Annotated in this window: 38 protein-coding genes, 2 rRNA genes and 1 CRISPR repeat array; of the genes, 30 read left to right on the top strand and 10 right to left on the bottom strand. The window is 65.2% G+C overall.

What is annotated here, in order from left to right:
- Positions 1 to 130: 130 nt before the first annotated feature.
- Positions 131 to 2969: a CRISPR direct-repeat array (repeat unit 33 nt; unit sequence GTCGCCCCTCTCGCGAGGGGCGTGGATTGAAAT).
- A 386-nt stretch (positions 2970 to 3355) separates the two neighbouring features.
- Positions 3356 to 4555 carry an IS110 family RNA-guided transposase gene (locus AC1AYD_RS10095; protein WP_476503404.1) on the bottom strand — a complete coding sequence of 400 codons (1200 nt, stop codon included), beginning with the start codon at positions 4553 to 4555 and terminating at the stop codon, positions 3356 to 3358.
- Positions 4556 to 4953: 398 nt separating this feature from the next.
- Positions 4954 to 6018, bottom strand: a complete 1065-nt coding sequence (locus AC1AYD_RS10090; protein ID WP_476503333.1) for a hypothetical protein — start codon at positions 6016 to 6018, stop codon at positions 4954 to 4956.
- Between the two features lie 504 nt (positions 6019 to 6522).
- Between AC1AYD_RS10090 and AC1AYD_RS10085 the strand changes: the two genes are divergently transcribed.
- From AC1AYD_RS10085 to AC1AYD_RS10065, 5 genes are all read left to right on the top strand, one after another.
- Positions 6523 to 8226 (top strand): ABC transporter substrate-binding protein, encoded by a 1704-nt coding sequence (locus AC1AYD_RS10085; RefSeq protein ID WP_476545127.1) that lies wholly within the window; start codon positions 6523 to 6525, stop codon positions 8224 to 8226.
- 93 nt (positions 8227 to 8319) lie between these two features.
- On the top strand, positions 8320 to 9288 hold the full coding sequence (locus AC1AYD_RS10080; RefSeq protein ID WP_476545125.1) for an ABC transporter permease: 969 nt from the start codon (positions 8320 to 8322) through the stop codon (positions 9286 to 9288).
- Positions 9289 to 9317: 29 nt separating this feature from the next.
- Entirely contained in the window at positions 9318 to 10196 is an 879-nt protein-coding gene (locus AC1AYD_RS10075; RefSeq protein WP_476545130.1) for an ABC transporter permease, read from the top strand.
- Positions 10186 to 11097: an ATP-binding cassette domain-containing protein gene (locus AC1AYD_RS10070; protein WP_476545124.1), complete on the top strand. Its 912-nt coding sequence runs from the start codon at positions 10186 to 10188 to the stop codon at positions 11095 to 11097. Before AC1AYD_RS10075 ends, AC1AYD_RS10070 begins: the two co-directional genes overlap by 11 nt.
- Positions 11098 to 11165: 68 nt before the next feature.
- A complete protein-coding gene (locus AC1AYD_RS10065; RefSeq protein WP_476503355.1) occupies positions 11166 to 11951 on the top strand; it encodes an ABC transporter ATP-binding protein in 786 nt (261 codons plus the stop codon).
- A gap of 33 nt (positions 11952 to 11984) precedes the next feature.
- Here the strand turns inward: AC1AYD_RS10065 and AC1AYD_RS10060 are convergent, their stop codons facing one another.
- Positions 11985 to 12686 (bottom strand): DUF1206 domain-containing protein, encoded by a 702-nt coding sequence (locus AC1AYD_RS10060; RefSeq protein WP_476503338.1) that lies wholly within the window; start codon positions 12684 to 12686, stop codon positions 11985 to 11987.
- Between the two features lie 249 nt (positions 12687 to 12935).
- On the opposite strand from AC1AYD_RS10060, the gene AC1AYD_RS10055 reads away from it, so the two are divergent.
- The 9 genes from AC1AYD_RS10055 (at position 12936) to AC1AYD_RS10015 (ending at position 22411) form a co-directional block, all read left to right on the top strand.
- The gene (locus AC1AYD_RS10055; protein ID WP_476503339.1) at positions 12936 to 13457 is read left to right on the top strand and encodes a hypothetical protein; all 522 of its coding nucleotides are present in this window, start codon (positions 12936 to 12938) and stop codon (positions 13455 to 13457) included.
- Between the two features lie 70 nt (positions 13458 to 13527).
- Positions 13528 to 13896 carry a GntR family transcriptional regulator gene (locus tag AC1AYD_RS10050; RefSeq protein WP_476503340.1) on the top strand — a complete coding sequence of 123 codons (369 nt, stop codon included), beginning with the start codon at positions 13528 to 13530 and terminating at the stop codon, positions 13894 to 13896.
- Positions 13893 to 14852 (top strand): ATP-binding cassette domain-containing protein, encoded by a 960-nt coding sequence (locus AC1AYD_RS10045; protein WP_476503341.1) that lies wholly within the window; start codon positions 13893 to 13895, stop codon positions 14850 to 14852. Before AC1AYD_RS10050 ends, AC1AYD_RS10045 begins: the two co-directional genes overlap by 4 nt.
- A gap of 110 nt (positions 14853 to 14962) precedes the next feature.
- Positions 14963 to 15853 carry a hypothetical protein gene (locus AC1AYD_RS10040; RefSeq protein ID WP_476503342.1) on the top strand — a complete coding sequence of 297 codons (891 nt, stop codon included), beginning with the start codon at positions 14963 to 14965 and terminating at the stop codon, positions 15851 to 15853.
- A 575-nt stretch (positions 15854 to 16428) separates the two neighbouring features.
- A complete protein-coding gene (locus AC1AYD_RS10035) occupies positions 16429 to 17451 on the top strand; it encodes a pyridoxal-phosphate dependent enzyme (protein ID WP_476503343.1) in 1023 nt (340 codons plus the stop codon).
- A gap of 163 nt (positions 17452 to 17614) precedes the next feature.
- Positions 17615 to 18799 carry a cystathionine gamma-synthase gene (locus AC1AYD_RS10030; protein WP_476503344.1) on the top strand — a complete coding sequence of 395 codons (1185 nt, stop codon included), beginning with the start codon at positions 17615 to 17617 and terminating at the stop codon, positions 18797 to 18799.
- A 119-nt stretch (positions 18800 to 18918) separates the two neighbouring features.
- On the top strand, positions 18919 to 21021 hold the full coding sequence (locus AC1AYD_RS10025; protein ID WP_476503345.1) for a RecQ family ATP-dependent DNA helicase: 2103 nt from the start codon (positions 18919 to 18921) through the stop codon (positions 21019 to 21021).
- 163 nt (positions 21022 to 21184) lie between these two features.
- Positions 21185 to 21676 carry an S-ribosylhomocysteine lyase gene (locus AC1AYD_RS10020; protein ID WP_476503346.1) on the top strand — a complete coding sequence of 164 codons (492 nt, stop codon included), beginning with the start codon at positions 21185 to 21187 and terminating at the stop codon, positions 21674 to 21676.
- Positions 21677 to 21925: 249 nt separating this feature from the next.
- Complete coding sequence (locus AC1AYD_RS10015; protein WP_476503356.1) at positions 21926 to 22411, top strand: N-acetyltransferase; 486 nt, start codon at positions 21926 to 21928, stop codon at positions 22409 to 22411.
- An 86-nt stretch (positions 22412 to 22497) separates the two neighbouring features.
- Here AC1AYD_RS10015 and AC1AYD_RS10010 read toward each other — a convergent pair whose 3' ends face one another.
- Positions 22498 to 23958, bottom strand: a complete 1461-nt coding sequence (locus AC1AYD_RS10010) for an amino acid permease (protein ID WP_476503347.1) — start codon at positions 23956 to 23958, stop codon at positions 22498 to 22500.
- Between the two features lie 295 nt (positions 23959 to 24253).
- Between AC1AYD_RS10010 and alr the strand changes: the two genes are divergently transcribed.
- The 7 genes from alr (at position 24254) to AC1AYD_RS09975 (ending at position 33592) form a co-directional block, all read left to right on the top strand.
- Positions 24254 to 25612, top strand: coding sequence for an alanine racemase (gene alr, locus AC1AYD_RS10005; RefSeq protein ID WP_476503348.1), 1359 nt, complete (start codon positions 24254 to 24256; stop codon positions 25610 to 25612).
- 369 nt (positions 25613 to 25981) lie between these two features.
- On the top strand, positions 25982 to 26461 hold the full coding sequence (locus AC1AYD_RS10000) for an HTH domain-containing protein (protein ID WP_476503349.1): 480 nt from the start codon (positions 25982 to 25984) through the stop codon (positions 26459 to 26461).
- 43 nt (positions 26462 to 26504) lie between these two features.
- On the top strand, positions 26505 to 27815 hold the full coding sequence (locus AC1AYD_RS09995) for a deoxyguanosinetriphosphate triphosphohydrolase (RefSeq protein WP_476503350.1): 1311 nt from the start codon (positions 26505 to 26507) through the stop codon (positions 27813 to 27815).
- Positions 27816 to 27925: 110 nt separating this feature from the next.
- Positions 27926 to 30031, top strand: coding sequence for a DNA primase (gene dnaG, locus AC1AYD_RS09990; protein ID WP_476503351.1), 2106 nt, complete (start codon positions 27926 to 27928; stop codon positions 30029 to 30031).
- Positions 30032 to 30212: 181 nt separating this feature from the next.
- A complete protein-coding gene (gene pdxS, locus AC1AYD_RS09985) occupies positions 30213 to 31088 on the top strand; it encodes a pyridoxal 5'-phosphate synthase lyase subunit PdxS (protein WP_034526836.1) in 876 nt (291 codons plus the stop codon).
- An 18-nt stretch (positions 31089 to 31106) separates the two neighbouring features.
- Complete coding sequence (gene pdxT, locus AC1AYD_RS09980; protein ID WP_476545122.1) at positions 31107 to 31751, top strand: pyridoxal 5'-phosphate synthase glutaminase subunit PdxT; 645 nt, start codon at positions 31107 to 31109, stop codon at positions 31749 to 31751.
- Positions 31752 to 31984: 233 nt separating this feature from the next.
- Positions 31985 to 33592 carry an aminotransferase-like domain-containing protein gene (locus AC1AYD_RS09975; RefSeq protein ID WP_476503353.1) on the top strand — a complete coding sequence of 536 codons (1608 nt, stop codon included), beginning with the start codon at positions 31985 to 31987 and terminating at the stop codon, positions 33590 to 33592.
- A gap of 29 nt (positions 33593 to 33621) precedes the next feature.
- On the opposite strand, the gene phnX is transcribed toward AC1AYD_RS09975, so the two are convergent.
- The 4 genes from phnX to AC1AYD_RS09955 all read right to left on the bottom strand — a co-directional run bounded on the left by phnX (position 33622) and on the right by AC1AYD_RS09955 (position 39607).
- The gene (phnX, locus tag AC1AYD_RS09970; protein ID WP_476545121.1) at positions 33622 to 34404 is read right to left on the bottom strand and encodes a phosphonoacetaldehyde hydrolase; all 783 of its coding nucleotides are present in this window, start codon (positions 34402 to 34404) and stop codon (positions 33622 to 33624) included.
- Positions 34405 to 34492: 88 nt separating this feature from the next.
- The gene (locus AC1AYD_RS09965; RefSeq protein WP_476503372.1) at positions 34493 to 35701 is read right to left on the bottom strand and encodes a 2-aminoethylphosphonate--pyruvate transaminase; all 1209 of its coding nucleotides are present in this window, start codon (positions 35699 to 35701) and stop codon (positions 34493 to 34495) included.
- Between the two features lie 228 nt (positions 35702 to 35929).
- Positions 35930 to 38797 carry an extracellular solute-binding protein gene (locus AC1AYD_RS09960; RefSeq protein WP_476503373.1) on the bottom strand — a complete coding sequence of 956 codons (2868 nt, stop codon included), beginning with the start codon at positions 38795 to 38797 and terminating at the stop codon, positions 35930 to 35932.
- A 3-nt stretch (positions 38798 to 38800) separates the two neighbouring features.
- Positions 38801 to 39607, bottom strand: coding sequence for an ABC transporter ATP-binding protein (locus AC1AYD_RS09955; RefSeq protein ID WP_476503374.1), 807 nt, complete (start codon positions 39605 to 39607; stop codon positions 38801 to 38803).
- Between the two features lie 484 nt (positions 39608 to 40091).
- Here AC1AYD_RS09955 and AC1AYD_RS09950 point away from each other — a divergent pair, with 484 nt between their 5' ends.
- From AC1AYD_RS09950 to AC1AYD_RS09925, 6 genes are all read left to right on the top strand, one after another.
- The gene (locus tag AC1AYD_RS09950) at positions 40092 to 41288 is read left to right on the top strand and encodes an SLC13 family permease (RefSeq protein ID WP_476503375.1); all 1197 of its coding nucleotides are present in this window, start codon (positions 40092 to 40094) and stop codon (positions 41286 to 41288) included.
- A gap of 105 nt (positions 41289 to 41393) precedes the next feature.
- On the top strand, positions 41394 to 42398 hold the full coding sequence (locus tag AC1AYD_RS09945; RefSeq protein WP_476503376.1) for a LacI family DNA-binding transcriptional regulator: 1005 nt from the start codon (positions 41394 to 41396) through the stop codon (positions 42396 to 42398).
- A 335-nt stretch (positions 42399 to 42733) separates the two neighbouring features.
- On the top strand, positions 42734 to 43948 hold the full coding sequence (locus AC1AYD_RS09940) for an MFS transporter (protein ID WP_476503377.1): 1215 nt from the start codon (positions 42734 to 42736) through the stop codon (positions 43946 to 43948).
- Positions 43949 to 43969: 21 nt separating this feature from the next.
- Complete coding sequence (locus AC1AYD_RS09935; protein ID WP_476503378.1) at positions 43970 to 45562, top strand: MGH1-like glycoside hydrolase domain-containing protein; 1593 nt, start codon at positions 43970 to 43972, stop codon at positions 45560 to 45562.
- A 43-nt stretch (positions 45563 to 45605) separates the two neighbouring features.
- Positions 45606 to 48191: a DUF4978 domain-containing protein gene (locus AC1AYD_RS09930; RefSeq protein ID WP_476503379.1), complete on the top strand. Its 2586-nt coding sequence runs from the start codon at positions 45606 to 45608 to the stop codon at positions 48189 to 48191.
- A gap of 260 nt (positions 48192 to 48451) precedes the next feature.
- Positions 48452 to 49321 (top strand): MurR/RpiR family transcriptional regulator, encoded by an 870-nt coding sequence (locus tag AC1AYD_RS09925; RefSeq protein ID WP_476503380.1) that lies wholly within the window; start codon positions 48452 to 48454, stop codon positions 49319 to 49321.
- A 23-nt stretch (positions 49322 to 49344) separates the two neighbouring features.
- Here AC1AYD_RS09925 and AC1AYD_RS09920 read toward each other — a convergent pair whose 3' ends face one another.
- Entirely contained in the window at positions 49345 to 50322 is a 978-nt protein-coding gene (locus tag AC1AYD_RS09920; RefSeq protein WP_476503381.1) for an aldo/keto reductase family protein, read from the bottom strand.
- A gap of 272 nt (positions 50323 to 50594) precedes the next feature.
- On the opposite strand from AC1AYD_RS09920, the gene AC1AYD_RS09915 reads away from it, so the two are divergent.
- The gene (locus AC1AYD_RS09915; RefSeq protein WP_476503382.1) at positions 50595 to 52472 is read left to right on the top strand and encodes an oleate hydratase; all 1878 of its coding nucleotides are present in this window, start codon (positions 50595 to 50597) and stop codon (positions 52470 to 52472) included.
- A 129-nt stretch (positions 52473 to 52601) separates the two neighbouring features.
- Here AC1AYD_RS09915 and AC1AYD_RS09910 read toward each other — a convergent pair whose 3' ends face one another.
- Entirely contained in the window at positions 52602 to 53516 is a 915-nt protein-coding gene (locus AC1AYD_RS09910) for an aldo/keto reductase (RefSeq protein WP_476503383.1), read from the bottom strand.
- 1075 nt (positions 53517 to 54591) lie between these two features.
- On the opposite strand from AC1AYD_RS09910, the gene AC1AYD_RS09905 reads away from it, so the two are divergent.
- Together AC1AYD_RS09905 and AC1AYD_RS09900 are read left to right on the top strand one after the other, a co-directional pair.
- A 16S ribosomal RNA gene (locus AC1AYD_RS09905) occupies positions 54592 to 56120 on the top strand.
- Positions 56121 to 56594: 474 nt separating this feature from the next.
- Positions 56595 to 57671: ribosomal RNA gene (locus AC1AYD_RS09900) — 23S ribosomal RNA — on the top strand; the annotation flags it as partial.

Raw genomic sequence — 57671 nt, 5'->3', positions numbered from 1 at the left:
TTGTATGTAGTTTTGAATGTTGCCTTCCTGGTCTGGGCTTTGTGGAATCGGGTTGGCGGTGTGTGCGTTATGCTAGAGCGTGGATTTAGGCGCAAGTTCCACATCGTGGAATATGTTGTCCAATTCCGCAGTCGCCCCTCTCGCGAGGGGCGTGGATTGAAATACGCACCAGCTGTGCACCGTGCGGTACCGCCCATGTCGCCCCTCTCGCGAGGGGCGTGGATTGAAATGCTGTCGGTCTTGGAGGCTTGCAGGCAGTCCAGCGTCGCCCCTCTCGCGAGGGGCGTGGATTGAAATATCATCATGGCGGACAAGATTCGTACCCTGGGACGTCGCCCCTCTCGCGAGGGGCGTGGATTGAAATGTACTGGCCGCCAAGTCGAACTCCTCGGGATGCGTCGCCCCTCTCGCGAGGGGCGTGGATTGAAATAAGGACATGGTGCGCGCCGGCACGAAACCCGTGCGTCGCCCCTCTCGCGAGGGGCGTGGATTGAAATGATATCGAGGCGGACGACAGCAAGGCGAACGCCGTCGCCCCTCTCGCGAGGGGCGTGGATTGAAATTGCAAGGGTTGGATGGTGTGAGCCAGCCGGCGGTCGCCCCTCTCGCGAGGGGCGTGGATTGAAATTCTGGAAGCGCATGCAGAAGCAGGGGCCGACATCGTCGCCCCTCTCGCGAGGGGCGTGGATTGAAATTCAAACTACAGCAGCAATGCGCAGTCGCATTGAGGTCGCCCCTCTCGCGAGGGGCGTGGATTGAAATGTTATAGATATGCGCGTCTTGATATGCGTTCGCGGTCGCCCCTCTCGCGAGGGGCGTGGATTGAAATACCCACGGCGAGCCCTCGTAGACGACCTCGAGGAGTCGCCCCTCTCGCGAGGGGCGTGGATTGAAATACGTTCGATGAGCTGCGCCAGCTCATGCGGCTGAAGTCGCCCCTCTCGCGAGGGGCGTGGATTGAAATACGTCGCCCGTCGTGCGGCGTGCGCGAGCTTTGGTCGCCCCTCTCGCGAGGGGCGTGGATTGAAATACTCTTGACCCGTGGCAGCGGGCCATCAACCGTCGTCGCCCCTCTCGCGAGGGGCGTGGATTGAAATCATCGTCGTCGGTGACGACGCGTACGCGTTCGGCGGTCGCCCCTCTCGCGAGGGGCGTGGATTGAAATAACTTGCGTGTCAAAGAACTCACTTTGACGGCCAGTCGCCCCTCTCGCGAGGGGCGTGGATTGAAATGAAATAGCCGTAGGATGCGTCATGCGCGTCCGTGTCGCCCCTCTCGCGAGGGGCGTGGATTGAAATTTGCTCAGGCCGACCGATTGGGCGGCGGCGTCCGGTCGCCCCTCTCGCGAGGGGCGTGGATTGAAATAGGCAGGAGACGGAGCGCGTGTTCAAGGTCACGTCGCCCCTCTCGCGAGGGGCGTGGATTGAAATCGACGGCGAGGGGTGATGGCATATGGCGGCGAAGTCGCCCCTCTCGCGAGGGGCGTGGATTGAAATTTCGCCGGCAAGGAGGAGGTCGCCACCCACAACGTCGCCCCTCTCGCGAGGGGCGTGGATTGAAATCGCGTCCTTGAGACGGGCGGTCATGGTCTGCGTGGTCGCCCCTCTCGCGAGGGGCGTGGATTGAAATAAGGACCAGGCCGGCAAGATGATGCAATACGCGTGTCGCCCCTCTCGCGAGGGGCGTGGATTGAAATATGAACGCCGCGCAGAAGCAGGCCAAGACCGAAGGGTCGCCCCTCTCGCGAGGGGCGTGGATTGAAATTCGTTCGCAGAGCTGCGCCAGCTCATGCGGCTGGGTCGCCCCTCTCGCGAGGGGCGTGGATTGAAATCTGATCGGCGTGCTCACCAATCTCAAGAAGGAGCGTCGCCCCTCTCGCGAGGGGCGTGGATTGAAATCTTTTGGAAGCGTTCGATGCTGTCTCGTGTCACCAGTCGCCCCTCTCGCGAGGGGCGTGGATTGAAATTTGAGGCCGCGCAGGTCCACGGTGTGCGCGGCGGTCGCCCCTCTCGCGAGGGGCGTGGATTGAAATACGAGCCGCGCCGGACGGATGACCGGATTGGCCTGTCGCCCCTCTCGCGAGGGGCGTGGATTGAAATATCGTCGTGGTCCTTTCCTGTTGACGACGCTTATGTCGCCCCTCTCGCGAGGGGCGTGGATTGAAATATCCAAAATTTGCATACTGTTGTTGTATCCGTCGTCGCCCCTCTCGCGAGGGGCGTGGATTGAAATGGGGTCGGATGCCATGCGTTCGGCGTGGCGTTTGTCGCCCCTCTCGCGAGGGGCGTGGATTGAAATGTGGAGTTCCAGTTCTGGGTCTCGTTGCGGATCAGGTCGCCCCTCTCGCGAGGGGCGTGGATTGAAATGGATTGGGTTGTTGATGATGGGGTCGGTCGCGGGTCGCCCCTCTCGCGAGGGGCGTGGATTGAAATTCCTCGAGATCGATGATGTCGTCGAGCTCGTAGACGTCGCCCCTCTCGCGAGGGGCGTGGATTGAAATCTCGAAGGATGGATGGCGTGCTTCGCGTTGACCGTCGCCCCTCTCGCGAGGGGCGTGGATTGAAATATGTCGGCGGCGGTCTTCGTGACGGTGAGCTTGTCGTCGCCCCTCTCGCGAGGGGCGTGGATTGAAATGAATGAGAAGCGGCCGGACGACACCCCCTTGGAGGTCGCCCCTCTCGCGAGGGGCGTGGATTGAAATGAATGAGAAGCGGCCGGACGACACCCCCTTGGAGGTCGCCCCTCTCGCGAGGGGCGTGGATTGAAATTCATACCCAGAATCCTCCCCGCATCTGCAAGATCGTCGCCCCTCTCGCGAGGGGTGTGGATTGAAATACCACGCTTTCGCAGAGTCTGGCCCTGATGGGCAGTCGCCCCTCTCGCGGGGGGCGTGGATTGAAATTACCGAACATGACACCTACGACCGGTTGTCCTCCGTCGCCTCTCTCGCGAGGGGCGTGGATTGGAATATGAAGGACCAATCTAAGTACGCGTTGCCCGTCGTCGCTCCTCTCACGAGGATGCGGATTGGAATCTCATCTATGATGTTTCCGGTTCGGGAGCGAAGCTGTCTTCTCTTGCAAGGGGCACAGACATATACGAAAATCCCCTTTCAGTCCAGCGGAGTTGGACAGCTCCTCGGGAGTGGAGCAGGATTGGGCTGGATTGTCAAGAGAGTGGGCGGCACGTGACGTACCCCCTCAGTCCGGCGTAGCCGGACAGCTCCCCCTAGGAGGGGGGGTGTTCCTATGTTTTTGTCAATTCTGTAGGGGGTTGATGTGTCGGGTTTTGGTTGGTTGTCGTGGGCGTGCTTCGCCTTGCCGGTGGCGACCGGTGTGTTCGTCCTTCGTGGTGTTCAGGCGGCGAGGGTCGGTTCCTGGTAGAGGGTGCCGTTCTTGAGCATGCTGTAGATGACGTCGCAGCGGCGTCGGGCGAGGCAGATGACGGCGGCGTTGTGGTGTTTGCCTTGTTCGCGCTTGCGTTTGTAGTAGGCGATGGAGGATGGGTGTTTGGTGGATGCGACGAACGCGGATTGCCATAATGCGTTCTTGAGTCGTTTGTTGCCGCCTCTGGCGGGGCGTTCGCCTTTGATGCTGGTGCCGGACTGGCTGGTGACGGGGGCGATGCCGGCGTACGCGGCGAGGTGGGCCGCGCTTTTGAAGCGGGTGATGTCTCCGCCTATGCCGAGGAGGATGTTGCTCGCGGTCCTGACGCCCACCCCGGGCATCGACGTCAGGACCCGGAGAAGAGGGTGGTCCTCCAGGAGCCTTTCGACCTGCGCGGCGAGGTCGCGCCGCCGGTCCTTGATGGTCTTGATGTCATGGGCGATCGAGGGGATGATGGTCTCGGCCGTGAGCGTGCCGGGCACGGTGAGGGTCTGCCGGCCGATCGCCTCGAACATGTCGTCGATGATGGTCCCGGCGCGCAGCTTGTTGTCCTTGGCCCACGCCCTGACCTGGTCGATGCCGGCCTTTTTCATGCCGGCGGGCCCGCCGTAGTGCTCGAGCAGGGCGAGGGTCGCGTCGCGGGTGATGCGGTCGCCCTTGAGGGCGCGTTCGAACGCGGGGTGGGTCTGCAGGAGCAGGCTCCGCAGGCGGTTGATGTGGCGGGTGGATTCGTGGGCGAGGTCCTCGTCATGGCCGGCGAGCAGCTTCAGGGCGGCGAGGGTCTCGTCGTCCGGTCCGGCGTCCCTGAGGCTCTCGGGGAGCCTGAGCGCGGCCCACGCGATCACGTGCGCGTCGCGCTGGTCGGTCTTCGCGGTCCCGGGAAGGAGCTGCGCGGTCCGGCGCATCGCCGTTCCGGGCAGGTACGCGGCCGCGACGCCCATGCTCCGGGCCACGGTCAGGGGCAGGGAGCCGATGGTGTTGGGCTGGTCGACGACCAGCAGCACGCGGCCGTGTTCGCAGAGGCGTTCCAGCATCGTGCGGATGGCGTTCTCGTCCTGTTTGAGCGGCCTGTCGTACAGGGTGTTCCCGTCGCGGTCGAGGGCGCACGCGTGGTGCGCGCTCTTGCCCACGTCCAGGCCGACCCACACGTCGATGTCGTCCGGGCTCATCATTGTCCTCCCGTCATGGGGATGTTCCGTCGGCCGCCGTGACTCGGTCGATGGAGTCCGGACGCCCGTGCCGCATCCACATTACGAGAGACCTGGGCCATGCGCCCCGACGCGTCCATGCGGCCGGCCTGGTTCCTATCAGCGGTCATCGAACGTCCCCGCTCCCGGCGACAACACCCCCCGGATCATCAACGACAGGGCAGGAAAGCCATACCGGAACCGGCGACCCGGCCCCGACCACCGGGACCTACCAAACATGGTAATGGGCGAGGACAATGTTCAACCGGGTTGGCTTTGCCGGACAGCTCCCCCTAGAAGGGGGGGGAGCGAGGACAATGTCCGGTACGGTCGGCTTTGCCGGGCTGCTCCGCCTGAGGGAAGCGGATTGCTTGCGGCTCTCAGCCGGCGGTGCATTGTTTGTTGTGGACTCGTTCGGCGGCTTGGTCGCTGGCGTCCGATATCGCGTATTCTGGGTAGGACTTCGTGTTGCGTTGCAGGTTGGACCGGTCTCCGCCGAGGTATTTGAGCGCGTAGCTGTTCGCCAGGGCCTCGCTGTTCACGCCGACCGGCGGACGGGTCGTGCCGCACTGCTGGTAGACGAGCGCGTGGCCCATCTCGTGTTTGATCACGTCCGCATAGTACGGGGTCGTGATGTTGGACGAGTATCCGGCGTGCGCCTGGTTCACGTAGATCACGCGCGGATTCGCCGAACAGAACGCGGCCACCGTGTATTCGTCGTTGTCGGCGGAACGCGAGCAGTACTGGTAGATCTGCTGGAAATCGTAGTTCGCGCTGAGCCCCGCCGCCTGGACGATGCTTTCGCCGACGCCCAGATACGTGCCGTCGGCGCCCGGCGTGACCGGCACCGCCCTGATCGCGGCCTCCACGTCGGAGATCGTCTGTTCCGGGGGAGCGCCGCCGTCGGACTCGTAGACGGAACCATCCGAACGTTTGATGCTGATTTTGATGCCGAAATCCTCATGGTCGTTGAGCTTGCGTTCCAGCTCCTTGACTTCGTCCGACTTCGCCGCGTAGATGTCGTCGAGCTCGTCCACGCTCGTGGTGATCTCGCAGCCGAACCGCAGCGCCGCCTTGCGGTCCGTGAGGATGAGCATGAAATCGTGCACGTAATCGGCGGAATCCTGCGTGGGCTGCAGGTTCAGATCGTCGAAGATCGTGCCCGCGTCGATCTTCCGTTCGTACTTGTCGTACGTGTCATTCACGAGATCCGTATAGGAGGCGTACTGTTCGGACGCCGAACACGGGACGATGTCCTTCCCGTCGTCCGGCAGGACGCTGGAACCCGAACCGGAACCCGAGCCTCCCGAACCGGACCCCGAGCCGCCGGAACCGTTTTCGACGGCGCTCGTCAGGTCGCGTTGGATGGCGTTCACCTTCCACGCGATGCCGGCGAACACGAGTCCGAGCGTGAGGACCACGATCACGATCACGGAGATGGCCACCACGGCGACCGTCGTGCCGCTGCTCTTCCGCGGTGGTCGTCGCGGCGGCATCGGCCGGCCGCCGTACGGATATTGCGGACCGTACGGCGGTGGGTACCCCGGCCCCGCCGGATACTGCCCACTCGGGTATCGTCCGTTCGGCGACTGTGGATACTGTCCGTGCGGATTCTGCGGGTACTGCGGATTCTGGGGATATTGCGGTCCCGGGTACTGCGGAGGCGGATATGGCTGGCTCATGTCGGGTTCCCTTCTCGCCGTGTCCTCATTGAACGCGGGCGTTGTCCCCAGCATACCGCCGCGATGACGGCCATGGAAGCGCCGTCGCGGTTCCATATGGCAGCGGATGGGAGGGGATGCCGCGGCCGACAGCGGCGTGGTCTATAGTGGGACCCGGTGATCGACCCGCGTGGGCGGTCAACCGACGATCAATCACGATTCACGCGCGTGGATTCGCGGGGCGTAAGCATGCCCGCGAACGCGTGCGCCACGACAAGGGAGCATTGCATGTCCCAGCATGACGGTGTGCACGGCGAGGCCGGCGCAACCAGCGACAAGGCGACGAACAACGATACGACAAACGGCAACACGGCTGGCGCGGCCAGCACCGACGCGAGTCTCGAAGGCCGCGCGAAATCATCGAAACGACGCGGCGGCGGCAGGTCAAAGGCATGGCTGTGGTCGCTGATCGCCGTCATCGTCGTCGCGGCGCTCGTCGTCGGCGTCAACGCGTTCTTCACGAACAAGCAGGACGATGCGGACGGCACCGGAGCAGGCGCAGGCAGCGCGTCCTCGGCGAAGACGGCGGACACCGTCGCCATCGGACTGAAGCTCGCCCCCGTGAACCTCGACATCCGCCACCAGTCCGGCTCCGCGCTCGAGCAGATCCTCATCGGCAACGTGTACGAAAGCCTCGTCTCCCGCGGCTCCGACAACAAGGTGCATCCAGGCCTCGCGAAAAGCTGGGACGTGTCCAAGGACGGGCTCACCTACACGTTCCACCTGAACGACCACATGAACTTCTCCAACGGCGACACACTCGACGCCGAGGACGTGGCCTGGTCGATCAACGAGCTCAAGGCGAGGAAATACTACAACTACGACCAGGTCGCCAACCTCGACAAGGCCGAGGCCGTCGACGCGCACACGGTGAGGATCACGCTCTCCGCGCCCGACTCGAACATGCTGTGGTACCTGACCGGCCGCCCCGGCCTCGTCTACGACAAGGACGCGACCTGGGACGAAAAGACCGGCGCGCTTGGCTCCGGACCGTACACGGTCGAATCCTTCGACCCGAGCGACAAGATCGTGTTCAAGGCCAACCCGAAGTATTGGGGGACCGCGCACAAGGCGAAGACCGAGAACGTCATCATCCGCTTCCTCCCCGACGACAACGCGGGAATCAACGCGTTGAAGAGCGGCGACGTGCAGGTGCTCTCGCCGATTGCCGCCACCCTCGCCGGACCGTTCCGCGACAACCCCGACTACGTGGTCAAGGCGGGCGACGGCTCTGACAAGTTCGTGCTCGCGTTCAACATGACCGATGCCAAACTCAAGGACAAGCGCGTGCGCCAGGCCATCCGCTACGCCATCGACCACAAGCAGCTCATCGCCTCGCGCGGCGGCGTCGACGCGAAGCTCGGCGGCCCGATCCCCAAGGTCGACCCCGGCTACGAGGACCTGACCGGCGTCTACCCGCATGACGTGGCCAAGGCGAAGCGGCTCATGAAGGCCGCCGGCTACACCGAAAGCCAGCCGCTCGAGATCACTCTCACCTACGCGAACGTGTACGGCAGCGAACTCGGCGAACAGCTGCAAAGCCAGCTGGCACCCATCGGCATCGACCTGCACGTCAATCTCGTGGAGTTCTCCACCTGGCTGCAGGACGTGCACACCAACGGCGACTACGAGCTCTCCCTCGTCGACCACGCCGAAAGCCACGACTTCTACAAGTGGGCCACCCCCAGCTACTACTACCACTACGACAACACGCAGGTGCAGGACCTGTACGCGAAGGCGCTCGCCGCCACCACGGACGAGGAGGCCTCCGACTATCTCGCCAAGGCCGCGAAGATCGTCTCCGAGGACGCTCCCGCCGACTGGCTGTTCTCCTGGCGCGTCACCATCGCCTACGCGAAGGGCGTCCACGGTTTCCCGCAGAACCTCAGCCAGACCGTGCTGCCCCTGTGGCAGATCACCTACGAGAAGTGATTGAGCGGTGACGGGCCACGGGATCTCTCCCTCAGTCCGCCTATGGCGTCCAGCTCCCTCGTCAGAGGGAGCCATGATAGGAAAGGATCATCGATGCGATTCGTGATACGGCGGTTGCTGCTGTTCGTCGCGGCGTTGTTCGGCATCTCCGTGCTCGTGTTCGCCGCGCTGCGTATCCTGCCGGGCGACGTGGCCGTCGTCATGGCCGGCACCAACGCGACCGCCGCGCGCGTCGCCGAGCTGCGCGCCGAATTCGGCCTCGACCGGCCATACCCCGTCCAATACCTCGACTGGGCGGGCGGTCTCCTGCACGGCGACCTCGGCATGTCTGCGCTGACCGGCCGCGCGGTCGCCGCACAGGTCGGCCAGCGCGCCGCGATCACGTTCCCGCTCATCGTCATGAGTCTCGTCGTCGCGCTCGCCGTCGGACTGCCGCTCGGCTGCGCCGCCGTCATCACGCGGAATCGCCGACTGCGCGGATTCTTCCACGTGCTCGCCATCGCGGGCGGCGCCGTGCCCGCCCTGTGGAGCGGCCTGCTGCTGCTCCTCCTGTTCGGCCGGGGCATGGGCCTGCTCGGCGTGCTCCCGTCGCAGGGATTCCCCGCCGACGGCTGGACGGGCGCGCCCGGACGCGCGTTCGCCTCACTCGTCCTGCCCGCGCTCGCCACCGGATTCGTCGCGGCCGCCGGCATCATGCGCTACACGCGCGCCGCCTTGGAGGACATCGCCGCGGAAGGCGGTCCTGTCGACATGGCGATGGCGTGCGGCATGACGCGCACGCAGGCGCTGCTGCGAGTCGGGCTCCGCCTCGCCACCCCGCAGCTCGTCTCCGTCATCGGATTGACGTTCGCCTCGATGATCACCGGCGTCATGGTCATCGAGAACCTGTTCGCCCTGCCCGGGCTCGGCGCGTTGCTCGTCGGCGACGTCGGCAACCGCGACCTCGTCGCCGTGCAGAGCGAACTGTTCCTGCTGACCGCATTCTTCCTGACGCTCGGTCTCGTCGTCGACCTGGCGCACCGCGCGCTCGACCCGCGCCTCGCCGCCGGAGAGGAGGAATGATGGCGCGACTGCGCATCATCGCACGAACCATGTGGTCGCGCGGGACGGGACGCTATGCGCTCGTCGCGCTCGGGATCTGGCTGCTCGTCGCGCTCGTCTCCCTGTTCTGGACGCCGCGGCCGCTGCTGGAGACCGACGGCTACCATGTGTGGGCCGTGCCGTCGTCCTCGCACTGGCTCGGCACCGACGGCACCGGTGCCGACGTGCTGAGCTGGCTGATGGCCGGTTCTCGCACGAACCTCGCCATCGCCGCGCTCACCGTCGTCTGCTCGGGCGCGCTGGGACTGCTGCTCGTCGGGCTCATGGTCGCGCGCTCGAACGCGCTCGCTTCCATCTCCGTCGCCGTCGTCGACGCGCTCATCTCCATCCCCACCGTGCTCATCGCGCTGCTGCTCGCCGTGCCGTTCGGCGCGTCCGCCGCGGTCGTCGTCGGCGCCTGCTCGATCGCCTACGGACTGAACCTCGCCCGCGTCGCGCGGCCCGCCGCACTGCTCGCCGCACGCTCGCAGTACGTCGAATCGGCGCGCGCGAACGGTGCCGGCGGCTTCGGCGTGCTCGTGAGGCACATCGTGCCGAACATCACGCCGGTGCTCGCCGTGCAGCTGTCCATGTCCGCCGGAACGTCCGTGCTCGCTGAGGCGGGACTCACGTACCTTGGCGTGGGTGTCGGCGCGGGCGTGCCCAGTTGGGGGCACTCGCTCGCCACATCGGTCAAACTCATCAACGTGTTCCCGCTGACCGTCCTGTGGCCGGGACTCGTCGTCACGCTCGTCGTCGTCGCGTTGAACCTGTTCGGCGACGCGCTGCGCGACGCCGCCGACCCGGTCGCGAATCCCGCGTTGCGGGCGGCGGTCGCGACGGCGGTTCCGCATGACGCCGGTCGAAAGGAGGCTCCCGATGGCCGTTGAGATTTCCGGCCTGCACGTCGCGCTCGGCGCGAAGGAGATCGTGCACGGCGTGGACCTGCATATCGGCGACGGGGAGCGCGTCGGCCTCATCGGGTCGTCCGGCTCCGGCAAATCGATGATCGCGAAATCGCTGCTCGGACTGCTGCCGCGCGAGGCGGCGTTGTCCGGCGCGATCACGATGGGAGACACGACGGTCCTCGCACCGGGGACGGCCGGGGATGACGGTGACGGGTCCCGTGGTGGTCGCGGCTGGCGGCGTGGCGGTCCGTCCGTCTACGCGGACGAGCGCACACTCGCCGACCTGCGCGGGCGATACGTGGGCGTCGTGTTCCAGAACCCGACGCGCGCGCTCAACCCGGTGATGACCGTCGCGCAGATCGTTGGGCTGCCGCTCTACCTGCATTACGATCTGACGCTCGCCGAACGCGTGGACCGCATCAAGGCGATGCTCGACAAGGTCGGCCTGCCGCAGGACGCGCTGCTCAAACGGCCGCACGAACTGTCGGGCGGGCAACGGCAGCGCGTCGGCATCGCCGCGGCGCTCGTCACGTCGCCGCGGCTCATCATCGCCGACGAGCCGACCACCGCGCTCGACTCGATCACGCAACGCCAGATCGTCGACCTGCTCGTCTCGCTCGTCGACGACGCGGGCGCATCCATGCTGTTCATAACCCACGATTTCGCCGTGCTGCAACGCGCCACCACACGTTGCTACGTGCTCGATGCGGGGCTCGTCGCCGAAGCCGGCGCCACCGCCGACCTGCTCGCCGCGCCCAAGGCCGCGCCGACCCGCGGACTCGTCGCCGCCGCGCGCATGCTCACGCTGCGCGCCGACGCATCCAGTCGCGCCTCCGGTGAGGGGGAGCCGGCGGCGAAGCCGACCGAGGAGGTGCAACGATGACCGAACCGATCCAATCCCAGCCGTTGCTCGCCGCCCGCCACATCGACGCGTCGTTCGCGTCGCGCGACATGCACACCGGACTGCGAGGTCTGACGCGACTGTTCGCGCGACCCGCGCGCCGCCAGGTGCTGTTCGACGTGTCCGCCGAGGTGCGTGCGGGGGAGTGCCTTGCCGTGATCGGCGCGTCCGGTTCGGGCAAGACCACGCTGACGCGCATCATGCTGGGACTCGGCGCCGCCGACTCCGGTGAGATCGCATACCGGGGGGAGCCGGTCTCGCACGGCTCCGCCGGCATGCGCGCCTTGCGTGCCGAATCGTCGATCGTGTTCCAGGACCCGTATGGCTCGCTCGACCCGCGGTGGACGGTGGAACGCTCCGTGTCCGAACCGTTGTGGCTGCGCCGTCGCGCGCTTGGCTACGCGTTCGACGAGGTCGGCGCGAAGACCGTGCAGGCGTTGGCGCGAGTCGGCCTCGACCCGCGCGAGTTCCTGAACCGCTACCCGTGCGACCTGTCCGGCGGGCAGGCGCAGCGCGTCGCCATCGCACGCGCCATCGTCAACGAGCCGAAGGTGATTCTCGCCGATGAGCCGATGAGCGCCATCGACGTGGCCGCCCGTGTGCGGATCCTGGAGACGCTGCAGTCGATCGTGCACGGCTCCGGGGCCGCCGGCGGGCGGGATGAGCGTCCGGCGTTGATCGTCGTCTCGCATGATCTGGGCGTGGTCCAGCACATCGCCGACCGCATCCTCGTGCTGCACGGCGGCCGCGTCGAGGAGACCGGCCCCACCGCGCAGGTATTGGGGTCGCCGCGGTCCGACTACACGCGCCGCCTCATCGAGGCCGCTTCGCTGTAACGTCCCGCGATATGGGCTGGTGGCGGATGGCTCCTACATCCGTGCTTTGACCATACCCACCACGTCGGCGTTGATCTCACGGATACGCGGATCGGCGAGCATCTCGTCCACGGTCATCCAACGGCAGTCCTTCGAGTCCACGTGGAACCGGTCGGCCTTCCAAGCTTCGGGCATGTGCGTGACGTCGGCTTTGTAGAGAACGTAATCATAGAACCGTGTCTCGTGGTGCTCCGCCGACCATTTCTCGTGGGACTCTCCGCCTACGCGCGTGAGCGTGAAATCCGCCTGCGGGATGTCGAATCCGCGCGACAAGTATTCCGTCAGCGTGCGAAGGTTCTCGGACTCGTCGTCGCGCGTCGCGTGGTTGGGGAAGAAGTCGCAGTCCCAGCCGGTGTCGTGGTAGAGCAGATACCGGTTGCCGTCGTTGACGGCGATGATGCTGCTTCGTATCTCCGTGCGGTCCAAATCGATCAGCTCCCTGTACAGATTCCCGGCGTTGTAGCCTTTGCTCCAAGTAATGATAGTGGACAGTACGGCGTATACGGTGACCGCGATGGCGATCGCGACGAATCCGAACCGCCACCATATGCCCATGGACGTCGTGCACGCGGTCAGTATGAGGAACAACCCTTCCGCGACCGCGGTCAGATGCGTTTCCCGGTGTCCGAATCCGATTCGCTCCCGTCGTCGTTCGAGCAGATAGCGGAGTCTCGTCGAATCGATGCGCAACAGCATTGTCGCCTCCTTTCGGCTGGTTTTCGTAAGCGTGCGGGTGGAATGGCGCTCTATCTATCGGTAATGATATTGATAAACTATCAATAAATATATCATTGTTGAAGTCCGGGTGGTTTTGGCGTGTCGATATGGCACGTCGCATTTGACGGCGCGATTGGTTGGTTATATGGTTAGTTACACAAGTAACTAACTGACTAACTAACAAGGTTGCTTGCATCGGATTATTCATCAGGCTGCAAGGAGGTCATCATGAAGATCCAAGGGCGATATGCGGCGATCGCGGTCGTGTGCGCGATGCTGATCCCGCTGGCGGGATTGTCGGTCAATGCGCGCGGCGATGCGCTGGGCGAACCGGCTTCGACCTCCGCGGCCGCACGGCCGGCAGATGCGTTGGAGCCGGTCGTGCCCGACGGCGTCCAGAAGACGTACGCGCCCGAGATCGCGCGGCTGCGCGACACCGTCTCCAGTGCCGAGGCCAGGCAAGTGCTGGCCGACGGCGTCATCACGCAGGACGAGCTGTCCGGTCTCACCGCCGGATACACGCAGTGTCTCGCCGCCAAGGGCATCCGATGGGTCGAACCCACCGAGCCGGTCTACGCCGCCAAGGCCGACTACAACACCCTGCCCACCGGGCCGGTCGTCAAGAACGCCGACGGCACCTTCACCGGCAACGAGGAGGTCAAAGCGTGCAGCGACCAATACGGGTACGATGAAGTATTCGGTCTGTATGACGACATGCGCGCCAATCCGGCCAAAACCGCCTGGGAGTGACGCCGCCCGTGGCTGTGCGCAAACGCCGCGCGCATGGCCACGGGCCCACCATGAACGGAGTTGAAGCCACATGCGATTCGATTTTTCGGGGACCACGCCGCTGTTCCGTCAGGTGGCCGAACAGCTGGGCGAGGCGATCGTCTCCGGGGCCTTCGCCGAAGGCGAGCAGGTGCCCAGCACCACGGAGATCTCCACCACGTACAAGATCAACCCGGCCACCGTGCTCAAAGGCATGAACCTGCTCGTCGACCAGGGGCTGCTGGAGAAGCGCCGCGGGCTTGGCATGTTCGTCACCGCCGGGGCCAGGCGCAAGGCCGGCGACGCCAAACGCGATGAATTCCTCACCACGCGCGTCGGCGCATTCATCGCCGAGGCGAAACGGCTCGGCATCGGCGCCGACGAACTCAAGGACATCATCGACAGGGGATACCGATCATGAGCCTCATCATCAACGACCTGACCAAGACCTTCCACAAGGCGTCCGCGCCGGCCCTCGACCACGTGAACCTCACGCTCGAACCGGGCATCCACGGCCTGTTCGGCCGCAACGGCGCCGGCAAAAGCACGCTGCTCGCCACCATCGCCAACCGGCTCCTGCCCACATCCGGCGACGTCGAACTCGACGGCGAGGACGTGCGCGACAACGAGCACGCGCAGGCGCGCATCCACCTCGTCAACGAGACGTTGCCGTTCCTGTTCGGCATGCGCGTCTCCGCGTTTCTCAAGCGCGAAGGCCGCTACTGCGGCGGTGTCGACGGCGAGGCGGCCGCGCGCATGCTCGCCGCGTTCGGCATCAAGGCGAACGCCTCATACGGCGGTCTCTCGCTCGGCCAGCGCCAGATCGTGCGCCTCGTCGCCGGATTGTGCCTGCCCGTCGACGTGCTGCTGCTCGACGAACCGGTCAACGGGCTCGACGCGGCGAACCGCGAACGCTTCTACCGGCTTCTCATCGAATCGTTCGCCGAACGGCCGCGCGTCATCGTCGTCTCCACGCACATCATCGACGAGATCGCGCAGGTCGTCGAACGCGCCGTCATCCTCGACCGCGGCCGCGTCGTCGACGCGTTCGACGCCGGCGATGTCGCCTCCCGCGCCACTGTGCTCGTCGGCGGCGAGACGAGCGTGAACGCGTTCATCCACGCGGAAGGACTGCAGCCGGTCGCGGTCGAACGCATGGGCAGGCTCGCCACCGTCACCGTGCGCGGCCACGTGGACGAACGCGACGTGCCCGACGGCATCGCCGTGAGCGGGCTCGGCCTGCAGGACTACTTCATCCGCGTGACCGGCGATGGCGGCGTTGCGGGGAATACGGCCGACGACGATGCCATCGACGAGACCGACGATTCTTCTGGTGTCGTCGGTGCCGGAACGGAGAAAGACGAGGTGTCGCGATGACTGCGATGACGAAAAGAACAACGTCGGGCGATGCGCGAAGCGACGTGCATGCCGATGGCGTGGCGGTGCGGACGGCGCGGCGTCATCGGGCCGGCCGGCAGACGTGCGTCATGATGCGGCGATGCGCGGGACTGTATGCGGCGGTGCTCGGCGCGGGCGTCGTGATGGCCGCGATCGGCGGCGGCGTGCGGTATCTCACCCTGCAGGGGCATTGGCATGTGCGGATGCCGTATGCGTTTGACGACATCATGATGGGCGCCGGTGCGGCCGACATCGAATCATTGATGGGGCTGATGCTGTTCGCCGCCGGACTGATCTGGTTCCTGGCGTTCGTGGGGCCGGAATTGTGCCACGGCGTGAACCGGCGCTCGCTGGCGTTCGCGCCGGCCATATGCGGCGCGGTCGCGGCGGTATCGTCCGCGATCGTGATGACGGCGTTGGAATACGCATTGGCGTACCGCGCTTGGGGAAGTCCCTCGTCATCCGCCGACGCGAACGTCGTATACGGCTGGTGGGGGAACGACCTCTACCAGATGCCGTTCTCCTATCGGTTCCTGTACGCCTGGCAGTATGTTCCGGCCTCCACGGGCGGCGTCTTGAAAGTGTCGGGCATCATTCCCGGCGGATGGCTGTTCATGGGCGCGGCCTGCTTCGCGCTGATGCTCGCCGCCGCGGCGCTGGGACTGCTGGCCGGCGCGGCCGCCGCATGGGCGTGCTCGGGCGGGGCGAAGCGGCTCGCGGCATCCGTGGGCGTGGTCGTCATCGCATACGCGGCGGCGATGCGGCTGTTCCTGTTCAACGGCTCCGTGAAACTGGCGTGGCTGGCGCAGGCCATGACCGGCGAGGTCATCCGGTACGAATCGAACTGGAACGAATGGCATCTGTACGTCGCATGGATTCCGCTCGTCGAGGCGGTCGCGTTGTCCGCCGTGTGCGTGGCCGTGGCGCGACGGCTCACGATGCGCCGCGAGGTCAACGCCGCACGTCGGTGGGTGATCTGACTGCTCGACTGATGGGGATTCATGCCTGATGATGCCCCTGCCTCGATTGTGTGGCCCGTGCCGTTGCCGGTATGGGCCACATGTCGTCTCCGGCAGCCGGCTTCGCCGGCAGCTCCCTCGTCAGAGGGAGCCAAGCCGAACCTGTCCACGATATGGGCGTTTGAAGTGTTCTCGACACGCTGGCGGGGAGGGAGGTGGTATCGTGTGAGGCATGCAGATTCTCATGTGTTGTTGTCGCTAACCGACGCCCCCGGGCGGACGGTCAGTGACGCATAACTTGAGACAGGGCATTCGAATGCGGCAGGGGAATCGCCGCGATTTTCGTTTCGGATTTCACGCACGTAGGTATCCATCGGTATCACGTCGATTATTGGCACGTTGGGGGTGCCGATACTCCTGACGGAATCCGTGAAGGAAGCATCATCGAACTCGCGCATGGCACGCGAACCACCCGTCATCACAGCCAACGCACCACTCCAGACCGTCTCGCAGGGGAACGCCGGTTCACGACGACAACCGACATCCCATCCCAACCCGACCGACCCGCAACGGAACCACAAGGAAACGAGACGATCATGACCATCGCGAACAGCACCGCCGACCTCATCGGCGACACCCCGCTCGTCAGACTCAACCGCATCCCCGCCGAAGACGGCGTCCGCGCCACCATCGCCGTGAAGATCGAATACATGAACCCGGGCGGCTCCTCCAAGGACCGCATCGCCGCGCGCATCATCGACGCGGCCGAACGCTCCGGCGAACTGAAGCCCGGCGGCGTCATCGTCGAACCCACGTCCGGCAACACCGGCGTCGGACTCGCCATGGTCGCCCAGCAACGCGGCTACCGCGCCATCTTCACCCTGCCCGACAAGGTCTCCGAATCGAAGCGCGCCGTACTGCGCGCGTACGGCGCCGAAGTGGTCGTCACCCCCACCGACGCCGGCCCCGACGACCCGCGCTCCTACTACCAGGTGGCCGAACGCCTCGCCAAGGCCATCCCCGGCGGCTACCGGCCCAACCAGTACGACAACCCGAACGGACCGGCCAGCCACTACGCCACCACCGGCCCCGAGATCTGGCGCGACACCGACGGCAAGGTCACGCACTTCGTGGCCGGCGTCGGCACCGGCGGCACCATCTCCGGCACCGGGCGCTACCTCAAGGAGGCGTCCGACGGGCGCGTCGTGGTCGTCGGATCCGACCCGGAAGGCTCCATCTACTCCGCGGCCGATCCCGCCGACGTACACCAGTACGACATCGAAGGCGTCGGCGAGGACTTCTACCCGGAGGCCTACGACCGTGCCATCCCCGACGAGATCGTCAAGGCGAACGACGCCGAAGCGTTCGAGATGACCCGGCGTCTCGCCGGCGAGGAGGCGCTGCTCGTCGGCGGATCCTCCGGCATGGCCGTCGCCAGCGCCGTCAAGTACGCGAAGACGCACGACCTCGACGAGAACCAGCTCGTCGTCGTGCTCGCCCCCGACTCCGGCCGCAGCTACCTGGAGAAGATCTTCGACGACGACTGGATGCGCGCCAACGGCTACGGCGACGTGGTCGAACGGACCGCACGCCCTTCGCTCGTCGAGCAGTACCTGTAGCCGGGCGGGGCGGACCGGTGCGCGCAGCCGCCCCGACCCGCCCGCCATGTCCCCGACATCGCCGGAACTCACATACCCGTCATCACCAATATCGATAACAACCACGCCGGTCCCCACGGGCCGGAGACGTATCCTCGGATACGACCCATCTGAAAGGAACACCATGTCCGCCGAATACAACGCACAGTTCGCCGAAACCGCACTCGCCACCCGCGCCATCCACGCCGGACAGGAACCCGACCCGACCACCGGCGCCGTCGTCACGCCGATCTACGCCACCTCCACGTTCAAGCAGGACGGCGTGCTCGGCCTGCGCGGCGGGCACGACTACTCGCGTTCCATCAACCCGACGCGCACCAGCTTCGACGAGCAGCTCGCCGCCGTCGAAGGCGCGAAATACGCGCTCTCCTTCTCCTCCGGTCTCGCCGCCATCGACGTGCTCCTGCGCTCCACCCTGAAGCCCGGCGACAACATCCTCCTCGGCAACGACGTGTATGGCGGCACCTACCGTCTGCTCGCCAAGGTGTTCGTGCCGTGGGGCGTCGGCCTCGACGTGGTCGACATCACCGACCCGAAGGCCGTCGAAACGGCGCTCGCCGCCAAGCCGTATCGCTACATCTGGGTCGAGACCCCGTCCAACCCGCTGCTCAACATCACCGACATCGCCCTGACCGCCGAACTCGCGCACAAGCACGGCGCCAAGGTCGTCGTCGACAACACGTTCGCCTCGCCCGCGCTCCAGCACCCGCTCGACGACGGCGCCGACGCGGTCGTCTACTCGACCACCAAGTACATCGGCGGCCACTCCGACGTGGTCGGCGGCGCCGTCGTCCTCAATGACGCCGACGTGCGCGACCAGGTCGCGTTCCTGCAGAACGCGGCCGGTGCCGTGCCCTCCCCGTTCGACTCCTGGCTCGACATCCGAGGCTTGAAGACCCTCGACCTGCGCGTCAAGCGACACTCCGCCAACGCGCTCAAGGTCGCGCAGTGGCTCGAATCCCAGCCGTCCGACGTGATCGAACGCGTCTGGTACCCGGGCCTCGAATCCCATCCTGGCCACGAGATCGCCGCACGCCAGATGCACGGCGGATTCGGCGGCATCGTCTCCGTGCAGCTCGCGGCCGGGGCAGAGGCGGCGAAGCGCTTCGTCGACCATACGGCCATCTTCACGCTCGCCGAATCGCTCGGCGGCGTCGAAAGCCTCATCGAGGTGCCCGCCGCCATGACCCACGCCTCCGTGTCCGGCACCACGCTCCAGGTGCCGGACAACCTGATCCGTATCTCCGTCGGCATCGAGAACGCCGACGACCTCATCGCCGACCTCGACCAGGCGTTGGCTCGGCTGTGACCCCATCCACATGCCCCATGGTGCGGTGAACATCCCATGGTGCGGTGGCCCAAAACGGCTTCATTCCGCCGTTGTGGAGAAAGTGTGTTGCCGCACCATGGGGAATGTATGGTGGAACCATGACTGGACAGACGGTTGATGCGCATGCGGCGGCGCTCGGGGCGCTGGAACGGTACTTCGGCTACGGATCGTTCCGCCCCGGGCAGGACGGCGTGGTCGACGCGCTTCTTCATGGGCGCGACGTGCTCGCCGTCATGCCCACCGGCGCCGGCAAATCCGTGTGCTACCAGATACCGGCCGCTTTGCTGCCCGGCGTCACCATCGTCATCTCGCCGCTCATCTCCCTCATGCAGGACCAGGTCGACTCGCTGAACGACCAGGGCCTGCCGGCGGCGTTCGTCAACGGCATGCAGGCACCGGACGAGCAGTCGATGGTGCTCGCCCAGGCGGCGTCCGGGCAGGTGAAGCTCCTGTACGTCGCCCCGGAACGGCTCGAGACCGGACGGTTCCGCGATTTCGCCATGCGCACGCCGATCTCGTTCGTCGCTGTCGACGAGGCGCACTGCGTCTCCCAATGGGGCCAGGATTTCCGCTCCTCGTATCTCGGCATCGGCGATTTCATCCGCTCGCTGCCGCGCCGCCCGGTCGTCGGCGCGTTCACCGCCACCGCCACCGAGAAGGTGCGGCGCGACATCGTCGGCCTGCTCGGCCTCGTCTCGCCGCAGGTGACGGTCACCGGATTCGACCGGCCGAACCTGTATTTCGACGTCATCAACATGGAACGCAAACGCAAGGCCGCGTGGATCGTGGACTACGTGGCCTCGCATCCGGACGAATCCGGCATCGTGTACTGCTCCACGCGCAAGGAGACCGAACAGCTCGCCGACACGTTGAACCAGTCGGTCCCGCAGCGTCCCGGCGCGGGCGGTGCGTCCGGCGCGGGTCCGGGGACGGGGGAGCGCGGGCCCGTCGCCGTCGCCTACCACGGCGGCATGAGCCCGGAGGTCCGGGCCAGGGCGCAGCGGGATTTCGTGACCGACCGGGTTCCTGTCGTCGTCGCCACGAACGCGTTCGGCATGGGCATCGACAAATCGAACGTGCGCTATGTGATCCACCACAACATGCCCGAATCCATCGAAGCCTACTACCAGGAGGCCGGTCGTGCGGGGCGTGACGGCGAACCCAGCCGGTGCACGCTGCTGTGGAACGATTCCGACATCGGCACGCGCCGCCGTCTGCTGGAATCGGACCACGACAACGAGCGCATGACTCCCGAGGAGCAGGAGATCGCGCGCCGCAACCGCCGCCGATTGCTCGACGGCATGATCGGCTATTGCCGCACCACCGAATGTCTTCATCGGTACATGACCCGCTACTTCGGGCAGGAGGACGGTCCTGCCGCGGCGGGCGGCTCCGGCGAGGCGGGGGATGCGACCGTCAAGTGCGGCGCGTGCGCGAACTGCGAACGCACGTTCACCACCATCGACGTGACCGACATCGCGCGCAACATCAGCCGCTGCGTGCACGATGTGACGTTCGACCACGACGAGCTGGGGCGGGAGACCACGCCGTACCCGGTGCGCGACGGTCTGGGCTCCGGCAAGATCGTGAAGATCCTGCGCGGTTCGCAGGCGCGGGATCTCGCCTGGCTCAACCCGGAACGCATGCCGAGCTTCGGCACGTTGAAGGACGTGCCGGAGAGGCGTGTACGCGACGTGCTCAGCCAGATGGCCACCGACGGTTATCTCGCCATCAGCGACGGGAGTCTGCCGATCGTCCGCTTCGGCACCCGTGCGGTGGAGACGGTATCACCGGACTTCCACTATGAGATCAAACGCGTGGAACGCAAGGCCGTGCGCTCCGACGGCGGCGCGTCCGGCGGTGGTCGGATGCGCCGGTTCGGCGTCTCTGCCGGTTCGGCGTCCTCCACCGTGTTCGGCGCGGCGGGCACGAACGGTCCCGTCGATGCGGACGCCTACGTGCCGGGCGACGAGGAGGAGGCGCTGTTCCAGCGTCTGCGCGAATTGCGCAAGACCATCGCGCAGGAGATCGGCAAGCCGCCGTACATCGTGTTCTCCGACCGCACGTTGCGCGACATGGCGCGCATCAAACCGGCCGACGATGCGCAGTTCCTCGCGGTCAACGGTGTGGGCGAGCGCAAGCTCCAGGCGTACGGCGCACGGTTCATGGAGGCGATCGCCGCGTTCGGCGGAGCGGCCTGAGCCGGACCGTGTAGGCTTGGGGCGGCCGTGAGTATAACGAGCGTCTATAACGATGGCCGGATGCGACGGGCCGCCTGCCGACGATCGGCGACTAGGATGGGCGGCGGATACGCCGGTGGCACGCGGACGCGTGCCGTCGCGGCGTATGCGGAAAGGAACGAACATGGCGGAGAAGACCGACAAGCCGGTGGTGGAGAGCTTCCAGCTCGACCATACGAAGGTGAAGGCGCCGTACGTGCGCTACATCGACACGGAAAAGGGTCCCCGCGGCGACGTGATCTCCAACTACGACCTGCGCCTCGTGCAGCCGAACGAGAACGCGATCCCGACGGCCGGGCTGCACACGATCGAGCACACGATTGCCGTGCTGCTGCGCGAACGCATCGACGGCTACATCGACTGCTCGCCGTTCGGCTGCCGCACCGGCTTCCACCTGCTCACCTGGGGCGAGCACCCCACCGAGGAGGTCGCCAAGGCGCTCAAGGAGTCGCTTGAGTTCATCGCCTACAAGGCCACGTGGGACGACGTGCCGGCCACCACGATCGAAAGCTGCGGCAACTACCGCGACCACAGCCTGTTCACCGCGAAGGAATGGTGCAAGGACATCCTCGCCAAGGGCATCAGCTCCGATCCGTTCGAACGCAAGGTCGTCTGAGAGAACGGTCGGGGCGCTGGGGCGTCGGGGCGTTTCCGTCGTCAGGACGCCTTTCGATCGTCGCCGGAAGGTCAGGGAACATTCAGCCGGTCCACGGGAAACCCGCGATGTTTGTGAGGCGGGCATGGTAGCGTAGCGCGTCAGTTGATTGTTTCCGATCGAATCCCCGTGCGGGGCTCTCGCGCGACCGTGAGGTGAGGTGTGGTGTCCGATTCCAATGCGTCGTCCCGTCGTTTCCGTCACGCGACCATGCGTGACCTGCCGCATATGCTCAAGGTGTATGCGCATGCGCGCGAGCTGATGGCCCGCAACGGCAACCCCACGCAGTGGGGGAACACGTTCCCCCGCGAGGAGGTCGTGAAGGACGACATCGCCAACCAGCGCACGATGCTGCTGGTCGATACGCAGAATGGACATGAGCGCATCCTCGCCCAGTTCGCCCTGTGCCCCGGCGAGGACCCCACCTACGCGCATATCGACGGCGCGTGGCTCGACGACGACACGTATGTGACCATCCACCGCATCGCCTCGTCCGGTCTGGTGCGCCACGCCGCCCGCGACTGCATCCGGTGGGCGTTGAAGCACTACGGCAACGTGCGCGCCGACACGCATCCGAACAACAAGGCCATGCAGCACGTGCTCGAGACGAGCGGCTTCGCCCGCTGCGGTCTCATCCAGCTCATCGACCGGCCGACGGATACGACGCGTATAGCCTACCAACGCCACGAATGGTAGGGAGCATTGCTCCGAATTTACGGGAAAGCCCCTCGACCCATTGCATGGGCATCGAGGGGCTTCGTCGTATCGGGCGGACGTGGCGGCTATTCGGCCTTCGCCGCGGCGACCTGCGGGGTGCCGGCGGCGTCCGCGCCCTCCAGCTTGGAGTGGCGGCGGCTGTAGCCGAAGTAGACGGCCAGGCCGATGACCAGCCAGATCGCGAACCGCACCCAGGTCTCCCAGTTCAGGCCGGCGATGAACACCAGGCAGAAGATGATGGACAGCGCCGGCACGACCGGCACGCCCGGTGCCCTGAAGCCGCGGTGCGCGTCCGGGGCGGTCTTGCGCATCCACAGCACGCCGGCGGAGACGATGATGAACGCGGACAGCGTGCCGATGTTCACCAGCTCGAACAGGATGTTGATGTTGATGAAGCCGCCGGCGATCGCGGTGAGGATGCCGAAGAACCATGTGCCCTTGAACGGGGTGCGGTGCTTCGGATGCACCTCGCTGAAGAACTTCGGGAACAGGCCGTCGCGGCCCATCGCGTAGCAGATGCGCGACTGGCCGTACAGCTGCACGAGCATGACCGTGGTCATGCCGACGAGCGCGCCGATGTTCACGATCACGGCCAGCCAGTTCATGCCGGTGTACAGGATCACGCCGGCGACCGGGGCGTCGATGAACTTCGCGAACTCCTGGTAGGGCACGATGCCGGTCATCACCAGCGTCATGATGATGTAGATCACCGTCGAGACGGCGAGTGACAGGAGGATGCCTCGCGGCAGCGTCTTGTTCGGCTCGATGGTCTCCTCGGCGGAGGAGGACACGGCGTCGAAGCCGATGAAGCTGAAGAACACGATCGACGCGGCCGGCAGGATGCCGTACGGCTGGGTGGAGCCGGGCTGGAACGTGTAGATGCCGTACGGGGAGAACGGCTGCCAGTTGGACGGCTTGACGTACCACACGGCGCAGATGATGAACAGCGCGATGATCGCGAGCTTGATCATCACCATGATGTCGTTGGTCTTCTTCGTCTGGTTGATGCCGATGGACAGCACCCAGGTGATGAGCAGCACGACGACGAAACCGGGCAGGTTGAAGTAGGTGGTCACGCCCGGCGTGGTGCCGTAGGCGGCCGTCAGCTCGACCGGCAGGCTCAGGCCGAACCCTTCGAGCAGCTTGTTGAAGTAGCCGGCCCATCCGGCGGACACGGTGGCCGCCTGCAGGGCGTATTCGAGGATCAGATTCCAGCCGATCACGAACGCGATGAGTTCGCCGAACGCCAGATACGCGTACGAATACGCGGATCCGGACACGGGGGCCATCGACGCGAACTCGGCGTAGCACAGGCCGGCGAAGCCGCAGCAGATCGCGGCCAGCAGGAACGACACGGACAGGGCCGGGCCCGCGGTGAGAGCGCCCTTGCCGGTCAGGACGAAGATGCCGGTGCCGATGATCGCGCCGATGCCGAGCATCGTCAGATCGAAGGTGCGCATCGTGCGCTTGAGCGGGGTGGAATCGGCGACAAGCTGATCCACCGTTTTCTTACGGAACAGATTCATGGTCTTCTCTCATGAACACGTGGAATGGGCTTGGCCGGACGGAATTCCGGGACCCCGGCACGCCTCAACGCCGGGAGTCTTGAATACGGTCGATTGTTGCCCCCGAACGTTACGGGCGGGAAAACGGCAAACAAACCGTGAAAAGCGAGTGTACATGGACTGCCGGAAAACCGGCGCGGCGCGTCTCATGAAGCGATGCCGGACGTGGACGCCGGCGACGCGGCGCCGCCACGCCCGGCCGCAATGTGGTCGCATGCCATGGACACGTCACCACGCCGCGCGACAATGGGGCGTCATGAGTATGAACGCAGCTCCCGAAATCGAATTCAGCTCTCCGGAGGGCAAGGCCAACTATGCGGCCGCCCGACGTCGCTACCCCGCGCAGGCCATCGTCGACCTCAAGGCATTGCGCGACAACATGGCGCATCTGGTGGACGTGGTCGGCGGCCCGCACTCCGGCACCGCCGTGATGGGCGTCGTCAAGGCCGACGCCTACGGCCACGGCCTGCTGCCCGCCGCGCTCGCCGCGCTCGCCGGCGGCGCGACCTGGCTCGGCACCGCCCAGTCGCACGAGGCGCTGCTGCTGAGGAAGCTCGGCATCGGCCCCGACCGCTGCCACATCCTCACGTGGGTCTACAACGGCGCCGAAGTCCCGTTCGACGAGCTCATCGCCAACGACATCGACGTGTCCGTCGGCTCGCTGCCCGGCATCGACGCGGTGGCCGCCGCCGCCCGCAGGCTCGGCAGGACGGCGCGCGTGCACGTGAAGGTGGACTCCGGCTTCGGCCGCAACGGCTTCACGCCGGAGGGCTTCGACGCGGCGCTCGCCAAGCTCGTCCCGCTCGCCAAGGAGGGCGTGCTGCACATCGTCGGCCAGTGGAGCCACCTCGCCGTGGCCGATTCGCCGGACGTGCCCGAGTTCGTCGCCTCCACCGACCGTCAGATCGAGAACTTCAAGGCGTTCACCGCCCGCATGGAGGCCGCCGGCATCGCCCCCGAGATCCGCCATCTCGCGAACACGGCGGCCACGCTGTCCCGCCCGGAGATCCACTTCGAGCTCACCCGTCCGGGCATCGGCCTGTACGGCTACGAGCCGGATCCGGCGATGGGCACGCCGTCCAGCTACGCGCTGAAGCCGGCGATGCGCCTACAGGCGCAGCTCGGCACCGTCAAGGACGTGGAGGCCGGCCACGGCATCTCCTATGGCCGCACCTACCTCACCCCCGACGACACGTCCACCGCGATCGTGCCGCTCGGCTACGCGGACGGCATCCACCGTTCCGCCTCCGGATTCGACATGCAGGGCGCCAAGCATGTGGAGAAGGCGGGCGGCCCGGTGCGCGTGATGACCGCCGAAGGCCCGAAGCTGTACCGCGTCTCCGGCCGCGTGTGCATGGACCAGTTCATCCTCGACCTGCACGGTTCGGCCGCCGCGCTCGGCGTGCACGAGGGCGACACGGTCGAACTGTTCGGACCGGGCCGCGGCGAGGAGTTCGCCGAACCGACCGCCGACGACTGGGCCCGCGCCGCCGACACCATCAGCTATGAGATCTTCACCTGCCTGCGCAACCGCATCCCGCGCCTGTACGAGCATGCCGCCGAGGTGCTGCCCGAGGCCGATCTCGCCAAGCTCGATCCGGCCTCGCTGCTGTAGCGGCCCGCGCCGACGCCGCGCATCGACAGGGTCTTCCCCCTTTGCCAAGGGGGAAGACCCTTTTTCTTTCCGTCTTTCCCCCTATATGGGGGTGTATGTGTGAAACCCATGTTGTGTATGGAATCCATAGTGATAACGAGGGTATAAGCGCTTCCTGTAGGGGTGTTAAGGGGGTGTTCGCGACGGGGGAAATGTCGATACCATGCGACGGAGAAGGGGCGTCGTCCGCGGCGTGTCGCGATGCGGAGCCGGTTTCCGGTAGATGTATACCGGCCGGTCGCATTGCGGGGTATCAATGATGGTATTGCGATGCCGTCGGTGCCGTGACCGCCGCCGCACGCCAACCGGACACGTCGAAAGGAGGCCGCCATGGGAGCCGGTGGATTCACCAACGAGGAGATCGCGTATCTGCGTTCGCTTCCCGCCGTCGCGCGCGTATCGAACGGACGGATCCGCTACTCCGAGGCGTTCCGTCGCGAGTGCATGCGCCGGTACCGCGCCGGCGAATCCCCCGTGCGCATCTTCCGCGACGCCGGATTGGACGCCTCCCTGATCGGATACAAGCGCATCGAACGGTGCATCGCGCGTTGGCGCACCATGCCGGACGCCCCCGAGACCTCCGGAACCACGGGAATCGCCGGAGCCGCCGGAAGCCCGGACGCGGACGCGGCGTCCGGCGGCGCGGCGGACGGCAGGCTCCCGAAGCCGTTCACGCCGGAACTCAACGTGCGCGCCGGCAAACGGGACCTGCGCGACCTGCTCATCTCCCAACAGGTGATGCTCATCGAACACCTCGAATCCGAGGTCGAACGGCTTCGCGCGGAAATCGGCGAACGGTCCGGAAAGTAGCGGACGGCCGCTGCTAGGCTTGGGGCCAAGGGGGAGATGCGCCATGGAACCCAGCCACCACGATGACCTGCCGACGGGCCGCGCCGAACGCGTGCCGAAAGGCGAGGGCTACACCGCGTCCGACGAGGAGCGGTGGGCTCCCGAGCCGCCCAAATCGAAGTCGCGCACCGCGTTCGAACGCGACCGCGCGCGGCTCATCCACTCGTCAGCGCTACGTCGGCTCGGCGCGAAAAGCCAGATCCTCGTCGCCGGCACCGACGACTTCGCGCGCACGCGCCTCACCCACACGCTCGAAGTCGCCCAGATCGGGCGCCAGATCGGCAAACTCCTCGGCTGCGACCCCGACGTGGTCGACTGCGCCTGCCTCTCCCACGACCTCGGCCACCCGCCGTTCGGCCACAACGGCGAGGCGGCGCTCGCCCGCATCGCCCGGGGCATCGGCGGATTCGAAGGCAACGCGCAGACGCTGCGCCTCCTCACCCGGCTCGAACCCAAGGTATTCCACCCGGACGGCCGCTCCGCCGGCGTGAACCTCACCCGCGCCTCGCTCGACGCCGCCGTCAAATACCCGTGGACGCTCGCCGAGGCGGCGAAGCACCCCAAAGGCGAACGCAGCGCCAAATACTGCGTCTACCCGGACGACGAACCCGTGTTCCGCTGGCTCAAACAGGGACTCGCCGACCCGACCGCACGGCCCATGGAATGCCGGATCATGGACCTCGCCGACGACATCGCCTATTCGGTGCACGACGTGGAGGACGCCATCGCCACCGGCGCGTTCAACCCGATCGCGCTCTCCGACGCGCGCGTGATCGACGCCGTCGTGGAGCAGACGCGTGCATGGTACGGGCCGCAATGGGACCCGGACCGTCTCGTCGAGGCGTTCGCGCGCCTGAAACGGCTCGACATGTTCCCCGATCATTTCAACGGATCGCGATTGGCCCTGGCCCAGCTCAAGAACATCACCTCCGACCTGATCGGCCGGTTCGCGTGGAGCGTCGAGGAGGCGACGCGCGACACCTACGGCCCGGGGCCGCTCACCCGGTATTCGGCGCGGCCCATCATCCCCGAGGAGACCTCGTACGAGATCGTCGCGTTGAAGGGCATCGCCGTGCATTTCGTCATGGTGCCCGGGGAGAGGGAGCCGATGCACGAGGAGGAGCGGCGCATCGTCGAAGACCTCGTCGACGTGCTCATGGCCGATTCGCCCCGCCCCAGCGACATCCTCGAAAGCCAGTTCCTCGACGACTGGGAGACCGCCGCCAACGACGGTGAGCGCCTGCGCGTCGCCGTCGACCAGGTCGCCTCGCTCACCGACTCCTCGGCGCTCGCGCTCCACTCGATCCTGTTCTGAACGATGTCGCCGGCGACGCGCGGCGAACCGGACGGACGGCGGACACGCGCCGACGACGGAAACCGGCATACCCGCACCGGTGCCGCGGCGAGGCGGTAGGGTAGTGTGTCATGGCCGGAATGATCAAGAAGGAAGACATCGAGAAGGTGCGCGCCGCCGCGGACCTCTACGACATCGTATCCGCATCCGTGTCGCTCAAGCCCTCGGGCACCGGCACGTTCGTCGGCCTATGCCCGTTCCACGACGAGAAGACCGGCAGCTTCAACGTGCGTCCCGCCCTCGGCGTCTGGCACTGCTTCGGCTGCGGGCTCGGCGGCGACGTGTTCAAATTCGTCGAACAGCAGGAGAACATCGACTTCCGCGAGGCCGTCGAACTGCTGGCCGACAAATACCATATCGAACTGCACTACGAGAGCACGGGCGCCGGCAGGCCGGATGGGCATTCCGGCTCGAAGCGCGCGCGACTGCTGGAGGCCAACGAGGAGGCGCAGCGGTTCTTCACCAGCCAGATCATGAGCAAGGAGGCGCTCGCCGCCAGGAAGCTGCTCGGAGGCCGCACGTTCAGCCAGGCCGATTGCGAGCGGTTCGGCTGCGGGTACGCGCCCCAGGGGTGGGACAATCTCGTCCGTCATCTCGCGTCCAAGGGGTTCACGCAGCAGGAGATGCTTGACGCCGGTCTCGCGCGTCAGGGGCAGCGTGGCGTCTACGACTACTTCCGCGGCCGCGTCACCTGGCCGATCCGCGATTCGACAGGGCGCACGCTCGGTTTCGGCGCGCGCAAGCTGTACGACGACGACCAGATCGCCGCGAAGTACATCAACACGCCGGACACGCAGCTCTACCGCAAGAACCAGGTGCTGTACGGCATCGATTTGGCGAAGAAGGCAATCGTGAAGAAGCGCCAGGTCGTGATCGTCGAGGGGTACACGGACGTGATGGCCATGCATCTGGCGGGCATCGACACGGCCATCGCCACCTGCGGCACCGCGTTCGGCACGGAGCACGCGAAGATCGTGCGTCGCCTCATCGCCGACGATTCGCTCGGCGCCGTCCAGCTCACCGGACCGTTGAAGGTCGAAGGCGAGAAGCTGAGTTCGCGCGTCGTGTTCACGTTCGACGGCGACGCCGCCGGGCAGAAGGCGGCGCTGCATGCGTTCGGCCTCGACGCGGCGTTCCTCTCGCAGACGTTCGTCGCCGTGGCCGACGACAACCTCGACCCGTGCGATCTGCGCATCGAACGCGGCGACGAGGCGGTCCGCTCGCTCATCGAGCACGCCGTGCCCCTCTACGATTTCGTGATCGACGCGGCGATCGGCCGTTTCGACACCCAGTACGCGACCGGACAGGTCGGGGCGGCCAAGGCCGCGGCCCCGCTGATCGCGCAGATCCGCGACCGGTCGCAGCTCGACTGGTACACGCGTCGCGCCACGCGCCGCATCGGCATCGACCTCGACATCATGCGGGACGAAGTGAGGCAGGCGCGTCGACGGCTGCACGTGCGCGACGAGGACGCGTACGCGCCGCGCCGCCGGTTCAACGGCGGCGGCGCGTTCGACCGCGGTCCGCGCGGCCGTGACGACGATCCGTACGCCGATCCCGCGAAACGTCGTGAGCTCGAGCATCGCGACGCGACCGAGCAGACGTACTTCCGCATCGACGACGCCGTGTTCATCGCCGAACAGCAGTTCATGGCGCTGCTCATCCAGGTGCCGCGCGCCGTGAGCCCCAACGGGTTCGCGGAGCTGACGCTCGCGAATTTCATGACGCCCGTGTTCCGCACGCTGTTCCAGGCGGTCGCCGCTGCCGGCGGCCTCCCCTCCGCGGACACGCCTCAGGGGCTGTGGATGCACAATCTCACCAAGGCGGGCGGCCCGATGCTCGAATCGACGATCAACGAGCTGGCCGTCATGCCGCTGCCGCTGTCCGGTGGGGAGCGTGCGGCGGGCGACGCCTCCGGCGCGGGCGTCTCCGACCCGGCCGGTGCCATGCCGGACGCGCGTCTCAGGACGCCCACGAAGGCCGAGAGCCGCTACGCCTCCGAACTGCTCGCCAAACTGCTCGACATCGGCTACATGCGGCGCATCGGCGCGGCCCGGCGCAGGATGGCCATGATGCCGGACGGCGCGGAGAAGATCGCCCTGCTGGGCGAGATCACGCGGATGGAGACCCATCGCAAGGACATCCAGTCGCAGGTCTACGGCAACGACATCGGGTGAGCCTCGCGGGGCTTTCGCGATTGGACTGGTCGGGAATCCGCGGATTGGCCCCATCCAAATTGGACTGGTTTGGACTGGTCGCGCCGCCGGCGTCCGATAATGGTCGGCGACCGGTGCCGTGCCGTCCGCCAACGGACGCGCCCGGCTCCGCATTGCATCGTACGAACCAGAAGGGATCATCATGACGCAGAACCGTGCCGAACTCAACCGCAACCTCGCCCAGATGCTCAAGGGCGGCGTGATCATGGACGTGACCACGCCCGAACAGGCGAAGATCGCCCAGGACGCCGGCGCCTGCGCGGTCATGGCGCTCGAGCGCATCCCGGCCGACATCCGCGCGGCCGGCGGCGTCTCCCGCATGTCCGACCCGGCCATGATCAAGGGCATCCAGGAGGCCGTGTCCATCCCGGTCATGGCGAAGGTCCGCATCGGCCACATCGCCGAGGCGCGCATCCTGCAGGCCATCGACATCGACTACATCGACGAGTCCGAGGTGCTTTCCCCGGCCGACGACGTCTACCACATCGACAAGAACCAGTTCGACGTGCCGTTCGTGTGCGGCGCGAAGAACCTCGGCGAGGCGCTGCGCCGCATCGCCGAAGGCGCGGCCATGATCCGCACCAAGGGCGAGCCGGGCACCGGCGACGTGATCCAGGCCGTGCGCCACATGCGCACGATGAACAAGCAGATCCACGAGCTCGTCTCCCTGCGCGACGACGAGGTGTACGAGGCGGCCAAGCAGCTCGCCGTGCCCTACGACCTCGCCAAGTACGTGCACGACAACGGCCGTCTGCCCGTCGTCAACTTCGCCGCCGGCGGCGTCGCCACCCCGGCCGACGCGGCCCTGATGATGGAGCTCGGCGCCGAGGGCGTGTTCGTCGGCTCCGGCATCTTCAAGTCCGGCGACCCGGCCAAGCGCGCCGCCGCCATCGTCAAGGCGACCGCCAACTGGCAGGACGCCGATCTGCTCGCCAAGCTCTCCGAGAACCTCGGCGAGGCCATGGTCGGCATCAACGAGGACGAGATCCAGACCATCATGGCCGCCCGAGGCGAGTGAGACCCGGAGGCGATTGACATGGTCGTAGCGGTCGAATACATCTCCAAGGAGGAGTCCGACGGCGTCGAATCCGGGCATGACCGGCACGGCGTGACCGGCATCCTCGCCGTGCAGGGCGCGTTCGCGGAACACGCCGCCGTGCTCGACAGGCTCGGCGCGCCGTGGAAGCTGCTGCGCGCCGCCGAGGATTTCGACGACTCCATCGACCGGGTGATCCTGCCCGGCGGCGAATCCACCACGCAAGGCAAGCTCCTGCACTCCACCGGACTGTTCGAGCCGATCGCCGAGCACATCAAGGCCGGCAAGCCCGTGTTCGGCACCTGCGCCGGCATGATCCTGCTCGCGAAGAGGCTCGACAACGACGAGCACGTGTACTTCGGCGCGCTCGACGCCGTTGTGCGCCGCAACGCGTACGGCCGCCAGCTGGGCAGCTTCGCCGCCACCGCCGACTTCGGCGAGCCCGGGGACGCCGACTACATCGAGGATTTCCCGCTCGTGTTCATCCGCGGGCCGTACGTCGTCTCCGTCGGCGGGTCGGCGCGCGTCGAAACCGAGGTCGACGGGCATCCGGTGGCGCTACGGCAGGGCAACATCCTCGCCACCGCGTTCCATCCGGAGCTCACCGACGACACGCGCCTGCACGAGCTGTTCCTCGCCCTGTAACGCTCCCCCATACTCCCCATGGCTGCTTCCCATAGCGCGGAACCCGCCCCGCAACCGCTCCCATGGTGCGGTATGAAGATGATGTGAAACGGCTATTTTCCGCCGTTTTGCATCGCCGCACCATGGGAGTTTTACCGCACCATGGGATGATTGTCGGGATGGGTTGCGGGATGATCGTCGAGAGAGGCGTCCCGATGGCGGATGCGGATGCGGAGCGGGAAAGGAGGACGGGCATGCAGCTGGAACTCGACCGGCATACGAACGTGCCGATGTACCGGCAGCTGGCCGCGCAACTGCGCGAACGCATCGTCTCCGGCGAACTCGCCGAAGGCTACCGGCTTCCGCCCGAGCGTGAGCTCGCCGCCAGACTCGGCGTCAACCGCACCACCGTGCTGCAGGCCTACCAGCAGCTGAAGGACGAAGGCCTCATCGCCTCCAAAGTGGGCAAAGGCACGTTCGTGACGCCCGTCGCCGATGCCGCACCGGTCCGGCCCGCGAACCATGAAAGGGATTCGCGGGCCGGTCGGGAACGGGAGCCCTCGCCGGCCGGCGGCATCGTGCACACCATACGGGATCGACACCCGGACTCGGAGACGGAACCGTCCGTCGTGCCGCCTCCATGGTCGGTGCTGTTCAGCGACTATTCCAACCGGTTCACCTATCACGACATCGCATCGGCCGATCGGGCCCAACGCGGCGGCACCGTCATCGATTTCGCCACCGGTTCGCCGAACCCCGGCGACATCCCCGACGACCTGCTGCGCGCGGTGAGCGTCGAGGCGTTCTCCTCGCACGAGTTCGACGGCCGGCCCGAATCGCCCATCGAAGGGTTCGCGGAACTACGCGCACTGCTCGCCGACCACATGCGTTCGCGCGGCGTGCGGTGCGACGAACGCAACGTGATGGTGCTGTCGGGTTCGGAGCAGGGCATCGACCTGTGCGTGCGCGCGTTCCTCGATCCGGGCGATTGCGTGCTCGTCGAACAATCCACGCTGTTCTCCGCATTGCAGGCGTTCCGTTCGGTGGGGGCCCGCGTCGTCGGCGTGCCGATGGATGGGCTGGGCATGCGTACCGATCTGCTGGAAGGCTACTGCGCGAGGTTCCATCCCAAATTCATCTATACGATCCCCACGGCGCACAATCCCACTGGCGTCACGATGCCGACCGCGCGCCGGCGCGAGCTCATCGCCGCGGCCAGACGCCACCAGTGCCTCATCATCGAGGACGACGCCTACGGCGATCTATGGTACGGGCCCATGCGGCAGCAGACGGGGGAAGGCGGGCGCGACGAAGGCGATGCCATGGCGGTCCGGCCCACGCCGGTGGCGGGCATGGAGAACGCCGGATATGTGATCTACCTGTCCACGTTCTCGAAGACCGTCACATCCGGACTGCGCACCGGCTGGATCGTGGCCGACCCGCATGTGATCGGCAGGGTCGCGGCCCTGAGACGAATGGTCGACCAGCATACGAGCACGTCCTCGCAGCGCATCTGCATGGAACTGCTCAGGGAGGGGCGCATCGGCGCGCATGTGGACACGCTCACCAAGGCGTACCGCGATCGCCGCGACCGGACGATCGCCGCGCTGGAACGATATGCGCCCGACGGCATGCGATGGACCGTGCCGGAAGGCGGCTACTACGTGTGGGTGACGTTGCCGCGGGGAGCGCGCGCGTTGGCGCTGTTGGAGCGATGCCGGGCCGAAGGCGTCACCTTCATGCCGGGCGGCGTCTTCGACGTCGACGAGACGGACGACTCCCACATCCGTCTCAACGTCGTGCGCCCCGCAGCGCGTGATCTCGACAAGGGGATCCGCATCATCTGCGAGGCGCTCGAATGAATCCGGACGAATGAATCCGGACGATCGGCTCAGGCGATCTGGGCGAGCAGGGCGGGAAGCTCGGCCATCGAATCGATGACCGCGTCAGCGCCGGCGGCGACGAACGCGTCACGCGCCTTGGCGCGGGCCGCGCGCTTGCCGGCCTCGTCCAGCGCCTCGAACTCCGCCTGGCTCAGCGCCATCTGCGAGCTGCCCTCGGTCACGCCGATCGTGAACACGCCCGCGTTCTTGCCTTCGCGGATGTCGGAGAGCGTGTCGCCCACCTTCGCGGCGCGGCGCACGTCGGTCACGTGCAGCGCCTCCAGGTTGCGGAAGATCATGTACGGGTAGGGGCGGCCGTAGCCGTCCGTGCCGTCCGGGCTGATCCAGAAGTCCGGATCGTAGCCGTTCTCCTTGGCCTTCGGCACGACGATCTCCATCATCTTGTCCGTGTAGCCGGTGGTCGAGCCGATCTTGAGACCCGCCTCGCGCAGGGCGGCGACCGCCTCCGTCACGCCCGGCTTCGGGTCGGCGAAGCCGTCGAGGATCGACAGCAGCTTCGGCTCGAAGTGCGCGTACACGGCATCCGTGTCCGCGTCGGTCGGGGCGGCGCCGTGCCGCTCCTCCCAGGCGCGGGCGATGCGGTCCATGTGCAGCATCGTGTCGATGTGGTCGTGCTTGAGCATGCCCATCGGCTTGCGGGTCTCGGCCATCGTCGGCTCGACGCCGAACTCCTTGAACGCCTCCTGGAACGCCTTGACGGGGGCGAAGCAGCCATAGTCCACGGTCGTGCCGGCCCAGTCGAAGATCACGGCTTCGAAACGGTTGGTCATCATTGTCCTTTCAGTGACTCATAACGGTTGTATGCGGCCCCCTCCGTCGAGGGGGCTCCCGCGAAGCGGGTGGGGAGAGAGGCGGGGATCAGGCGGTGAGCTTCACGTTCGCCGGGGCGGCGGCCTTGATCGGCTCGCCGGCCTTGTCCATCGCGGCGATCGCCTCGGGCACGGAAGCCGAGCCGGTGGCCGCCTCGAGCAGGCCGCGCTCGCCCATGTACAGGGCCAGCAGCTCGGTCACCTTCTCGATGTCGTCCGTGTAGATCTCGCCGATGTTGCCCAGGCGGAACGTCTCCTCGTGGGTGAGCTTGCCCGGGTAGATCGCGTAGCCGCGCTCCTTGATGAACTCGTACATGTCGTGGAAGTCGAACTTCGTGCCGTCCGGGTAGAGGAACGTGGTGATGATCGGGCCCTGGTTCTTCGCGAGGAACGTGCGGAAGCCGAGCGCCTTCATGCGGGCGATGAGCAGGTCGTTGTTGAGCTGGTAGCGGGCGGAGCGGGCCGGGATGCCGCCTTCGGCGAACATCTCGTCGAGCGCCTTCGAGAAGGCGAGCACCACGTGGGTGGGGGAGGTGTAGCGCCACTTGCCGTTCGCCTTCTCCAGCGTGTTCCACTGGTCCCACAGGTCGAGGGACAGCGAACGCGCCTTGCCCTTGGAGGCTTCGAGCTTCGCCTTGTTGCAGATGATGAAGCTGAAGCCGGGCACGCCCTGGATGCACTTGTTGGCGGAGGAGACGAGGAAGTCGATGCCCCAGCCGGAGACCGGGATGTCGACGCCGCCGAAGGAGCTCATCGCGTCGACCATGAACGTGCAGCCGTGCGCCTTGGCGACGGTGGCCACGGCGGCGATGTCGTTGAGCAGGCCGGAGGTGGTCTCCGAGTGGATCATCGAGACGTGCGTGATGGACGGATCGTTCCTCAGGTACTCCTCGACCTTGTCGGCGTCCGGGATGCGGTCGTACGGCTCGGCGTACTGGACGTAGTCGATGCCCGCGTGCTCGCAGATCTTGACCTGGCGGTCGCCGTACGCGCCGTTCGTGCACAGCAGGACCTTCTCGTCCTTGCCGATCACGGAGGTGATCACGCTCTCCACGCCGAAAGTGCCGGAGCCCTGCATGAGCACGACGGTGTAGTCGCGCGGGTCGCAGTGGGCGAGCTCGAGCAGTTGGCGGCGGATCTTCTGGGTGATCTGCTGGTAGTCCTCGTCCCACGTGCAGTGGTCGAAGAGCATCTCCTCCTTGACCGTGCGGGTCGTGGTCAGCGGTCCGGGGGTGAGCAGCTTGTATTCGTTGGCCATGATGGTCGTTTCCTTTCCTTGGCTTGATGAGTGGGGTTATGTGAAGTGCTGTTGCTGTTGCGAAATGCTGTGAATATGGCTTCCGCCCGCAGAGTGTAATCACGAAGGAAGTTTTTGAAAATTTCTACGTAGATTTCGCCCTGCGGGCGGAGTGTCGTTTGTAGTAAGCGAGTTGCGTTCAGATTGCGTTCACTTGCGCGGTCTGGGCGCGACTCAGGGCGAGGCCCGTCACTCGCCGCCTTCCGCGGCTCGCTTGCACTCGGACGAGAAGTCCTGGTGCTTCTGGAGCAGGTCGACGGTCAGCGGTTCGGGGAAGGACTTCGAACGCTTGGAGGCGTTCGCCGGGGCCTTCTCACCCTTGTAGAGCGGGGTCGGGTAGGTCTCGAGCAGCTCCTTGCGGCCCTGGTCGATGATGACGCCGGCCATCTTCTGCGCCTTCGGGTTGGTGGCGCGGCCCTTGTCGAGCACCGCCACCGATTCGGTCAGCGAGTAGTTGCCTTCGGTCGGGTCCACGTAGTCGATGGGCAGGCCGTTCTTCTTGTCCGCGACCGCCTGGTGGCGCAGGCCGAAGCCGATCGCCACCTCTTTGGCGCGCACGGACTTGAGCGGGCCGGAGCCGGACTGTTCGAGATGCGGGCCGGCGTTGCGGTAGATGTCCGTCAGGATCTTCTTGCCCTTCGCGCCGGTGCCGTAGGCGTCGACGATTGCCTGGACCATCAGCCAGCCGGTGGAGGAACCCTCCATGTCCGGCACGGAGATCAGGCCCTTGTACTCGGGCTTGGCCAGGTCGGCATAGCTCTTCGGCTTCGGCACGCCCGCGGCCTTGAGGGCCTCGGTGTTGATGATGATCGCGCCCTCCTGCGCGGTGGTGGGGGAGCGGTAGGCCGGGGCCTTCGAGTTCTCCGTGTCGCCGAGCAGCTGTGAGTGCACGTCCGTCAGGTTCGCGAACATGTGGTTGCGGTCCTGGGCGGAGTCCACGTAGTAGGAGCTCATCGTCAGCATGTCCGCCTCGAGGGCCTTGCCCTCGGCCAGCATCTTGCCGCCGAGCTCGGAGGTGCCGAACTCCTGGATGATGTACTGGTCCTTGTAGCCGTTGCGGTCGAGCGCATGTTCGAAGGCGGTGACGGCCTCCTCGTCGGCGTTCGTGTAGATGACGACCTTGCCGCCGGCCGCCGCCGCGGACGTGGAGACCGCGCCGAAGCCGACGAGCAGCGCCACGCACACCGCGGAGGCGATGCCGGTGAGCAGGCTGCGGTTCCTGCGGTTGCCGCTGTCCGGCAGCTGGAAGGTGGCGGCCGCCGCCGCGAGCTGGCGGCTCGGGCGTACGGTGCTGAACGAGGCGGCCACCTGCGGGGTCCTCACGGTGGCCTTGGCCTTGCGGGCCTCCTTGGCGCGCTCGGCGGCACGGTCGCGGGTGAACAGGGCGATCAGACCCTTGACCACGAGGTTGACGACGAGGATGAGCAGCGAGAGCACGAACACGTCGTCGAACTTGGCGATGTGCTGCAGGGCGGAGATCTTCGTCGTGATGACCTGCGTGCGGGCGCCGGTCAGGAAGACGACTGCCGAGATGGTGACCATCGCGTTGACGAAGTAGTAGCCGAAGATCTGCAGCAGGGTCGGCCACGCGTTCGGCGTGACGACGCGCACCAGCGTCTTGATCCAGTTGTCGCCCATGAGCTTGGCGGTGGTCTCCCAGCCGGCGTTCATCTTGGTCAGCGAGTCCTTGATCATCTGGTACGGGGTGGCGAAGTAGTGCACGATGTTCGCGATGATGAGGATCCAGAACGTGTTCTGCAGCGGCGAGCCGGAGAACATGAACAGGAAGGCGATGCCGAGCACCATGCCCGGGACCGTGTTGATGATCGCGGAGATCGCGTCCACCGAGCGGCGGACCCACGCGGGCAGCTTCGAACGGGAGGTGACCAGGCCCGCGGCGTAGACGAACACGCATCCGAAGATGGCGGTCATCACGGCGACGTACAGCGAGTTGGTGAACACCTGCGTCAGCTGCGAGTCGGTGAACAGGTTCGCGATGTGCGCGAACGTGAAGCCGAGATGGTCCGGCCACTCCTGGACGAACGGGATGAGCAGGATCACGAGGAACACGGAGAGCACGCACACGAGCGTGACGACCGAGGCGATGCCGCAGATCCAGTCGCGCTTCTTCCCCTTGGGCAGGTCGATCTGGCTGATCTGCTTGTAGCGGATCGCGAAGCGTTCGAGCACGGTCATCAGGACGATCGAGATGATCGACGGGATGAGCATGAACACGGCGATCACGGCGCCGCGGTTGAAGTTCGGGATCGAGCCGAGCATCTGGTTGAACAGCGTCATGGCCAGCACGTCGTAGGTGCCGCCCACCGAGGTCGGGATGCCGTAGTCGGTGAACGCGAGGAAGAACGACTGGATGAACGCGACGGCCAGCGTGCCGACCAGCGGGCGCAGCACGGTGTTGAGGAAGGTCGTCAGCGGGTTGTCGCCCATGATGTGCGAGACGATGATGAACTTCTTGTCGACGAACTGGAAGCTGTTGTTGATGAGCAGGAAGCAGGTCGGCAGCGTGTAGATGACGTAGCCGATGAGCAGGCCGTTGAACCCGTAGATGTCGAACAGCGGGTGGCCGATGATCTGCGTGATCAGGCCGTTCTTGCCGAACGAGTAGATGATCGCGAAGCCGTAGGTGATGGTCGGCAGCAGCATCGGCAGCTGCGCGAGCAGGGCGACGGCCTTCTTGAATCCGCGCGGCACGTTCGTGCAGTTGATCGTGTAGCTCAGCAGGAACGCGAGCAGCACGGCGACGAGCGCGGAGACGGCGGCGACGGTCAGCGAGTTGGTGATCGACCGGATGAATTCGGGGCGGGACAGGATCGTCGCGTAGTTGTCGAGCGTGGCCTCGCCGCCCGCGGTGGTGAAGGAGCGGATGATCACGAGGATCATCGGCACGACGAGGAATCCGATGAAGCACACGGCGACGATCGCGAGCAGCGTCCACAGTTCGGTCTGCTTCGGCTTGGAGGGCCGCGCCTCGTAGTTGTGGATCTCGGGGCGGATGTTGGGCAGCTGTTTGCCCGCCTGGATGGACTCTACCGACATGGCTCAGGCCTCCTGGCCCGCGGAGGCGAGCTCGGCGTTGGCGTGCGCGGCCGTCTCGGCCTCGTCACCCTCGTTGAACAGGGTGTAGATGTTGTTGCGCTTCACCTCGAGCTGGTGGAGGATGAACTTGCGCACGAAGTCGGACGCCGGATGCTCGATGATGTTCTCCGGGGTGTCGTACTGCGCCACCTTGCCGTGGTTGATGATGAGCACCTTGTCGCTCATCGTGCACGCCTCCTCCGGATCGTGGGTGACCATGATCGTGGTGAGGTCGTACTGCTCGACGATCTGCTTGATCTTCGCCTTGATGGACTCCTTGATCACGCCGTCCAGGGCGGACAGCGGCTCGTCGAGGAGCAGCAGCTTCGGCTTCATGACGAGGGTGCGGGCGAGCGCCACGCGCTGCTTCTGGCCGCCGGAGAGTTCGTCGATGTGCTTGTTGAGGTGCTCCTCGAGGCCGAGCAGGCTGATCAGCTCCTTGATCTCGTCCGGCGAGGAGATGCCCGGGTTGTTCCTCAGGCCGTAGGTGATGTTCTCGTAGGCGGTGAGGTTCGGGAACAGCGCGTAGTCCTGGAACACGATGTTGAAGCCGCGCTTCTCCATCGGCACGTGGGTGAGGTCCTCGCCGTTGTAGATCAGCTGGCCGCTGGTCGGCTCCGTGATGCCCAGGATGATGTTGAGCAGCGTGGTCTTGCCGCCGCCGGACGGGCCGAGGATCGACATGATCTTGCCGTTGTCCAGTTCGAGGCTGATGCCGTTCAGCACATGGGTGTCGCCGAACGACTTGGTGATGTCCTTGAGTTCGAGCATATTTCGTCAACTGCCTTTTTCTGTCCGGGCCGGCTTTCCGCGGCCCGTTCGCGGGGGCGCCGCGGTCGCGGTGCCGTGATCGGTATTCAGTTATCGCGGTTTGGACCTCATACCGTGGCAGCCGAACCGCGCTGCATCTCCTATCGTGCCGCCGCTTCGGGCCGCGCGGACGGCGTGCAGGGGAAAGTTGACTGAAACCATGGTGAACAGCAAGTGAAACTACGCGGGCGGTGTGTAGTCGGCGTAGTCCCGCATCGTGCGCGCGGACGGACCAGGGACTCGGGAAAACTTGTTCTTCATATTCCGTTCATGCGGAATTCAGTCATGAAAAATCGAAAAAGTCGGGAGGAAAAGCCAATAGCGAGTAAGCGTGACCAATGATTTCGCGGAAAACGGTCGGAAAACAGCACGCCGGGACTACGTAACAGGGCGCGGTTTCCGTTAGGATACTTACGGTAAATCCCCTTGTTCCACGGAGGAATCGATGCGGCGCTGGCTGGTCGGACTGTTGAAAAGCGAGACGATTCTCATCGTCGCCACGGTGCTGGCATTGATTTCATGCTTCATCGTCCCGCCGGACGCCGACTACAAGGGCTATGTGCACATGAGCACGATCAGCCAGCTCGTGTGCCTGATGCTCGTCGTGTGTGGTCTGCAGCGCATCGGCGTGTTCCGCATCATCGGCTCGCGTCTGCTGCATCACGTGCGCACCGCGCGGGGGCTCGTCCTCACGCTCATCTCGCTCACGTTCTTCTCCGCGATGCTCATCACCAACGACGTCGCGCTCGTCACGTTCATCCCGTTCGCGATCTCCGTGCTCGTCATGGCGCACATGGAGGAGCATGCGGTGCTCGTCGGCACGCTGATGACCATCGGTGCGAACGTGGGCAGCATGCTCACGCCGATCGGCAACGCGCACAACCTCTACCTGAAGGCGCTCACCGGCATGCCGTCGATGGAGATGATCGGCATCATGGCGCCGTACTCCGTGACCGCCGCCGTGCTGCTCGTCGTCATCACCTGCGTCGTGTTCGGCTCCAAGCCGGTCTCCGAATTCCAGTCGTTGGACGGTGCCGGCATCGAGCAGGGCGTGCTCGCGCCGGAAAGCGGCAAGCCGCGCCCCGACGAGATCCGCATCACCGGCTATGGCGCCGGCTACGGCGGATGGCGCACCGTCGTCTACGCGCTGCTGTTCGTGGTCTGCCTGCTCGCGGTGAGCGACTTCATCCCGCTGTGGCTCATGTGCGTGATCGTGTTCGCCGCGTTCCTCGTGTGCGACCGCAAGGCGTTCCGCAACGTGGATTGGGGGTTGCCGCTCACCTTCACGATGTTCTTCATCTTCATCGGCAACATGAAGCGCGTGCCCGAATTCTACGAGCTCGCCGCCTCGCTGGTGGACGCGCATCCGCTGGAGGTTGCGGTCGGCTCGAGCCAGCTCATCAGCAACGTGCCCACCACGATTCTGCTGTCCGGCTTCACCGAGCAGTGGCGTCCGCTCATCATCGGCACGAACCTGGGCGGCATGGGCACGCTCATCGCCTCGATGGCCTCCCTGATCGGCTACAAGAACGTCGTGCGCAAATATCCGGACCGCAAGGGCCGCTACCTCGCCGTCTACTCGGCCGTCAACGTGCTCTTCCTCATCGTCCTCGTGGGGCTTTCCTGGATCATCGAGCCGTGACCGGCGCCGGTCGGCGGGGACGCTCGTCGTCGTGGTGTAACGTTTATATGGCTGGTTCGCGTCGATCAGCGAACGATTCGATTGGCCGAAACGGGGAGTATCGCCATGGCTACATTGCGTGACGTCGCCAAGGAGGCGGGAGTGTCCATCGCCACCGCGTCGGTGGTGCTTCGTGGCGAACCGGGGTTCAAGCCGGCGACGCGTGAGCGGATTCTCCAGGCCGCCGAGAAACTGCATTACACGGCGAACCTGTCCGCCCGTTTCCTCAAGCAGGGCAGCAGCGGCGTCATCGCGTTCGTCGTCCCCGAATTGGGGAACCCGTATTTCTCCGATCTGGCATCGGCCATTTCGCGGGAGGCGGCCAAGGCCGGCTATCAGGTCATCGTGGTGCAGACGAACGCCTCGCCCGAAGCCGAGCGCGACTCGCTCAAACGCATCAGCACGCCGATGTGCGACGGGCTGATCGTCAATCTGCACAACACTTCGGAGGACGAGCTCCGATCCCTGATCGGGGACCATCCCGCGGTGCTGTTCGAGGATTATGCGGCGCACCCCCGCTACGACAATGTGGCATTGCCCTTGGAAGCGTCGTTCCGGGCGGTGTTCTCCTATCTGAAGTCACGTGGATACGAGCATGCGGCGATCGCCGGTGGCCGACGGTTCGCTCCGGGCGAGTTCGGTCAGGAGGGCCGCAACACCGGTTCGCATCTCGCGGTCCGGGCGATGATCGACGCCGGTCTCGGCTCGGAGAGCGACACGATTCCATGCGAATGGACGGTGGAGGGCGGGGCCAAGGCCGCCGCGACGCTCGTCCAGGCGGACCTGGGGTACGATGTCGTCTTCTGCATGAACGACCTCATCGCCTTCGGTCTGATGCGCGGCATGAGGGAGATGGGCATCCGCGTACCCGAAGACAAGGCGGTGTTCGGGTTCGACGGTGTGAGCCCCGCCGCGTACTGCGCGCCGTTGCTGAGCACGATAGCCATCGATTTCGATGATATGGCCAGGCAGGCCGTATCGATGCTGGTCGAGCGTATCCGGGGCGGGGAATCCGTCGAACCGCGTAGGCGCATCGCCGGGTTCTCCCTGGTCCGCGGCGAATCGGCCTGACGGGCGTCTCCTGCATGCCCGGGGTCTCCCCGGGCCCATCTGTTCCGTGGATGGTCTCCCGGTATCCCCGTGTATTGAACCTATTGGGTGAAACGTTATTGGCAAACCTCAACAAGAACGTTTCAACACGCCGGCGGCAGAGAAATACATATCGGCATATATACGTTGAAAAATAGCCATTACATAGCATCCGAGCATATGGCTGCGCAAAAAGGTTAAACGTTCTTGTAAATTCATGTTATGCTGAATGCGACAACGGAAACGGCGGGAGCGGGGTCCAGCGATGGGCGCCGTCGTCCGTCTCCATGTGGAATCCCGAATCCAAAGGAACAACCATGACAAAGGAAGTCAAGAAGTACGGTCTCACCGTGCAGCTGGCCGTACTGGCGGTATCGCTGCTGCTCACCAGCTCCAACATCATCAACGGCATCCTGCCGCAGATCCGCGATGGTCTTCATGTGTCCAACGCGGCCGCCGAACTGCTGTCCACCACGCCGTCGCTCACCGCACTGATCACGCTGCTGCTCAGTCCGGCGATGGCCAGATTCTTCGGGCTGAAGAACGTGATCGGTCTCGGCGTCGCCCTCGTCGGTGTCTCCGGAGTGGTGCCGATGTTCGTCAGCGACTACACTGTGATCCTCATCTCGCGCATCGTGCTCGGCCTGGGACTCGGCTGCTACAACTCGCTGGCCGTCGCCATTATCCAGGTGATGTGGTCCGGCGATACCCGTTCCACACTGCTGGGTATCCGCGGCGCGTTCGAGAACATCGGCCAGATGATCCTCACCGCGCTGGTCGGCGTGCTGGCCTCCTCGTTCGGCTGGCAGGGCTCCTTCTCCGCCTACATCCTCTCGTTCGCGGCACTCGCATGGTTCTGGATCGTCGTCCCGGACGTCAAGCTCGCCGACGACAAATCCGATGACGAGGATGCCGCCGAGGGCGGCGATGTGTTCGCAGAGAAATCGAATTACGTGATTCTCATCTTGTTCGCGCTGTTCGCCGCCGGCTATCTGATCGCCATGCAGTCCGGCTTCGTGCGCTGGGCGGCCGTCACGCAGGAGGCGCTGGGCGCCGACTTCAACACATCCACCGTCATGTCCATCGGCGTGGCCGCCGGCATCGTCTCCGGCTTCGGATTCGGCGCGCTGAACAAAATCCTCGGCGACATGAACACCCTGTATCTGGGCATCGCCATCGAGGCGCTGGGCTGCTTCCTCCTGTACTTCGCGAACGGCAGCTGGCCGATGCTCGTCGCCTCGATCATCTGCTTCTACGTGCCCGGGCCGATCCTTGGACCGTGGCTGTTCAACCAGCTGCCGAAGTACGCGACCAGATCCCAGCAGGCGTTCTGGTCCACCGCCATCATGATCGGCTTCCACGTGGGCATCTTCCTCGCCCCGCTCGCCATGACCGCCGTCGAGGCGATCCTCGGAAGCTCCGATCTGGCCGTCTCCTTCCTGCCGTTCGGCATCGCGCTGCTGCTCGTCATCGTCGGCGTGTTCGCCTACATCCACCTGAACCGCGCCCGCAACGGTGCCGAGAAGGCCTGAACGAACGGGAAGGAGCCGACCATGGCCGAGACCTACCAGCCGGTCGAGGAGTTCACCGCGCCTGCGCCGCTACGCGACGCCGACGACGTGATCGACCTCTACGCCGGCATCTTCAACCGCAATGACGAGGAACTGTACGTCCAGGACATCGCCGATGAGAAGTCCGCCGACTGGATGCGCCGCGAGGTGCCGTTCTTCGAATGCGCCGACGCGGTCATCGAACGCGTCTACTGGTTCCGCTGGTGGACGTTCCGCAAGCACATCACATCCACGCCGGAAGGCCGCATCATCACCGAATTCCTGCCCGACGTCTACTGGGCCGGCGCGTACAACTCCATCAACTGCGCGAACGGGCATCATGTCGCCGAAGCCCGTTGGCTGAGGAACGGCGACGACCTGATCCGCGGCTATGTGGACTTCTGGTTCAAAGGCTCCGGCGACGAGCTGTCCTATTCGTCCTGGATCGTCGACGCGGTGCGCCGTTATGCCGAGACCCGCGCGGACCGGGACTTCGCCGTATCCCTGCTCGACGGGTTCGTGCGGTTCTATGAGACCGTCGAGGAGCGCAACATGACGCGTTATGGCCTGTTCTGGTCGTACGACGACCGCGACGCGATGGAGGACTCCATCTCCGGATCCGGCCTGCGCCCCACGCTCAACAGCTACATGGCCGCCAACGCACGATCCATCGCCGTGATCGCCCGATGGTCGGGTCGGAGCGACCTCGCCGACCGGTTCGACGCGAAGGCGTCCGCCCTGACGGGGCTCATCCGCGAGGAGCTGTGGGATCCGGAAGGCGAGTTCTTCAAGGTCCTGCCGTTGGATGACAAGGACGGCGTCATCGCCGCCACGGATTTCACCGATGTGGATCCCTCACGCAACGTGCGTGAGGAAATCGGATACATCCCGTGGGCGTTCGGACTGGCGGACGAACGGCATGAAGGCGCGTGGCGTTTCCTCGCCGATCCCGATTATTTCGCGGGGGCCGTGGGCATCCGCACCGCCGAGGCATGCCATCCTCGCTACATGAACCGCGACTCGGCCCATGAATGCCAGTGGAACGGTCCCTGCTGGCCCTACGCCACCACGCAGACCCTCAACGCGATGATCGCCGAGATCCGTTCCGGCCGCGGCGGCGTGGGGCCCGGCGATTTCATGCGCGAACTGCGCCGGTACGCCGCCATCCATCGCCGACAGACGGCGGACGGCGAGATGGTCGACTGGATCGACGAGGATCTCGACGCCGACACCGGCGCATGGATCTCCCGCGACCAGCTCGAGGCGTGGGAATGGAGGAAGGACAAAGGCGGATACGAACGGGGCAAGGACTACAACCACTCCGCATTCGCGGACCTCGTCATCTCCGGGTTCGCCGGCGTGGACGTCCATGGCGATGCGGACGGCCGTACCACGCTCACCGTGGCCCCGCTCGCCGTCGGCCACGGGATGCCGTACTGGCGGCTGCTGGGATTGCCGGCGGGCGACTCCACCGTCGACCTCTACTACGACCTTCTCGGCGACCGCTACGGGCATGGTCCCGGACTCACCGTCATCGTGGACGGGATCTCCCATCACGACGACTCCGCACGGCCACGCATCGACGTCACCCTGTGAGCCGTCGCCGTCATACCACCACCCTCACGCATAAGGAGAACCAATGTCACGGATGCAGCATCCCCGGTGCACTGTGCTGAAATCGGCCGTGGCGGCGATGGCCGCCATAGCCATGACCATGCCCATCGGCGCGTTCGCGGCCGAGAACGGCTCCACGCACGCGCAGGAGCAGGAGAGCCGTCGCGTGGTCTCACGCGTCGCCCGGAAAGGCAACGGCGAATACTATCTTGAAGTGGACGGCAGGCCGTACCTGTACTCGTTCGCCCAGAACATGGGCACATGGGAGCGCATGGGGCACCAGGAGGAGTTCAAGGAGAACTCCGGCTCCAGCCGAAATGACTATCCCACGAGGCATCTCGATCTAAGCTTCGGCGAGAACGCGTACGAGAAGACCGCGAACCTCAACTACGCGACCATATCCCAGGCGCTGCTATGGAGGGACGTCGAAGTCAGGCCCGGAGAATACGACTTCACCGTATTGGACGCCTATGTGAACTGGGCCAGGAAATACGGGCTGAAGATCGACCTCGCGTGGTTCGGATCCGCCTGCCAGAGCGGTTCGCGCATCCCCACATACAGCGGCGCATGGAACGGCAAGGAGAACAAGACCGTCGACATCGGCTACCAGTACACCGCGCCGTCCTGGTATGTGCAGGACGAGGACGGCGATCCGATCGGCGACTACTACGACATCACCGGAGGCAAAGGCAAGGTCGACTATCCGCTCATCACCACCGGTCCGAAGGCCGAGAAGATGAAACAAGCCGAGATCGCAACGATGAAGGCGATCTTCGCCCATCTGGCGCAGACCGATCCGGATGGCACCGTCATCTCCATCCAGCTCGAGAACGAGGCGAACAACAACCCGCACTTCAAAGACCGGTACATCGACTGGATCAACGAACTCGGCAAAGCCGTCAAGGAATCGGATTACAGCATCGCCACGCGCGTGAACTACTCCGGTTCCGGCTATCCGGTGAACGTCAACGATTACGCATACATCGACTTCGCCGGACCCGATCCATACTCCACCAGTGTCAGCCGCATGAAGGAGATCATCGTCGGAGGCAAACGATACTCCACACTCGGTCACATCGCCGAGAACTCCGGCGACTACGCCAACCTGACCTCGCTGGAGACCGCCGCCTTCGCGGCCGGAGGCGGATACGGCACCTGGGAGATCGACAACTGGTTCTGTGACGGAGGCGGCGGCCACTTCAACGGTCCGCACGCGCTGTATTCCAACCTGGAGCAGAGCGACATCCACTCCCAGGAGATGTACTACGACTGGAAACTCGGCGAGATACCCACCATGACCGAACAGGCCAAGGAACTACAGCGGTACAATCCGGGACTCAACGCCATAGGACAGATACTGGCGGGGGCGACGGCATCCGACCGCGCCGGCTTCAACGTCGACCAGGACGATCCGCAGACCGAATACTCGGCCATGAAAACGATCGGCCGGTATCGTCTCGGTTTCCACACGACCGACGGTGCCGTCGGCATCGCCGCCACCGACGGCCGGAACCTGTACGTGACCTCCGACACCGCCGGTTCCGTCACCATCACCACCGAGCAACGACCCGACGCCGCCAGCATCGGCGCATTCGACGAGAACGGCGAATGGGCGGCGGCGGAGCAACGCGCCGTCACCGCGCAGAACGACGGCACCTACGCCATCACACTGAAGACGGGAGAGGCGTTGCGTCTCGGCATGCCGGTCAGTGACATACCGGGCAACCTGGCATTGGGCGCCACTGCGAAACACAGCGGAGCGGACGCCGACTACCCGGCCTCGAACGTCAATGACGGCGATGAATGGAGCGGCACGAAAAGCCGGAACAACCCCACCTATCCGCAATACGTCACCCTGACGTGGGACAAGCCGCAGACCTTCGACACCGTCGATCTGTCCGGCATCTACGCCAAAGACCAGAACCCTACCGACTGGGACATCGAGATCTCCCAAAACGGCAAGAACGGATGGACGCGGGTCGCCTCCTCCGGCGACGTGACATGGAGCACCTCGGACGGGACGGCCGAGCACCACGCCGTCACGATGCCCATGCAGCGTGACGTCATGGCCATGCGCGTACGCATCAACAAGGCGGCGACCACCTGGGGAGCGTACTACATCACCGAAATCGCCGTGACCGACACATTGCAGCCTCTGGCGGAACTCGTCGCGGACATCGACTCCTCCGGGCCGAAGGAACCGGACTACACCGCTGAGACATGGGAGCCGTTCGCGCAGGCGTTGGATGCGGCTCGCACGATGCTGAAGCAATCGGAACCCGACGGCCATGCGGCGAACGGGGCGAAGCGGACCTTGGAATCGGCATGGAAGGCGTTGACGAAGGCGGAGCGGCCGGCCGACCCGGGAACCTCCGGACCGGACCGACCGGGCGCGCCCGCCGACCAGAACGGGACGGACCGGTCGAACCGGCCGACGGAACCCGGAAAATCCGGGGATGACGCCAGGGCCTCCGATGCCGCGGTCACCGGGCGGAAGCGGTTGTCCGACACGGGTGCCGCCGTGGTCCTGATCGCCATGGCCGCCGCCGTCGCCGCGCTCGCGGGCATCGGCATGGCCGTCGGCGGACGCAGGTACGGCGACCACGGATAAGAGACGACCGGAACGGCATGGCGTCCCTCATGCCGACGGCATCCCAGTGTGAGGCCCGGCCCATGACGGGCCTCACACGTTTCGCCCGTGACGAGCCGTGACGTTTGCGTGACCGGCGTGGTCCATGTCGACCCGCAGGGAAAGTTAACGCACGGTTCACCTTCCGGTCAACCGTAGTCCCTCGGCGGCACACCCGCGCGGGCTATCGTCGTCCTCGACAATACGAGATGATGGTGGAACTGTCGCGAGGAGATGGAACCTTGCAGCCTTCGGTGGGAATTCGCGAACGCATCGACCACGTGTATCCGTCATTGAGGCCGGCCGAACGGTCCGTCGCGCGGTACATCCGCGACCATATCGAGGAGGCGGCGGGGCTGACCGTCGGCCAGCTCGCCGAGGCGACGCACGTCAGCCAGCCGACCGTGATCCGCTTCTCCCGCAAGCTCGGCTTCGGCGGCTATCGCGAACTGCGCTACGTGCTGCGGCATCCCGAGGCGGAGCGCCAGGTGACGTTCGATCCGCTCGAAGGATTCGACCTCAATCCGTGGGACGATCCGGAGAGCGTTCCCGCCAAGGCCGCCGCCGGCGCCACATCGCTCATCGACGAGCTGCGACGTTCGCTCGACGTGAAGGCGTTCCGCAAGGCGACGACCCTGCTCGCCGGCGCGGACGCCATCGACATCTACGGCGTGGAGAACTCGCTCGTGCCCGCCACCGACCTGTTCACCAAACTCATGTATCTGGGATTGGACTGCCGCCTCAACACGGACGCCTACCTCCAGCAGATCGGCGCCGGGCATCTCACCGGCGACGACGTGGCGATCGCGTTCTCCCATTCCGGATCGTCGGCGGACACGGTGAAGGCGCTGCGTCTCGCCAAGGCGGCGGGCGCGCGCACCATCGCCGTGACCAATCACGTCGGCTCGCCGTTGGCCGGTTCCGCCGACGTGACGCTGGTCACCGGCTCCGGATCGCACACGATCTACGGCAACGCGATCTTCTCGCGCGTGGCGAACGTGGCGCTCGTCGACATGCTCTACATGGGCGTGATCCTGTCCGACTACGGCCGGTTCTCCACCGCGCTCGACCAGTCGGGCAGGATGATTGCGGACCGGGAGTACCGGGGCTGAGCCCCGGTACCCACCCCCAAGGCTCAGCCGACGTGGCGCTCGAAGCGGTGGAAGCCGGTGATCGCGTCGATCTCGGCCATCGCGTCGGCGGGGATCTCGAAGCCGGAGGCCCTGAGGTTGTTCTCCAGCTGGCTGGGCTTGCTGGCACCGGCGATCACGCAGCTGATCTCCTTGTGCTGGAGGATCCAGGCGAGGGAGAGGGCCGGCAGGTTCACGCCGAGTTCGTCGGCCACGCCGCGCAGACGCTCGACCATGTCGAGGTTCGCATCGGTGAGCAGGTCGTTGATCTGGTGGTCGGCCTGCCAGGTGGCGCGTGAGCCGGCCGGCAGCGGCTGGCCCTTGCGGTACTTGCCGGTGAGCAGGCCCTGGGCGAGCGGTGAGAACGTGGTGATGCCGATGCCGAGCTTCGAGCACACGCCCATGATCTCGTGCTCGATGTAGCGGTCGGCGAGGTTGTACTGCGGCTGCACCACGGTGATCGGGTAGAGGCCGAGACGGTCGATGATGCGTTGCGCCTCCTGGAGCCTCGCGCCGCCCCATTCCTCGGAGACGCCGTAGTAGAGGACCTTGCCCTGCGCGACGAGGTCGCTCATCGCGCGCAGCGTCTCCTCCAGATCGGTGGACTCGTCGAAGCGGTGGCAGTAGTAGAGGTCGAGGTAGTCGGTCCTCATGTTCTTCAGGCTCTGCTCGCAGCTCTCGAAGATGTGCTTGCGGCTCAGGCCGCGGTCGTTCACGCCGTCGCCGGTGGGGAAGAACACCTTCGAGGAGATGACCAGCTCGCGGCGCGGGAAGCGGCTCAGCACCTCGCCGAAGAAGCGTTCGGCCACGCCCGCGGAATACGCGTCGGCGCAGTCGAAGAAGTTCACGCCGTTGTCGAACGCGAGGTCGACGGTCTGCTTCGCCACGTCCTCGGCGGCGGTGCCCTTGAGGTCGGTCACCCAGCTGCCCAGCGCGATCTCGCTGATCTTCAGTCCGGACTTGCCTACGTTGCGGTACTTCATCGTTGCTGCTCTTTCCTTGATTCAGGCGTTAACGGTCACAATCCATTGAATCACTTCAAGTGCGCTTCAATGCAAGCTCCGCATGATGGACGTGGCGTGCCCATCCGCCGTGCCCATCCGTCGTGCCCATCCGTCGTGCCCACCCGGCCGTGGCGTTCCCGTATCCGGACACGACACCGGTGTAGTGTCTATGGTGGGAGAGAGCGAAATGCGACATGATGTCTGACGGACGGAATTGACGGTCTGTCAACATATCCTCAAGGAGGCGGCATATGTATTATTCCAACGGCAACTACGAGGCGTTCGCGCGGCCGAAGAAGCCGGAAGGCGTCGACGGCAAGCACGCGTACATCATCGGCACCGGACTCGCGGCCCTGTCCGCCGCATGCTATCTCGTGCGCGACGCGCAGATGCCCGGCGAGAACATCCACATCCTCGAAAAGGACGACGTGCCCGGCGGCGCCTGCGACGGCGCCGAGATTCCCGGACTCGGCTACGTGATGCGCGGCGGGCGCGAGATGGACAACCACTTCGAGGTGATGTGGGACCTGTTCCGCTCCATCCCCTCCATCGAGAACCCCGACGTCTCCGTGCTCGACGAGTACTACTGGCTCAACAAGGAGGATCCGAACTACTCGCTGTGCCGCGCCACCAAGGACCAGGGCAAGGACGCCGGCACCAAGGGCCGGTTCGGTCTGTCCGACAAGGCCGCGCAGGAGATCATGAAGCTCTTCTTCACCCCCGACGAGGAGCTCTACGACAAGCCGATCACCGACTTCTTCGACGACGAGGTGCTCGACTCCAACTTCTGGATGTACTGGCGCACCATGTTCGCGTTCGAGAACTGGCATTCCGCGCTGGAGATGAAACTGTACATCAAGCGCTACATCCACCACATCGGCGGCCTGCCGGACTTCAGCGCCCTGCGCTTCACCCGCTACAACCAGTACGAGTCGATGATCCTGCCGATGGTCACCTACCTCGAGTCGCACGGCGTCGAATTCCGTTACGGCACCAAGGTCGAGAACGTCGAATTCGCGATCGGCGGCGGCGACGGGCCGAAGCGCGAACGCACCGGCGTCGGCCAGGACACGATCCTCAAGATCCAGGCGACCTCCGGCGTGTTCAAGCGCAACCCGTACGGCAGCGCCACGAAGAAGATCGCCGTGCGCCTCGACCTCGACCACGAAGGCGACAAATCCTCCATCGACCTGACCGAGAACGACTACGTGTTCATCACCAACGGCGGCTGCGTCGAGAACTCCACCATGGGCTCGCAGCACGCGCCCGCGCCGTGGAACCCGGACCTGAAACCGGGCGGCGGCTGGGACATGTGGCGCCGCATCGCCGCGCAGGACCCGAGCTTCGGCCACCCGGACAAGTTCTGCTCCGACCCGCAGGCCACCAAGTGGATGAGCGCCACCGTCACCACGCTCGACGGCGAGATCCCGCCCTACATCCAGCGCATCTGCAAGCGCGACCCGTTCTCGGGCCACGTCGTGACCGGCGGCATCGTCACCGTCGCCGACTCCAGCTGGCTGATGAGCTGGACCCTCAACCGCCAGCAGCAGTTCCGCGACCAGAGCAAGGACCAGCTGTGCGTCTGGGTGTACGGCCTGTTCCCCGACAAGCCCGGAGACTACGTGAAGAAGCCGATGACCGAATGCACCGGCGAGGAGATCTGCGCCGAATGGCTCTACCACATGGGCGTGTCGACGGAGAAGATCGAGGCGCTCGCCGCGAAGCACGCCAACACAGTGCCGGTCATGATGCCGTACATCACCGCGTTCTTCATGCCGCGCGCCGCCGGCGACCGCCCGGACGTCGTGCCGGACGGCGCCGTCAACTTCGCGTTCCTCGGCCAGTTCGCCGAGACGCCGCGCGACACGATCTTCACCACCGAGTATTCGATGCGCACCGGCATGGAGGCCGTCTACACGCTGCTCGACGTGGACCGCGGCGTGCCCGAGGTGTGGGGCAGCGTCTACGACGTGAGGAACCTCCTCAACGCCACGGTGAAACTGCGCGACGGCGCGCCCGTCGCGGACATGAAGCTCAACTTCGTGGAACGCGCCGTGCTCGGCAAGGTGCTGAAGAAGCTCGACGGCACCGACATCGCCACGCTGCTCAAGGAGTATCACGTGATCTGACCGCGTGACCCGCGCATGCGATTCGGCATGCGCGGGAACGGCGACGGCCCGGCCGCAGGCGGTGAGCCTGCGCCGGGCCGTCGTTCGTTCCGATGTCGGCGATCGTCGCTGTGCGTCGGTGGTGACGGTTCAGATGTTGCCGCGCACGTGCTGGTCCGCCCACGACTGGGAGTGCGTGAACGTGGCCGGATCGGCGCTCACGTTCGCGTGCGGGTCGTCGAGCGCGTCGATGGCGGCGATCTCGGCGGCGGTCAGGTCGAAGCCGGCGCTCGCGAGGTTCTCGCGCATGCGCTCCACGTGCTTCGACTTCGGGATGACGATGCGTCCCTCCTGCGTATGCCAGCGCAGCACCACCTGCCCCGGCGTCGTCCCGTGCGCCTCGGCGGCCGCCGTGACCGGTCCGGATTCGATGTCCCTGCCGTGGCCGAGCGGGCTGTACGCCTCGACCGCGATGCCGTGCGCCTTGCAGAACGCGCGCACGCCGGGCTGGTTGAAGCGCGGGTGCGCCTCGATCTGGTTCACGGCCGGCGCCTCGCCGGAATCCTCGATGATCGCGCGCAGATGCTCGGGCAGGAAGTTGCTCACGCCCGGCACGCGGATCGCGCCTTCGTCGCGCAGCCTCAGCAGGGCGCGCCACGTCTCGCGGTAGAAGCCGGCGGCGGGGAACGGCCAGTGGATGAGATACATGTCGATGACGTCGACGCCCAGCTTGCGGCGCGACTCGTCGAACGCGACGCGCGCCGCGTCGTAGCCTTGGTCGCAGTTGCGCAGCTTCGTGGTCACCCAGACCTTGCCGGCCATGCCGGTGGCGCGCAGGGCGTCGCCGATCTGCTGCTCGTTGTAGTAGGCGGCCGCCGTGTCGATGTGCCGGTAGCCGAGTTCCAGCGCCTCCTCGACCGCGCGTTGCGTGTCCTCGGGCGGGATCTGGAACGTGCCGAACCCGATCTGCGGGATCCGGGTGCCGGCCTTGTCGTGCAACGTCAGTTCGGGCGACGTCGCGGGTGATTCCTCATGTGATGTGGTTGTCTGCGGATCGCTCATCATGCCCCCATTCGTCGATGATGTGGAATCGGGTTCCATTGTAGGCCCGTGCGCGGGCGTTCCCGGGGGTCTATCCCGCGGATGCCGTCCGAATCGGCGGTGATGCGACACGCCGGGCGAACGGCGGTATGACAGCGTTCTGAAACCGGTTTCAGCATACGTTTGCAAAACGAGCCGGCGGCGTCTATCATGTGAGATGTCAGCCGGGATACGAAGCCGGCGACCCAATAAGAAAGGTGGATATCATGACCAACAAGAACATCTTCGGTGATTTCATCAGCTACTGCGCCGACAACATGTTCCCGGAGAACATCGCCCGCCAGAAGATGGCCGAGACCGCTCGTCGTCACGGCGATCGCTGAATCGCATACTGATTCGTCCGCAGTCAGGTAGCGGATCGTCGGATTGATGCCAGGGCAGATGGCATCGGAGGCGTTCCGTGAGTTGCATGAACAATGAGGATACGGACAACGGCGTCCGCCCATAATCGTCTTCAGGATTCCCGCCCGCATACCGCGAGGCGGGTTTCGTCATATTCGGAGTAAATCGGCGTTCCCCGGTCTTTCGTATGCGCGTGGGCGTTTGCGGGCGCGTGTCGGCCCTCTCTGTGGAGGGGGCTCCCGGCGTGAGCCGGGTGGGGGAGAGCGCTCCCCCTTGTGAGGGGGGAGCTGGCGGCCGCAGGCCGACTGAGGGGTTGTCGGGTTGTTTGTGGTCGGTTTTTCGACACGCCGGTGGAGGCTAGTGTTTGCAGGGGTTTTGGGGGTTGTTTTGTGGTGTGGGTTTGCGGTGTTGGTCGGTGTGGTGTAGGTTATTCATTCGCTGCCGCTGAGCGGTCCGGTTGTCTGCTGTTGGTTGGTTTCCGGGTTGCTTGGCGTGTGTGGTGGTTTGAGAACTCAAGAGTGTGTTGTACTACTTACTTCTTTATAGTCAATGATTGCCAGTCCGATTCCCGCTCGTTTTCGAGTACCCGAGGGGGTTTGATGGGGGTCGGGGTTTTTGTGCGAACGTCCTTCCTTATAGGATGTTCCGTCAATTGTTTTTAGTGAGAGTCATCTGTCGATGTCTTTCTGCAATGTTTTTTGTGGAGGGTTCGATTCTGGCTCAGGATGAACGCTGGCGGCGTGCTTAACACATGCAAGTCGAACGGGATCCTCCGGGCTTTGCTTGGGGGTGAGAGTGGCGAACGGGTGAGTAATGCGTGACCGACCTGCCCCGTACTCCGGAATAGCTCCTGGAAACGGGTGGTAATGCCGGATGTTCCAGTTGATCGCATGGTCTTCTGGGAAAGGGTCTTACCGGTACGGGATGGGGTCGCGTCCTATCAGCTTGACGGTGGGGTGATGGCCTACCGTGGCTTCGACGGGTAGCCGGCCTGAGAGGGCGACCGGCCACATTGGGACTGAGATACGGCCCAGACTCCTACGGGAGGCAGCAGTGGGGAATATTGCACAATGGGCGCAAGCCTGATGCAGCGACGCCGCGTGCGGGATGACGGCCTTCGGGTTGTAAACCGCTTTTAGCAGGGAGCAAGGCTTTTTGTTGAGTGTACCTGTTGAATAAGCACCGGCTAACTACGTGCCAGCAGCCGCGGTAATACGTAGGGTGCAAGCGTTATCCGGAATTATTGGGCGTAAAGGGCTCGTAGGCGGTTCGTCGCGTCCGGTGTGAAAGCCCATCGCTTAACGGTGGGTCTGCGCCGGGTACGGGCGGGCTGGAGTGCGGTAGGGGAGACTGGAATTCCCGGTGTAACGGTGGAATGTGTAGATATCGGGAGGAACACCAATGGCGAAGGCAGGTCTCTGGGCCGTTACTGACGCTGAGGAGCGAAAGCGTGGGGAGCGAACAGGATTAGATACCCTGGTAGTCCACGCCGTAAACGGTGGATGCTGGATGTGGGGCCCTTTCCACGGGTCCCGTGTCGGAGCCAACGCGTTAAGCATCCCGCCTGGGGAGTACGGCCGCAAGGCTAAAACTCAAAGAAATTGACGGGGGCCCGCACAAGCGGCGGAGCATGCGGATTAATTCGATGCAACGCGAAGAACCTTACCTGGGCTTGACATGTTCCCGACGACCGCAGAGATGTGGTTTCCCTTCGGGGCGGGTTCACAGGTGGTGCATGGTCGTCGTCAGCTCGTGTCGTGAGATGTTGGGTTAAGTCCCGCAACGAGCGCAACCCTCGCCCCGTGTTGCCAGCAGTTCGGCTGGGGACTCACGGGGGACCGCCGGGGTCAACTCGGAGGAAGGTGGGGATGACGTCAGATCATCATGCCCCTTACGTCCAGGGCTTCACGCATGCTACAATGGCCGGTACAGCGGGATGCGACATGGCGACATGGAGCGGATCCCTGAAAACCGGTCTCAGTTCGGATTGGAGTCTGCAACCCGACTCCATGAAGGCGGAGTCGCTAGTAATCGCGGATCAGCAACGCCGCGGTGAATGCGTTCCCGGGCCTTGTACACACCGCCCGTCAAGTCATGAAAGTGGGCAGCACCCGAAGCCGGTGGCCTAACCCGTGAGGGGTGGAGCCGTCTAAGGTGAGGCTCGTGATTGGGACTAAGTCGTAACAAGGTAGCCGTACCGGAAGGTGCGGCTGGATCACCTCCTTTCTACGGAGAATACAGGATGCTGTCTGGCATCCGGTGTGTGCCCCACGGCCGTGATAGTCGCGGTCTGGTTGGGGTTGCTGGTGTGGAAGAGATCTTGGCTGTGGGCGTGCGGGGTTTCCCGTGCGGGCGGGCTTGTCCCGTGTGGTTGGTGGTATGGCATGCTTTTGGGTTCCCGGATCGCCACCCTCCGAGCCGTCTGGCTTCGGGGTGCGGGTCCGATTCCGCCGGGTTTCCGTGTTGGTCCTTGTGTGGGCTGGTGTGGTGCCTGGTGTGTGTTGGTGGTTTGAGAACTGGATAGTGGACGCGAGCAAGAGAACGAATTTGTTTTTCTTGTTTTGTTGATTTCGATCGAACTCCGAGGCTTTGTCTTCGGGTGTTCGTTCGGTCGTTTTTGTTGTGACCGTCAACGTGTTGTGTTGATGTGTCGTCCGATGTATTCGCGAATTTGGTTTTCGCCGGCTTTCACGCGTTGTGTGTGTTGCTGGTGAGGGCGCAGTGGTGGATGCCTTGGCGGACAGGACCGATGAAGGACGTGTGGGGCCGCGATAGGCCTGGGGGAGCCGCCGACAGGGCTTTGATCCCAGGATCTCCGAATGGGGGAACCCGCCACCCTCGATGGGGTGGCACCAGCCTTTTGGGCTGGGGGGTACGCAGGGAAGTGAAACATCTCAGTACCTGTAGGAAAGGATGTTCCGTGAGTAGTGGCGAGCGAAAGCGGATCAGGCCAAACCGGTGTCGTGTGATACCCGTCGGGGGTTGCGGCATCGGGGTTGCGGGAGCGTGTGTCCCGGTTCCGACGGACCGGGCGTGAGTTAGAAAACCGTGTGCGAGACGAACAGGATTGGATGCCTGGCCGTGGAGGGTGATGGCCCCGTAGTCGTATGCGCATGGTCTCATGATCGCGTGTTCCCAAGTAGCGCGGGCCTCGTGGAATCCCGTGTGAATCCGCCCCGACCGTGGGGTAAGCCTAGATATTCCTGTCCGACCGATAGTGAACTAGTACCGTGAGGGAAAGGTGAAAAGCACCCCGGGAGGGGAGTGAAAGAGTACCTGAAACCGTGCGCCTACGATCCGTCGGAGCCTCTTTGATGGGGTGACGGCGTGCCTATCGAAAAATGAGTCTGCGAGTCAGTGGCAGGTGGCGAGCGTAACCCGTGTGGGGTACGCGTAGCGAAGGCGAGTCTGAATAAGGCGTCTGAGTCGCTTGTCCTGGACCCGAAGCGGGATGATCTAGCCCTGGGCAGGTTGAAGCGCGGGTAGGACCGTGTGGAGGACCGCACCCACCTGGGTTGAAAACCGGGGGGATGACCTGGGGCTGGGGGTGAAAGGCCAATCAAATTCCGTGATAGCTGGTTCTCTCCGAAATGCATTTGGGTGCAGCGTCGGGTGATTGCTTGCGGGGGGTAGAGCTACTGGATGCTTGAGGGCCCATACCGGGTACCGACAGCAACCAAACTCCGAATACCCGTCAAGTGTATCCCGGCAGTGAGTCGGCGGGGGATAAGCTCCGTCGTCGAGAGGGAGACAGCCCAGACCGTCGTCTAAGGTCCC

This window comes from Bifidobacterium sp. LH_426 (assembly GCF_056356875.1).
This window is presented reverse-complemented; position numbering and strand designations above follow the sequence as displayed.

Coding starts and splice junctions, on each gene's coding strand:
- AC1AYD_RS10040 (WP_476503342.1), top strand. CDS start 14,963: ATGATGCGGCGATGCGCGGGACTGTATGCGGCGGTGCTCGGCGCGGGC.
- AC1AYD_RS10030 (WP_476503344.1), top strand. CDS start 17,615: ATGTCCGCCGAATACAACGCACAGTTCGCCGAAACCGCACTCGCCACC.
- AC1AYD_RS10055 (WP_476503339.1), top strand. CDS start 12,936: ATGAAGATCCAAGGGCGATATGCGGCGATCGCGGTCGTGTGCGCGATG.
- AC1AYD_RS09940 (WP_476503377.1), top strand. CDS start 42,734: ATGACAAAGGAAGTCAAGAAGTACGGTCTCACCGTGCAGCTGGCCGTA.
- AC1AYD_RS09995 (WP_476503350.1), top strand. CDS start 26,505: ATGGAACCCAGCCACCACGATGACCTGCCGACGGGCCGCGCCGAACGC.
- AC1AYD_RS10045 (WP_476503341.1), top strand. CDS start 13,893: ATGAGCCTCATCATCAACGACCTGACCAAGACCTTCCACAAGGCGTCC.
- AC1AYD_RS10020 (WP_476503346.1), top strand. CDS start 21,185: ATGGCGGAGAAGACCGACAAGCCGGTGGTGGAGAGCTTCCAGCTCGAC.
- dnaG (WP_476503351.1), top strand. CDS start 27,926: ATGGCCGGAATGATCAAGAAGGAAGACATCGAGAAGGTGCGCGCCGCC.
- AC1AYD_RS10050 (WP_476503340.1), top strand. CDS start 13,528: ATGCGATTCGATTTTTCGGGGACCACGCCGCTGTTCCGTCAGGTGGCC.
- AC1AYD_RS10080 (WP_476545125.1), top strand. CDS start 8,320: ATGCGATTCGTGATACGGCGGTTGCTGCTGTTCGTCGCGGCGTTGTTC.
- AC1AYD_RS10065 (WP_476503355.1), top strand. CDS start 11,166: ATGCACACCGGACTGCGAGGTCTGACGCGACTGTTCGCGCGACCCGCG.
- phnX (WP_476545121.1), bottom strand. CDS start 34,404: ATGACCAACCGTTTCGAAGCCGTGATCTTCGACTGGGCCGGCACGACC.
- AC1AYD_RS10015 (WP_476503356.1), top strand. CDS start 21,926: ATGCGTGACCTGCCGCATATGCTCAAGGTGTATGCGCATGCGCGCGAG.
- AC1AYD_RS09920 (WP_476503381.1), bottom strand. CDS start 50,322: ATGAAGTACCGCAACGTAGGCAAGTCCGGACTGAAGATCAGCGAGATC.
- AC1AYD_RS10070 (WP_476545124.1), top strand. CDS start 10,186: ATGGCCGTTGAGATTTCCGGCCTGCACGTCGCGCTCGGCGCGAAGGAG.
- AC1AYD_RS09975 (WP_476503353.1), top strand. CDS start 31,985: ATGCAGCTGGAACTCGACCGGCATACGAACGTGCCGATGTACCGGCAG.
- pdxT (WP_476545122.1), top strand. CDS start 31,107: ATGGTCGTAGCGGTCGAATACATCTCCAAGGAGGAGTCCGACGGCGTC.
- AC1AYD_RS10095 (WP_476503404.1), bottom strand. CDS start 4,555: ATGAGCCCGGACGACATCGACGTGTGGGTCGGCCTGGACGTGGGCAAG.
- AC1AYD_RS09965 (WP_476503372.1), bottom strand. CDS start 35,701: ATGGCCAACGAATACAAGCTGCTCACCCCCGGACCGCTGACCACGACC.
- AC1AYD_RS09910 (WP_476503383.1), bottom strand. CDS start 53,516: ATGATGAGCGATCCGCAGACAACCACATCACATGAGGAATCACCCGCG.
- AC1AYD_RS10060 (WP_476503338.1), bottom strand. CDS start 12,686: ATGCTGTTGCGCATCGATTCGACGAGACTCCGCTATCTGCTCGAACGA.
- AC1AYD_RS09935 (WP_476503378.1), top strand. CDS start 43,970: ATGGCCGAGACCTACCAGCCGGTCGAGGAGTTCACCGCGCCTGCGCCG.
- AC1AYD_RS09960 (WP_476503373.1), bottom strand. CDS start 38,797: ATGTCGGTAGAGTCCATCCAGGCGGGCAAACAGCTGCCCAACATCCGC.
- AC1AYD_RS10085 (WP_476545127.1), top strand. CDS start 6,523: ATGTCCCAGCATGACGGTGTGCACGGCGAGGCCGGCGCAACCAGCGAC.
- AC1AYD_RS09945 (WP_476503376.1), top strand. CDS start 41,394: ATGGCTACATTGCGTGACGTCGCCAAGGAGGCGGGAGTGTCCATCGCC.
- pdxS (WP_034526836.1), top strand. CDS start 30,213: ATGACGCAGAACCGTGCCGAACTCAACCGCAACCTCGCCCAGATGCTC.
- AC1AYD_RS10035 (WP_476503343.1), top strand. CDS start 16,429: ATGACCATCGCGAACAGCACCGCCGACCTCATCGGCGACACCCCGCTC.
- AC1AYD_RS09955 (WP_476503374.1), bottom strand. CDS start 39,607: ATGCTCGAACTCAAGGACATCACCAAGTCGTTCGGCGACACCCATGTG.
- AC1AYD_RS09930 (WP_476503379.1), top strand. CDS start 45,606: ATGTCACGGATGCAGCATCCCCGGTGCACTGTGCTGAAATCGGCCGTG.
- AC1AYD_RS10025 (WP_476503345.1), top strand. CDS start 18,919: ATGACTGGACAGACGGTTGATGCGCATGCGGCGGCGCTCGGGGCGCTG.
- AC1AYD_RS10075 (WP_476545130.1), top strand. CDS start 9,318: ATGTGGTCGCGCGGGACGGGACGCTATGCGCTCGTCGCGCTCGGGATC.
- AC1AYD_RS10010 (WP_476503347.1), bottom strand. CDS start 23,958: ATGAATCTGTTCCGTAAGAAAACGGTGGATCAGCTTGTCGCCGATTCC.
- alr (WP_476503348.1), top strand. CDS start 24,254: ATGAGTATGAACGCAGCTCCCGAAATCGAATTCAGCTCTCCGGAGGGC.
- AC1AYD_RS09915 (WP_476503382.1), top strand. CDS start 50,595: ATGTATTATTCCAACGGCAACTACGAGGCGTTCGCGCGGCCGAAGAAG.
- AC1AYD_RS10000 (WP_476503349.1), top strand. CDS start 25,982: ATGGGAGCCGGTGGATTCACCAACGAGGAGATCGCGTATCTGCGTTCG.
- AC1AYD_RS09950 (WP_476503375.1), top strand. CDS start 40,092: ATGCGGCGCTGGCTGGTCGGACTGTTGAAAAGCGAGACGATTCTCATC.